This window comes from Sphingorhabdus sp., from assembly GCF_029865925.1.
GTDB lineage: Bacteria > Pseudomonadota > Alphaproteobacteria > Sphingomonadales > Sphingomonadaceae > Sphingorhabdus_B.
Map to the genome: position 1 here is coordinate 1 of NZ_JARXAI010000097.1, position 41,738 is coordinate 41,738.

Sequence of the window (41,738 nt, forward strand, 5' to 3'; positions counted from 1 at the left end):
GGCCAGTTGGCAGTCGCGCGGGTCATTCTCGCCCGTGCCAATTCGGGTCGCTTCCCCAGCACTTTGTGCGGCGTTGTGTTTCAGAAAAGCCAATTCTCTTTTGTCCGCGGCGCAGGCATGCCGCCGATCCGGACCGGCAGCAAAGGCTGGCAGGAGGCTGTCGCCATCAGCAAAATCGCTTTAAACGACAGCTGGAAAAGCCCCGTTGAAGGCGCGCTGTTCTTTCACGCCCGTCATGTAATGCCGGGCTGGGATCTGACGCGCATTGGCAGCATCGACAATCATATTTTTTATCGCTGATGTGCGGTAAACACGCGTGACGATAAAGCCCCTAAATGGGGCCTTTATTATGTTCTGGTTTTGTTCTAAGATCCGATGATGGATTCGGCTTCGACAACTTTGTCTTTTTCGGGGGCGCCCGCGGTTGCGCGCGGCGTCTCGCGTCTGTTTTTACGTAACCAGATCATGGTGCAGCCCGAGGTCAGCTTACGCAACAATCGCCGAGCTGACCTGATGGGCCTGACCATCAAGGGTGAGATTATCATTGTCGAAATAAAATGTTCGCGCGCCGACCTTTTGGGTGACCAAAAATGGCCCGAATATCTGGACTATTGCGACCGTTTTTTCTGGGCAGTGCCCGCAGGGTTCGACATTGGCCCACTGCATAGCGACGCCTTCATGCCCGAACGTGCCGGGTTGATTATCGCCGACGCTTATGACGCCGAGATCGCCCGGCCAGCAGCTTTGGTGCCCGTCGCGCCAGCGCGGCGAAAGACCGAAACCCAGCGATTGGCTAGGCTCGCGATGCGCCGCTTGATGGGCACTGCCGATCCCGACCTGATACTTGCCGGGATCGATGTCGAATAATAGCCTGCGCTAACTCTTTTTAGGATTATACCAAATCGGTGAAGAATAGGCGCGCTCCTGCGCCTTAAGCTCCGTACCCGGCAGCAGCTTGGCCCCATAACGCAAGGCATCAAACAGCACCCAGCGCGGTGTCGGAATTTCGATAACGCGGACATAATAGAACGCACGGATGTTGCGGTCGAATTCAGGGTCAGTCCACACCGCGCGCAATTCGGGGTCGCCAATGCTGTTGGTGTAGCTGGCTTTGGCGATATTCACGGTGTCGCCCACCGCAGGTACTTTGCCATTCGCGCCCTTTTGCCTTTTGTCCGCATCGCCCCATACAACGTCGAAGACCTTTTCTTGCAGCACGCCTGATGCGTTCACCCATCCCTTGACGACCTGAACACGGTCGAGATTGGCACCCATCGGGTCTTTCAATGCCGAAATCATGAACTTTGGCGCGCCATTGCCGGGTTTAAGATCCGCGCCCATGGGGACGCCTTTTGCGTAACCGGCTTTTACCCAGTCGCCTGCAAACAGCGTGTCGTCATAATCCCAGCCACCAAAGAAACGCACTGTCATGCGCGGGCCAGTTGTGGCGTATACCTCGCGTCGCATCATGGCGTCGAAAATGGCTGCGCGCGTATTGGCGGTCGCCCATACGGCGGCATAGCCACCTGCAAGATAGTGCCAACCAATACGCCCTTTCCGGGTGCCAAGATTTTGGGCCTGCGACGCACGATTGGCGTTAGGCTCGCCGCCCGAGTGCTTGCCAAAGAAATTGTTTTCATCACCCGTTGCAAGTCCCGTATGACTATCGGTCGACCCAATGACGCCGAATTTATATGGGTTCACGCCTGTGCGCGCTTCTATTGCAAGGCCGCGTTTCAACGCCTCACGAATATACTCACCCGCATAATCCTGTGGCTTCTTCGCGGCCTGCATGGTCAAATTGCCAAGGTCCCAGCCAGCGGTGCCGAAACCGGAGAACTCGTCGTTAGGCGACAAAAACGGGTGCGATTCACTGTCGCCCTTGATCTGCGTGGTTTCAGCCACGGGCTCGCGCGCCGCGCGCCGCCGTGCATATTGCGCGGTCATTGGGCCGCCGTCCGGACCGACCAGTTCAAACATCAGGCCATTGGACAGGTTGCTGTTATGCGGGATCGCGAGCACTTTCCCGCCCGTGACCTTTTCATAATTGTCCATATAGTCCCACAATTGGCTGACCGGCGTGTCGCCCTGGCCGGGATCATAGGGGAGCACTTTGTCGGTGCGGCTTTTGCCGTCGCGGAACATGACTACGCGGTGCAAATTGTTACCACCGGGCATCAGCGTATATTCAAAGCCCATGAACGCCGTGAATTTGCCGGGCTCATTATAGCGTTCCACTAGCGTGCTATGACCTGTCCAAATATTGGTTGAAGTTTTGCGTTGTCTTTCCGGGTTCGTCAGCGCAGCGGGAAGGGTATTGCGGCCAGCACGGTCAATGAGCTCGCCAGTCACCAGCTGCATGCCCTCTGGCCCCTTGTGCATTTCGGTGTGCCAACGCTTCAGCGTTGGGTCGCGGATTAAAAATCCGGGCGAATCGTATAGAGCTTTGGTCGCGCCAAGGCCGCCAGAGTGATCCGCAATCACTAGAAAATCGAGTGGCCGCTCAAGCTTGGCTTTCAGCCCGCCCGTCGACGTGACTACTTCCCCGCGCGCAAAACGCAGCGCCTCTTCAGGGCCAAGCTTTACGCCAAAGCCAAAGGCATCGATGGAATTGGAGGTGTGGAGATGGGTGTCGCCCCAAAGCAGCGTGCTCGCCGGGCCAGAAGTGACTTCGCTGTCGGAGGATATCTGCGCCACGCGCGAATCGTCCATGACGCGTTTTTCACGATATTGCTGCCACCCGTAGGTTAGCCCTGCCCCAACCGCGACTAGCGCAACTGTGCTCAATATTATCTTGCGTATTCCAGCCATTTTCAACTCTCCCTGCATTAAAAATGCTCTGGAAAATCCCGCTGGTCAAGACGGTCTTGAATTCCGCTGCGTTATGGGTTGCTTTATGCTCCAAATGAAGCCTGAGGGGCGGCTGTCGTCAATCTCAGCTAAGCCTATTTTCTGGTTTTCGGCACCCAATATCGACTCTGTGCGATATGTGCCGAACACGCGGTCCCAAGCCGTTAGGCCAAAACCAAAATTATGCTTCTGGTCATCAACTAAAGTGCTGTGGTGAACCAAATGCATGTCAGGCGTCACCAAAAATGCCCGCAACATGCGGTCAAGCTTGCGGGGCAAGCGAATGTTGCTGTGATTAAACAGCGCGTTGGCGTTTAGCCATAATTCAAACGCCAAAGCCACAAGCAACGGCACGCCAAGCAACGCGACAATTGCCGATTTAAAGAATGTAGACATAATCAGTTCGAATGGATGAAACCGCAGCGCGGTCGTCACATCCAGATCGCGATCGGCGTGGTGGACGGCATGTATGCGCCACAAAAAAGAATAACGGTGCATGGCAAAATGCTGAAACCAAACCGCGAGATCAAGGAGGATAAAGGCGATTATTGCCTCAACCCAAAAGGAGAGCGATATCAGATTCAACACGCCGAAATGATGCGTACTCGCCCAATGCGCCGCGACGCCGACGACCACCAAAAACGACAGCAGTCGTCCAACAACGGCATTGGTGGCAAAGAACAACGCGTGTGTCCGCCACCTTGGGCTGCGCCCGAGCACCAACTTCCGGCGCGGCCAGACAATCTCGGCGCCCGCCAGCAGCACAAGCAATAAGGCGGGGATGGCTATTGCATATATGCCAAACCCCGCCGCGATCATGTGCGTTATACGTCCGTTTTTTCGAGGAAGGGATAGTCGGTATATCCCTCGCCGTCGGGCGTATACCAAGTTTTGAAGTTATCCGGCGTCAGTTCCGCGCCAACGCGCAACCGCTCCACAAGGTCCGGGTTGCTGATATAGGCACGGCCAAAGCTGATAGCGTCTGCAAGGCCTGAGGCGAGATCTGCATCTGCCATCTCCTTGGTATATTCTTGGTTGAGCACCAACGGCCCTTTAAACACTTTGCGGATTTCCGGTGAGATGCGGGGTACGTCGGTTTTTCCGAAACTGCCGTGGGGCTTCAGGTCGCGCAGCTCAAGGAAGGCAATGCCGATGTCTTGCAAGGCCGCAGCGGCAGCGGTGAATAAAGCAACAGGATTGCTGTCGTCTGCGCCTTGCGTTTCGCCATTGGGAGATAAACGCACAGATGTCCGTTCCGAACCAACGGTATCGACAACAGCTTGCGTTACTTCGCGCAACAGGCGGATGCGGTTTTCGATTGCGCCGCCATAATCATCGGTCCGGAAATTGGTGTTGTCGCGCAGGAACTGGTCAATCAGATAGCCATTGGCTGCGTGAATTTGCACACCGTCAAACCCAGCTGCCATCGCATTTTTAGCGGCGTGCACATAATCCGCAACAATGCGCGGGAATTCGGAGATATCAAGCGCGCGGGCCTCGGTGTAATCCTTTTTGCCTTGCGGCGTATGGGCCAAGCCCGGCGCAGTGGTGGCCGAAGACGACACCGGTTGCGCGCCGCCCAAGAAATCAGGGTGCACCAGGCGGCCCATGTGCCACATTTGCAGGATGATCCGACCGCCTGCGTTGTGCACGGCTTTCGTCACTGGCTTCCAAGCCTCGACCTGCGCGTCCGACCAAATACCCGGCGCTGACGGCCAGCCGAGTCCTTCTTGGCTGATGCCGGTGGCTTCAGAGATAATGACGCCGGCGGTACTGCGCTGGCTGTAATATTCGGCCTTAAGGTCGGTCAGAGGCACATGCTCACCTTCGCTACGTCCGCGTGTCAGCGGGGCCATGAGTATACGGTTGGGCGCCGAGATGGCACCGAGTTGAATCGGGTCGAACAAAGTTGCAGTCACGGGATTTCCTGTCATTAAGGCGCTTCGTCGCCAAGATGCGGATGAAAGTTGCAAATTGCAACGGGGGTTTATGCAGCAAAAGTTTTTTCAACAGCAAAAACCAAGTTTGCTTGCCTTTGTTGCATTGCTTGCCGGCAATATCGCGATTGCCTTTGGGCCCCTACTTGTGCGCTTTGCGGACAGTGGGCCGATTGCAACGGGGTTCTGGCGATTGGCCCTCGCAACGCCGTTTTTATTGGCTGTCGGCTATCGTTTCGGTTTCCGCATGGCGACGGTTAGTCGTTCGACATTATGGCTAATAATCGTCGCGGGTGTTTTTTTCGGTGTAGACATCGTCCTGTGGCATATCGGTATTTTTCAGACGAAAATGGCCAATGCGACAATTTTTGCCAATTGCGCCAGCCTGTTGCTGGTGGTTTATGGCGTGATTGGCGCGCGCAAAATGCCGTCCAGATGGGAAGGCGCTGCCATTCTTTTTGCGTTTCTTGGCGCTGCGTTGCTGATGGGGCAAAGCCTTGAATTGTCGCCACGTCATTTCACTGGCGACCTCTTGTCGCTTGGGGCTGGGCTTACCTATACCGTCTATTTGGTATCGATGATGAAAGTTCGCCAAAACACCGAAAGCTGGGGCGCGCTTGGAATGGCAAGCGCCTTTGCGGCGGTTGTGCTTCTTGCGTGTGCCCTTTTTGCCGGTGAGCAGATCATCCCTACGGCATGGTGGCCAGTCGTTTTGCTCGCCTTTACCTCACAATTTTTCGGCCAAGGTTGCCTGACCTATGCGCTGCCGCATTTTAGCCCTTTGGTGATTGGGTTAGCCCTGTTGCTTCAGCCGGCTTTGTCGGCAGCCGCCGGATGGCTGGCCTTTGGCGAGACGCTTACGGCGATGGACTTTACGGGTAGCGCGCTTGTTATGCTCGCCTTGGTGCTGGTGCGAAAGCAATAGCCCTTTTCTTGCGGGCAGCGAACGCGTACATAGACAACATGCCAGAACATGCTCTCCCTGCCGACCCGACGCTTGACGAAGTTCGCGTTGCCCTTGCCCCCGTCATCGGCCGTCACGCCGGTTTTGATGGTTGGTCCGACGCCGCCGTTCATGCGGCGGCTGATGATATGGGCATTGACCGCGACGTTGCTATGCTGGCCTTCAACGGTAAAGCGATCGACATGATCGATGCCTGGATTGAGGGCGTGGACTTGGAGCTCGCCCGCCGCTTGCCAGCCGACAAATTGGGGGCGATGAAAATCCGCGACCGCATTACTGCTTTGCTGGCGACTCGGCTGGAAATTATGGCGCCCGATCGGGAATCGCTCCGCCGCGCCCTTGCAATCATGGCGATGCCCCAGAATTTAGCCAGGTCCGCAAAAATGGGCTGGCGTTCGGCGGATCGCATGTGGCGTCTGGCGGGGGATACCGCAACGGACCTCAACCATTATACCAAGCGCATGACATTGTCCGCGGTCTACGCCAGCACATTGAGCGTTTTTGTGAATGATGACAGCGACAATTTTGCAGATACCCGCGCGTTTCTCGACCGACGGATCGACAATGTGATGCAAATTGAAAAGGTGAAATATCAGGCCAAGCAACGCACGGAATTCACGCCAAGCCTGTCGCGATTCATCGGCCGGTTGCGCTATCCTGCAAGGTGAGATGAATCTCTATTGATGTTATTGCGAATCGGTTGCAAATACCGCGCGTGCAACTTGATCACCTCCCACTCAACCGCATGGCGGTCATTCGGACCATCCATTGGGATGATTTGCCTGATCAGGAAGGGCATCGTTTGCGTTCGCTCGGCTTTGAACCCGGCGTAGCGATTGAGGCATTGCACAAGGGCATATTGATGTGGCGCGATCCACTGGCGGTGCGTGTCGGCCGGATGACTGTTGCCTTGCGCACCAACGTGGCTGCCGCAATTGATTGCGAGTTATCGGCATGACCGAGATGCCGCCGCTGGTGGCCTTGGTCGGTAACCCCAATGCTGGCAAAAGTGCGTTGTTCAATGCATTGACCGGCGCGCGACAGAAAATTGCCAATTATCCAGGCGTAACGGTTGAGCGTAAATCGGGGCGCGCCACTTTTGCCGATGGGCGTCCGGTCGAGATGATCGATTTGCCCGGCGCCTATAGCCTGAGTCCCGACAGCCTCGACGAAGCCGTCACGCGCGACGTGGTCTTAGGCAATTTGCAAGGCCATCGCCGACCCGATGCGCTGGTCATCGTGCTCGACGCGGGCAATCTCGACAATCATCTGCGCTTTGCGCTTGAACTGATTGCGCAAGGCCTACCGACGGTGGTCGCATTGAACATGATTGATTTGGCCGAGCGGGACGGGCTTCAACTGGATTCGCAAAAGCTGGCGCGCGCGCTTGGCGTGCCCGTCATTGAGACGGTTGCTGTACGTCGCCGCGGGCTTGAGCCATTGATGATCCAGCTGGAGGAAGCGCTCCATAATCCCAGTCCGGCGATAGAGCCGGTCGCCATATCCATCGGCGCGCAGAACCAGCGCGCCCGCGACATCGCACGCTCGGTCATCATCAACGAAACCGCCGGCCGCCAATGGACACGCCGGCTCGATGCCGTGCTGCTGCATCCGGTCGGCGGCGTGGTCATCTTGCTCGCGTTATTGTTCCTGATGTTTCAGGCGGTCTATGGCTGGTCCGAGGCGCCGATTGGTTGGATCGAAAGTGGCTTTGCCTTGCTGAGTGATGGCATTAAAAATGCTATGCCTGACGGACTTCTGCGGTCGTTCCTCACCGATGGGGTCATCGCTGGCGTTGGTTCGGTCATCGTCTTCTTGCCGCAGATTCTAATTCTGTTTCTGTTCATATTATTGCTTGAGGCGTCGGGCTATATGACGCGCGCGGCCTTTGTTATGGACCGGTTGATGGCGGCGGTCGGGCTTTCGGGACATAGTTTCATTCCCTTATTGTCGTCATTCGCCTGCGCGATTCCGGGCATCATGGCGACGCGGACGATCATGGATCAAAAGGAACGGCTGGCGACCATTCTTATTTCGCCATTGATGACCTGTTCGGCGCGCCTGCCCGTCTACACTGTTATCATCGGCGCATTCATTCCGGCGTCCAATATTGGCCCCGGCATTGGCTTACAAGGGCTGGTCCTGTTCGGCCTTTATATTGCAGGGATTTTGGGTGCGATGCTGGCGGCATCCGCCATCCAACGCTTTGTGACGCAAAGCCGAACGAGCAGTTTCCTGATTGAAATGCCGCGTTATCAATGGCCACGGGTCAGCGACATTGCGCTTAACCTGTGGCAGCGCGCATGGGTTTTTCTGCGCCGTGCAGGGACGATCATTTTTGCCGCAACGATCATTTTATGGGCGCTTCTAAGCTTTCCCAAAGCGCCCGAAGGCAGCAATATCTCGCAGGTCGAATATTCTGTTGCGGGCCGTATTGCCGACGGCCTTGAACCGATTGTCCGGCCCATTGGTTTCAACCACGACATTGCATTGGCGTTGATTCCGGCAATGGCGGCGCGTGAGGTTGCGGTTTCGGCACTGGCAACCGTCTATGCTATTGATGCGGCGGATGACGACGCCGCGGCAACAAGCCTTGGTCCAAAGCTTGCGGCGGACTGGTCGCTTGCCACGGCGCTCGCCTTTCTTGCTTGGTTTGTTTTTGCGCCGCAGTGCATCTCCACAATTGCCGTCACACGGCGCGAAACCAATGGCTGGAAATGGCCTATCTTCATGGTCACTTATCTTTTTGCGTTGGCATATGCCGCAGCAGGGATAACATATTGGACAGCGCGCTCCTTCGGCTTATAGCGGATCAACGAAAACTTTTGCATGTAAGGGCAGCAACATGGCGGGAAGCGTCAATAAAGTCATCATCGTCGGCAACTTGGGCGCAGACCCTGAGGTCAAATCATTCCAGAATGGCGGACGTATCTGCAATTTGCGGATCGCGACTTCCGAAGATTGGAAGGACCGCACAACGGGCGAGAAAAAAGAGCGCACCGAATGGCACTCTGTCGTGCTCAATTCAGATGGCCTCGTCGGCGTTGCGGAGCGCTTCTTAAAAAAAGGCAGCAAGGTGTATATCGAAGGCCAATTGCGCACGCGCAAGTGGCAGGATGCTTCGGGCAATGACCGGTATACGACCGAAGTTTCGGTTGCCGGTTTTGACGGCAAGCTTGTGATGCTCGACGGCCCCAAGGGTGGATCAGGCGGCGGCGGTGATAGCTGGGGCGGCGGCGGATCGTCAGGCGGCGGTTCTGCTGCTGGCGGCAGTGCTGGCGGAGCATCTGGCTTTGGCGGCGGTGATTTCGACAATGATCTCGACGACGACGTCCCGTTTTGATCGCTAATCACGGGGTAATATTGACGGCAGATTGAGCGGGGACCAACATGAAAAAAGCGATATTGGTCCTTGCCCTCCTTGGCGCGATCGCAGCCTATTTCATTTTTGATCTCGGTCAGTTTCTCAGCCTCGAAAACTTTAAAGCGAGCCAAGCAGACATTGTCGAGGCGAAAGACGCGAACCCAGTCCTCTACATCACCGGATTTTTTATCCTGTATGTTGCGGTGACCGGGCTATCCATTCCCGGCGCGGCGATTATGAGCCTTGTTGCCGGCGCATTGTTTGGCGTCGTGGTTGGCACGATCATTGTTTCCTTTGCCTCTACTATTGGCGCAACTTTGGCATTTCTAAGTGCACGCTTCGTCTTGCGCGATTGGGTGCAGGGGAAATTTGGTGGGCGTTTGCGCGTGATTGACGACGGCCTACAAAAGGACGGCGCGTTTTATGTGTTCACACTGCGCCTCATTCCTGTGTTCCCGTTTTTTGTCATCAACCTGTTGATGGGCTTAACGCGCATTAAAACGCCAACGTTTTTCTGGGTCAGCCAATTGGGAATGTTGCCGGCAACAATCGTGTTTGTGAACGCGGGCACGCAAATCAGCAGGATAGAAAGCCCCGCTGGTTTATTGTCCCCGGCCCTTATAGCATCCTTCGTCGCGCTTGCGTTTTTCCCATGGGCGGCAAAGGGTATTGTCGCCTTATTGAAGCGCGGCCGTGCCTGAACGCGTACAAAAGCCGAAGCGGTTTGACCGCAACCTCATTGTCATTGGTTCTGGCTCGGCTGGCTTGGTCTCTGCATATATCGCCGCAATGGTGAAGGCCAAAGTGACGTTAATCGAAGCGCATGAAATGGGCGGCGATTGCCTGAACACCGGATGCGTCCCATCCAAGGCGCTTATCAAAAGCGCGAAGGTCGCACATCAGATTGCCGACGCAGCGCGCTTTGGCATTGATGTGGGCGCGCCCCGTATCGATTTTCCGGCAGTCATGCGCCGCGTGCGCGATGTCATTACCGCAATTGAGCCACATGACAGCGTTGAGCGCTTCACGGGCCTTGGGGTCGACTGTGTGCAGGGCTATGCGCGCTTCATTGACCCTTGGACGGTCGAGATTGACGGCGAGCGGCGGTTGACGGCCAAGTCTTTTATCATCGCCACGGGTGCAGCCCCGCTTATCCCGCCGCTACCTGGTGTAGAAGACAGCGGATATCTCACCAGTGAGACATTGTGGGATGTAATGGCGACGCGGGCGGCTGTGCCGGACCGGCTGGTCATCTTGGGCGGCGGACCAATTGGATGCGAGCTTGCGCAGGCATTTCAGCGGCTGGGATCGAACGTGACCATCGTCGAAATGACGGACCGCTTGCTGTTGAAGGAGGATACGGATGCCACCGCCCTGGTGACGGCGCGTTTGGCATCGGAAGGCGTTTCTATCCGCATCAAGCATCGCGCGTTGCGGTTTGAAGCGGGCAAGACGCTGGTCGTTGCAGGGCCAGAGGGCGAGGCCGCAATCGCTTATGATGACATCATCATCGCGGTTGGGCGCAAGCCGCGCGTGTCTGGTTTCGGCCTAGAAGAACTTGGGCTGGTCGTTGACGGTCGGTTGGAAAACGACGTGTTTTTGCGCACCAACATGCCGCACATCCTGTGCGCCGGCGATGTTGCGGGGCGTCAGCAGCTCACCCATGGCGGCAGTCATGAAGCCTGGTATGCCAGCGTCAACGCGCTTGCTCGCCCCTTCAAAAAATACCGGACCGATTACCGCGTCCTGCCACGCGTAACCTATACAGAGCCCGAACTGGCAACGGTGGGCCTCACCCAAGCTGAAGCGGAAGAGCAGGGCCTGTCCTTTGATGTCACGCGCTATGATCTGGATGATCTCGACCGGGCAATTGCGGAGAGCGAGGCGCACGGTTTTGTCAAAATTCTGACCGCAAAGGGCAGTGACCGGATCTTGGGCGCGACCATCATTGGCCAGAATGCCGGCGAAATTCTCGCCGAAGTCACCTTTGCGATGAAGCACAATATGGGCCTGCGTAAAATCCTCCAGACCATTCATCCTTATCCCACATTGGCGGAAGCGAACAAATATGCCGCCGGACAATTTGGCCTCGCGCGCAAGCCTGTGGCATTATTGAAATGGGCGGAACGCTGGTTCCGGTGGCAGCGCGGTTAGCGGAAGCTTTTTGCCGCAAGGACCATGCGCTGAAAAACCGTCAGCAAACACAGCATGGCAAAGACGATCGCGAGCGTCGGGAAATATGCTGGGAACAGACAAAATAGCAAGAAAAAGGCGATAGTCTCCCCGCCCTCCATCAATCCAGTCGAATAGATAAACGCCTTTGGCCCATGTGTGCCGCCATCGGTGGGTTGCCGCGCGGCAATGGCGGCGAAGGCCAAGAAGCTGACGGCGGTTAACGTGAAGCTTGCGACCAGAATTAAGGCTGGCATTTGGGTTGCGGGGTCAATCCATGCGAACGCCACAGGTACCGAGAGGTAAAATACATAATCGCAGAGTATATCGAGATAACCGCCCAATTCGGTCGGCCCATTGATGCGCGCAATCGCGCCATCCAGTCCGTCGAAAATCCGGTTCAGCATTATGAATGCCAATGCCGCTGCGAAATGCGATTGGGTGATACAAACAGCAGCGCCAAGCCCAAGCCCCGCGCCGCTGATCGTCAATGCGTTCGCCGAAATGCGCGCGCCAGCGGCCCACGCTGCAACGCGGGTGAGCGCCGGATCGAGCAACCGGCGCAGCGCCACATCAAACATGGCGCGTGCCCCTCATTTTTTCGCCAATAAGTCTTTAAGGCCTGCCAAAACGCCTGTCGGAACAACATCTTCCTCGCTCTTCACCCCAGCGGCCTTGAGCATTTTCTCCGCCTCCGGGCTACGCGGATAGGGGTTGAGGGCTAGGCCAAGTGATTGAGCAACGGCTTCGCCCAGGTCAATGGTCTGGCCATCATGAAACATCGTGTCGCAATCCTCTGGCGCAAGCTCAAGCTCAACCTCGCCATTGACCACAGGCTCTGGAACAAAACGGATATGGACCGCCTCATCCATTCGGGCTGGAACAGGGTCATGCGAGGCAATGCAAAATTGCGCGAGATCTGCAGTGAAGCGGCCCGTGGCCACAACCCCTTCCGCATCATGCGCCAGCGATATCTCCGCCTTTAACGAACCCAGCGCAGCCAGATCAAAACGCGCCATCAGACCAGCGCGGGCATCTTCATCCGCGGACAACTGAATATTACGGCTGTGGCTGCCAACTTCCGAAAGTTTGATGACATGGCTGAACTCGTTGCTCATCACCATTTGGCGTCGCCTTCGACAATCATATCGGGCAATTGTGCGCCCAGCGCCCGCTCGACATCAAGCAGACCCTGGTGTGTGTGGGCAAGCGCCTCGGGTGATGGCGCAACGCTGCGGTAAATGTTGCGGACAATGACATCATCAAGCAGATTATTGTCCGCCATAGCATTACGCAGTGCGCCAAGCCTGCCGCCGACCGCACTCATGATCTGGCCAATATGTTTTCCGACAATCATGTCGCCAATGCCGACCTCGCGCAATTGCCCGTCCATGTCGTCGACAAATACTTCCGTCAGCCGCGCCATGTCCAACGCATAGGCCTTGCCCTCCTCAAGCCGCAGCAGCACAAGAGACAATATCGTCGCAACCATATCGAACCGGCCATCAAGGCTGTCGGGCACCTGCCCCTCAACATACCAATGCGGCGCGCGGGCCTTAGCCACGATCTGGTTATACAATGGAACAAGTTTCAACTTGGGGTCGGGTTGCCCGTTACCGAACAGTCTTTTCAAAAATGTCATAACGGCGATTTCATCCTTACTCATCCGGCATTCATCTGGGATTGCATATTGATATTGCGCCTTAAGGATGCAATGGCAAAGGCCCAAGTTTAGTGGATAAGCGGAGAAGTCTATGCGCGCGTCGCAAATTGTTAGTCTTGCAACAGTGATTGCTGCTTTATCCCTGTCTTCGGGGTGCACGCGCTTGAAATCACATCAAGGATATATTGGCGACCAAACGTTGCTGAGCTCGGTTCAGCCAGGTGTCGACAATAAGGAGTCGGTTCAGGCATCGCTTGGCCGGCCGACATTTGTTGGCCAGTTCGACAAGAATGACTGGTATTATTATTCGCGTGACGCCAAGCAATTGGCATTTTCGCAGCCCGTGGCGGAAAATCAATATGTGCTCAAGGTCCGTTTCGACCAAGCGGGCAATGTTGCGTCGGTGTCGCAAACCGGCAAAGAACTGATTTCCAAAATCAGCCCCGAAGGCGATAAGACCCCAACACTTGGCCGCGACACGAGCTTCTTCGAAGAAATCTTCGGCAATATCGGAGCTGTCGGTGCCGGTGGTGGTCAAGGCGGGACGCCGAACAGCCCGAATTAAATTAAATTCCTGACCGACGTCAAATCGGCATTCTGAGGCTGTTTGCGTTCTGAAGCGGAGCTTCGGTTTGCTAGTGAGCTACTCCGTAACGCCTGCTGCTGCCAACACTGCAAGGGTCACAAGGTCGCTTGTGCTGGATGCCATGGTCGCGACTTGCACTTGGCGCTCCATACCCAGCAGCATCGGACCAATGACTTGATCCCCGCCCAATTCGCGCAGTAGCTTTGCCGAAAGATTTGCCGACTGAAGCCCGGGCATGACCAGAACATTCGCCGGGCCGGACAATCGGCAGAACGGATAATTTTTCATCACTGCTGGGTTTAAGGCAACGTCAGGCGGCATGTCGCCTTCATATTCAAAATCGGGCCGACGGGCGTCGAGCAATGTAACGGCGTCGCGGATATTGTTAAGCCATGTTCCGGCAGGGTTGCCAAAGGTAGAGAATGACAGGAACGCCACGCGCGGCACATGGCCCATGCGGCGGGCGACAGCTGCAGTCTTTTCGGCGATGTGCGCCAATTCTTCCGCAGTTGGGCGTTCGTTCACTGTCGTATCGGCAATAAACGTCGTGTGCGTCTTGCCGACCATGACGTGAATGCCAAAGGGCACTGCATCCTTTTTCGGGTCAAGCACGCGACGCAATTCGCCCAGTGTCTGGCTAAAGGTGCGGGTAACGCCCGTGATCATGGCATCAGCTTGATCCATTTGCAGCAACAGTGCGCCAAAGATGTTGCGGTCGCGATTGACCATCCGCTGAATATCGCGGCGCAAATATCCACGCCGCTGAAGCCGGTCGTACAATCGGTCGACCATTTTATTGACGAACGGACTTTGGCCGCTGTTATGGATTTCATATTCGTCCGGGTTCGCGCCGAGCCCGATCAGGTTTTCGGTGACGCGCGCTTCATGGCCAATCAATATCGGCACGCCGTAGCCATCCTGTTTGAACTGGACGGCAGCGCGCAGCACGACATCTTCTTCAGCTTCAGCGAAAATCACGCGCTTGGGTTTCGCGCGCGCGGCTTGATAAACCTGCGTCAGCGCCGACGTGGTCGGGTTTTGGCGTGCACGCAGGCTGGCGCGATAGGCGTCCATATCGGCAATCGGCTTTTGCGCCACGCCCGAATCCATCGCAGCCTTGGCAACTGCGGAAGCAACAATTTCCATCAGACGCGGATCAAATGGTGATGGGATGATATAATCTCGGCCGAATTTGTGCATGAGCCCGCCATAGGCCGCTGCCACTTCTTCCGGCACAGTTTCGCGCGCCAATTGCGCCAACGCATGCGACGCTGCAATCTTCATCGCCTCGTTTATGCTAGTGGCCCGCACATCCAACGCGCCACGGAACAGGAAGGGGAAACACAGGACATTGTTGACCTGATTGGGGAAATCCGACCGGCCAGTCGCGACAATTGCGTCGGGACGGGCAGCGCGCGCAACTGGCGGGGAGATTTCGGGGTCGGGGTTTGCCATCGCAAAGATGATCGGCTGATCCGCCATGGTTTTCATCATATCGGCCGTCAAGATATTGGCACGGGAAAGCCCCAGAAATACGTCAGCGCCGACGATTGCCTCGGCTAGGCTGCGCGCAGTGGTCTTTGCGGCATGCGCCGATTTCCATTGGTCCATGCCCTCAATGCGGCCTTGATATATGACACCCTTTGAGTCGCACATGATGACATTGTCGTGTGGCACGCCCATGCTCTTGAACAACTCGATACAGGAAATTGCGGCGGCGCCAGCGCCGTTGCATACAACCTTTATATCTTTGAGTGACTTACCGGTCAGCTCGCACGCGTTAATCAATCCAGCGGTTGCGATAATCGCGGTGCCATGCTGGTCATCGTGAAAGACCGGGATGTTCATCCGCTCTTTCAAAGTCTGTTCAATGATGAAGCAATCGGGCGCGGCAATGTCTTCCAGATTGATGCCGCCAAAAGTAGGCTCAAGCAATTCAACCGCGTCAATGAAGCGCTGCGCATCTTCGGTGTCCACTTCGATGTCGATAGAATCGACATCAGCGAAGCGTTTGAAAAGGACTGCCTTACCCTCCATGACAGGTTTTGACGCTAGCGCGCCCAGATTACCCATGCCAAGGATCGCGGTTCCGTTAGAGATTACTGCAACCAAATTGCCTTTCGCGGTGTAATCATAAGCGGTGGCCGGGTCATCATAAATAGCCTGCACGGGTACGGCGACGCCGGGCGAATAGGCGAGCGACAGGTCGCGTTGCGTTGCCATGGGCTTGGTCGCCACAATTTCGATTTTCCCCGGACGGCCTTGCGAATGGAAATCCAAAGCTTCCTGCGGGGTGATTTGGACATCGCTATCGTTCGTTTCTCTCATTCTGGACCCCTAACGATTTTTCAACTTTATCACCCCCTTAACGCGCTACTGACGCAAGGGCAAGCATTGCCCCGCCCGTCGGGCTTCGCTAACGCATAGCATATGGCGGGGGAAAACACACCGACACCGATGATGGTGCAATATCTGGGCCTGAAGGCCAAAGCGGGTGACTGCCTGCTGTTTTACCGCATGGGTGATTTTTTCGAACTGTTCTTTGATGATGCAAGGGCCGCGGCAGCGACGCTTGATATCGCCTTGACGTCACGGGGCGAGCATGATGGCACGCCGATCCCGATGTGTGGCGTGCCGGTGCATGCCGCCGAAGGCTATTTGGCGCGGTTGATCAAGGCGGGGCACCGCGTGGCTATCGCGGAGCAGACCGAAAGCCCGGAGCAAGCCAAGGCGCGGGGTGGCAAGACATTGGTCACCCGCGACATTGTGCGTTTTGTGACCGCTGGGACGCTGACTGAGGACAGTCTGCTGGATAGCTGGGCGTCGAACATGCTTGTTGCAGTTGCGCAGGTCGGGGAATTTTTCGGACTTGCGGCGGCGGATATTTCAACTGGCTATTTTGAACTATTAACGGTGACGGGCGGATCGCTTGAGGCAGAGTTGGCGCGCCTTTCCGCCAGCGAGCTGGTTGTTCCGGAAGGCCTCCCTCAATCGCCGCCGGACGCCATCATCCGGCCACGTGCAGATTTTGAAAGCACTGTTGGCGGCGATTTGCTGAGGCAGCATTTCGCGCTCACCACGCTCGGTTCCATTGGCCCCGTGACACGCGCAGAGCAGGCGGCTGCGGGGGGACTGATTTCCTATCTCGCGCATGCAGGGCAGGGCAAAATGCCTTTCCTAAAGCTACCAGTCCGCCGCGAGGTGCATGAACATCTTCTGATTGATCAAGCAACGCGCGACAGCCTTGAGATCAACAGCGCAAGTAAAGGCGGTCGGGCGGGCTCCTTATTGGCCGAGGTTGATCGCACAATTACAGGTGCGGGTGCGCGGCAGCTGGCGTCCGATCTTGCCGCGCCATTGATGGACAAGGCGAAGATCGACGCGCGGCTATCGCTGGTGCAATGGTTTCACGATGCGCCGCTCACGCGCGATGCCGTCCGTGCAGCCTTGCGGCAATTGCCTGATATTGCCCGCGCGCTTGGGCGTGTGGTTGCCGGGCGCGGCAGCCCAAGGGACTTGGGACAAATCCGCGACGGGCTTGATGCGGCCCGCGTATTGCGCGAACGGCTGGGGGGCATGGCAGACCGGCCCGAGCTGCTGGATCATCTTCTGCCCGTACTGGATGGCCATGGGCATATGGTGGATCTCCTCGTCCGTGCTCTGGTGACGTCACCGCCGACGGACACAGCGCAAGGGGGCTATATTGCCGAGGGCTATGACGCGGCGTTGGACGTGTTGCGTGTTGCGGGTCGCGACGGGCGGCAAGCTATTGCGCAACTGGAGGCGCGTTATCGCGATGCCACGGGCGTCGCCGCGCTCAAAATCAGGCACAATGCGGTGCTGGGCTATTTTGTTGAGGTGCCTGCCAAGCATGGCGATGCTTTGATGGCGCCTGGGACTGGCTTTACCCACCGTCAGACGATGGCGGGCGCCGTGCGGTTTAACTCCCCCGAACTGCATGAGGAAGCGTTGCGGATAACGCAGGCAGGTGGGCACGCGCTGGCAGCAGAGGCAGCGCATCTTGAGAAACTAATCGCGCTTATACTTAATCGCCGTGACCCGATTGCCGCAAGCGCCGACGCCTTGGCGCGCATTGATGTTTCAGCCGCACTTGCCGAACGCGCGGCGGAGAGCAATTGGTGTCGCCCAAGCTTTTTTGGGCACCCATGTCTTGAGATACAGGGTGGCCGCCACCCTATCGTGGAAAGCGCGTTAGCCAAGTCGGGAGACCGCTTCATCGCCAATGACTGCAAGCTGTCGCCCGAAAAGCGCTTGTGGCTCGTCAGCGGGCCTAACATGGGCGGTAAGTCGACCTTTTTGCGGCAGAATGCGTTGATCGTTTTATTGGCGCAGGCGGGCAGCTACGTCCCGGCAAATGCGGCGCGGCTTGGGCTGGTTGACCGTTTGTTCAGCCGTGTCGGTGCCTCGGACAATCTGGCGCGCGGACGGTCAACCTTCATGGTCGAAATGGTCGAAACCGCGGCAATTCTGGCGCAGGCCACGGAACGCAGCTTTGTCATATTGGACGAAGTTGGACGCGGCACGTCGACCTATGATGGCCTTGCCATTGCTTGGGCGGTGGTTGAAGGCATTCATGAAACCAATCGTTGCAGATGCCTGTTTGCTACCCATTATCATGAGCTGACGCGACTGTCCGAAAGCCTGGATGCGCTGTCGCTGCACCATGTGCGGGCGAAGGAATATAAGGGTGATCTTGTATTGTTGCATGAGCTAGCCGACGGTCCGGCCGACCGAAGCTATGGCATTGCGGTAGCCAAGCTTGCTGGCCTGCCGCCGCAGGTTGTGGCCCGCGCAAGCGGGGTGTTGGGCAAGCTGGAAAAAGGGCGCGCCGAAACTGGCGGGCTTGCGGCTGGACTTGGGGACCTTCCCTTGTTCAGCGCCGCCATGGACGCCGCCGAAGCCAAGGTGGACGCCTTGCGTGAAAAGCTGTCTGACCTCGACATCGACGCGCTTAGCCCCCGCGCCGCGCTTGACCTGTTATATGAATTGAAACGCGCGGCTGGCGAAAGCTAGTCAGGCCAGTGACAAAAATAACCCAGCCAGCGCAGCGCTCATCAGGTTGGCGAGCGAGCCGGCGGCCAACGCCTTTAAGCCAAGCTTAGCAATCATGGGCCGCTGGTTGGGTGCCAGGCTTCCGGTGACGGCCATCTGGATCGCAATTGAACTGAAATTGGCGAAACCACACAAAGCAAAGGTGACGATGCCGACGGTGGGCGCCGACAATTCTTTCAACGCGCCCAAGTCAATGAACGCCACAAATTCGTTGAGGACGATCTTCGTACCGAATAGGCCGCCAGCCTGAAGCGCTTCCTGCCACGGCACGCCAATCAGGAACATTACCGGCGCAAATACATAGCCCACAATTTGCTGAAAGCTTAAGTCCGGCAAGCCGAACCAGCCACCAATGCCGCCCAATATACCATTGGCGAGCGCAACCAGCGCGACAAAGGCAAGAACCATAGCCCCCACGGCTACGGCAAGGCGGACACCCGTCTGCGCCCCTTGCGCTGCGGCCATGATGATGTTTGCGGGCTTCTCCTCACCATCGTCATGCACCATCACAGGTTCATCATCAGGATGTGGGTTGGCTAACGCCGGGTTGCCCTCTGCCAAGGCAACCGCTGGCACATCGGGCATCATGATTTTCGCCATCAATATCCCACCCGGCGCTGACATGAAAGCCGCCGCCAGCAGATAGTCGATGCGGATGCCCATAGACGCATAAGCAGCAAGAATAGTTCCAGCGACGCCCGCCATGCCGACGGTCATGACGCAGAATAGTTGTTCGGGTTTCAAGTCAGCGAGATAGGGGCGAATGACCAAGGGCGATTCCGACTGGCCCACAAAGATATTGGCCGCCGCACACAGGCTTTCGACTTTCGAAATGCCGGTGATTTTCTGCAAGCCGCCGCCAATCCAGCGGATGACATATTGCATGATGCCCAAATAATAGAGGATCGAAATTAATGAGGCAAAAAAGATGATGACGGGCAGCGCAGCAATCGCAAAGCTGTTGCCGCCGATTTCAGGCGAGGCAAGCGGGCCAAAAATAAACTGAGTGCCTTTGGCCGAATAGCCAAGTAGATTGGATACGCCGGAAGACGCCGCGTTCAACACCACTTTGCCGGTTGAGGTATACAAGACCAATGCGGCGATGCTCGCCTGCAAGGCAAAGGCTGCCCCCACTACACGAAATCTGATAGCGCGACGGTTGGATGACAGCAAAATGGCGATTGCCAAAATCAAGGCCATGCCTGCCAGGCTCATCAAAATTTGCATGAATGTTTTCCCCGAAAACACGCCCAGCAGGGCGGCATTTTGTCATTTCCATATTAGAACTAGCGCCATCGTTAGTCTTGCGCCAATAAAATTAGACGCTAGTCAGTTCTGGATGACTATTCAAACCACATCACACGCGACCGGCGGGGGTATCCCGAAATCGCTTTTCATGTTTTCAATCATTTACGGCGGCATGGTGTGCATTGCCGGCGTGCTTGGAAATAAGCAGGTTTCTTTAGGGCCGCTGGCGGTCGAAGCGGGCATTTTCCCGTTTCTTTTGCTTGTCATCTTATCCAGCTCGATTGCAGCCTTGCACGGGAAAGTTATTGCGGACCGACTTGTTAAATATGGTTTTATTCCGCTTATAGCGTCGATATTGCTGGCTTTACTGGTACTGTCATTGCCGCCGTCACCCAAGATGGATGACAAATATCTCGATGCGTTCAACACCATGATAGGGCAGACGCCGCGCATTTGGCTTGCAGGCATTGTTGCTTATGGCGTGTCGCAAATGCTCAACGTCTATCTGTTTGATCGTCTGAAAAACACCGTTGGTAAATATGTCGCGTTGCGCGGTGCTATCGCTGCGGTGCTGTCGCAGATTATCGATACATTGTTGTTCGTAATCATTGCCTTTTACGGCGTTTTCCCCATCACGGAATTATTGTTAGGCCAAATGCTTGCCAAGGTCGTTCTGAGCATGATCATGGTGCCATTGCTCATCACTTTCTTTGTCAGCTATGGCCATAAACTTGACGGCACGGACCCCAAAGCAGGTAACACGCATGACCATTGATCCCGTCAATCTCGCTAAGGCCGAAACTCTTACTGAGGCGCTCCCTTATCTGCAGCGTTATGCGGGCAAGACCTTTGTCGTAAAATATGGCGGGCACGCCATGGGCGATGCCAGCCTAGCGCGTGACTTCGCCGATGATGTCGTGCTGCTAAAGGCTGTCGGCATCAACCCTGTGGTGGTGCATGGTGGCGGCCCACAGATTGGCGCAATGCTCAAAAAATTAGGCGTCGAGAGCGAATTTGTTGATGGCCTTCGCGTCACGGATGCCGAAACCGCAAAGATTGCCGAAATGGTCCTGTCTGGCGCAATCAACAAGGAACTTGTCGGCTGGATTAACGCTGCGGGCGGCAAGGCGCTTGGCATTTCGGGTAAGGATGGCGGGTTAGTCACCGCAACCAAGGTGCAGCGCACACAAAAGGACCCCGACAGCCATATTGAACGGAATATCGACCTTGGCTTTGTAGGCGAACCAACGACCGTTGACCGCAGCATCATCGACACCATTAGCGCAGCTGGCATGATCCCCGTCATCGCACCGATCGGCGTTGGCGCAGATGGTCACACCTATAACATTAACGCCGACACCATGGCTGGCGCCATTGCAAGCGCCTTGGGCGCTTCGCGTCTTTTCCTATTAACAGATGTGGCAGGCGTGCTTAGCAAATCGGGTGAATTGCTGACGGACCTTGACCCTGCCGCCATTGCCAAATTGCAGAATGACGGCACGATCAGCGGCGGTATGATCCCCAAAATCCAGACATGCGTTGATGCTGTAGAATCCGGCGTTGATGCAGCCGTCATATTGGATGGCCGCACCAGCCACGCGATGCTTATAGAAATGTTTACCGTGCAGGGTGCAGGCACGCTCATCCACAAGTAAACTGGACATTGCACCGTTTTAGGCTGTTGATACAGCGCCTCGGCTCGGCTAATCGCACGGGCGAACCTTTTTGGAGAATTTCATGCTTGTCGCGCTCATTTCCATAATCGGCTATTTGATGACGATCCTGTCGACTGTCGTGATCATCCAGTTCATCTTAAGCTTGCTGATTTCTTTCAACGTGGTCAGCCTGTCGAACAACATCGTGGCGTCCATTTGGCAGGCTCTTTCTGTCATTATTGACCCGTTTCTAAAACCCATTCGCAAGATTATGCCCGATACCGGCATGATCGACTTTTCGCCCATGGTGCTGCTGATCGGTCTGCGCATATTGCAGATGCTTTTGGCGGGCCTGGCCAATGATATTTCTGCGGCCGGCATGTGAGCAGCGCTGCGATCATTGATGGTAAGGCGTTTGCGGCCAATTTGCGCCAGCGTGTTGCCTCTGCCGTTGAGCCCTTCGTCACGCTAACTGATCGCAAGCCCGGCCTTGCCGTTGTGCTTGTGGGCGAAGACCCGGCCAGCCAAGTCTATGTCGGATCGAAGAAGAGGGCGACCGTCGAGGCTGGCATGAACAGCTTCGAGCATCGCCTACCGACGTCGGTTTCGCAAAACGAACTGATTGCGTTGGTGGAAACACTTAATGCCGATGCCGCCGTCGATGGCATATTGGTGCAATTGCCCCTGCCACCGCATATCGACGATAAGGCTGTCATCGCCGCCATTGATCCGGCGAAGGATGTTGACGGCTTTCATGTCGTGAATGCCGGACGGCTTGCGGTGGGCGAAGACGCGTTTGTCCCCTGCACGCCGCTTGGCTGCCTGATGCTGTTGAAAGACCATCTGGGGGATCTATCCGGCAAGAACGCCGTGGTCATTGGGCGGTCAAATATTGTTGGCAAACCGATGGCACAATTGCTTTTGGCCGAAAACTGCACCGTTACTATCGCGCATAGCCGAACGCAGGACTTGCCAGAGGTCGTGCGCCGTGCGGACATTGTGGTCGCTGCGGTTGGTCGTGCGGAAATGGTGACGGGTGACTGGTTGAAAGCGGGTGCAGTGGTCATTGATGTTGGCATTAACCGCCTCGAACCTGAGGCAGGCCAAGGCAAGGGCCGCCTTGTGGGGGACGTTGCCTTTGACGACGCATTGGCGCGTGCTGGCGCAATCACGCCCGTGCCGGGCGGCGTCGGGCCAATGACTATCGCGTGCCTGTTGCGCAACACTTTGGTTGCCGCCTACCGCCGTGCCGGGATGTCTGCACCTGAAGGAATTTGATGCCATGAAAGCGTATCCTGCCCTTCTTTTTGTTGCAGCATTGGGCGGTTGCGCCGCGGGACCAAGCCCTGAATTTGGAAATTTCCAACCAAAGATTGCGAACCCAAGCGCGATTATCGTCGCAGAGATCGGCTTCAACCAACTGGCGCAGGAAAAGGGGCAGTGGACGGCATTTCGCCAGATGGCTGCCAAAGACGCAGTGATGTTCGTGCCGCAGCCTGCAACGGCGCTTGAATATTTGAAGGGCAGGGCAGATCCCGCCAAGTCGGTGAAATGGCAGCCGCACAAGGCCGTCATGTCCTGCGACGGCAAAACCGGTGTGACGACTGGCGCGTGGCAAAGGGGCGACGGTTCGGTCGGCTATTTCACAACCGTTTGGCAGTTTGTCGAAACCAATGCAGCAGGTGACGGGGCATGGAAATGGGTGCTCAATCATGGCGATACCCTGACCGCGCCACGGGCATCTAAAGAAATGATCGAGACCAAAGTTGCAAGCTGCAAAGGCAGCGCCACCGCATCGCTTGTTGCCCCGCCCGAGGGCGCGGCGATGAAGGCCGGCTATGCGCGGGACCAATCGCTCAGCTACACTTGGGCGGTTCAGCCAAACGGCGCGCGGAACGTTGAAGTCAAATTATGGAACGGCACCGTTTCAGAGACGGTCATATCTGATCAGGTTGCGGCACCAAATTGATTGATCTGTTTTTCTCGGCATTCATCACCTTTTTTGTGGTTATCGATCCGCCAGGCTGCGCGCCCATCTATGCCAGCCTGACTAAGGGCGCCAATGTTGCGCAGCGGCGGAACATGGCGTTGCGCGCGGTTATGGTGGCGTCGGGGATATTGCTGGTGTTCGCATTGTTTGGCGAACAATTGCTCGGCGCGCTGCACATTGAATTGAATAGCTTCCGGATCGCGGGCGGCATCATGCTGTTCCTTATCGCTATCGACATGGTCTTCGAGAAGCGGACGGAACGCCGAGAGGAGCGTGCGCAAAAAATTATCGATACGCCTGAAATTGAAGACGTCTCTGTTTTCCCGATGGCCATGCCGATGATCGCTGGGCCGGGCTCAATCGCGTCGGTGATGCTGCTGATGTCGCAGAATAGTGGGATTGACCGCGCGGGCGTCATTTTGGCGGCGCTGGGAACAGTATTGGCCCTTACCCTGCTGGCGTTACTCGCCGCTGGGCCAATCATGCGCGTGTTGGGTGCCAATGCCGAAGCCGTGATTACACGGCTTCTCGGCGTGCTTTTGGGCGCGCTTGCCGCGCAGTTTGTGATCGACGGCCTACGGGCCAGTTTTGTTGGCTAGCTATTGAAGGGTCACACGATCTTCAGAGCTATCGCGTCGTCCGAAAAACTGCATCAGTTGAACAATCGTGTCCGCCCGATCAGACAGGCCGCGCGCCTCAAGCAAGGCCTGCTTGGCCGCAAAGTCGAATGGCGCAATCTGCGCGATGGCATTGACCAGCGAATAATCGTCCAATTGTGACACGGCCGTCCAATCGACGTTATACCCTTGCGCCTCAGCAAATCTGCGCGATTCAATTTCGATAGATGCGCGCTCGGCGAGCGACAGCGTGTCGTTCGCTTCATCTTCGTCCCACAATTCGGCCTCCACCTGCCGAAAGCTTGTGGTGACGTTAAGCTCGTTCACCACGGAAAAGCGTTGCACACCTTCAAGGATGATATTGTACCGGCCATCCTCAAGCGCCTCGACGTCTTGGATCCGCGCGAGGCAGCCGACATTAAACAGGGGCGGCTGGTTGCCCTGCCCCTTGGGCTGGATCATGCCAACGTTTCTGTCGCGGGCAAGCGAATCGCTGACCAGATCGCGGTAGCGCGGCTCAAAGATGTGCAGCGGCAATTGCATGCTTGGAAAGATGATGGCCCCGGTAAGCGGGAATACCGAGATGCGGCGCGTGGTCATCCGAAAAGGACCGCTGACAATTTGCGCCGTGTTGCCGCCACCCACGGGTCTTCCAATCCAATCAACACAAATATCTCCAAAAGGCGGGCCTTGGCTGCCCCGTCGTTCCATTCCCGGTCCGCCGCTATGATAACTAACAAGGCTTCGGCGGCGCCATCGCGGTCGCCTGCAGCCATTAAGGCTTTGGCAAGCTCAAGCCGCAGGGCATGATCATCGGGCGAAGCCGCTACGGATGCCTTCAGTCCCGCCAGTTCTTCAGGGGGAACGGCCGCGGCGGCAATGCTCAACACTGACCCTGCCTTTTCCAGGACTGGATTACTGCGCAATTCCTCGCTGAGGCTGTCAAATATGGCTTGGCCCTCGTCTCGACGGCCCAGCGCGGTCAATGCGCGGATCAAGCCTGACAGCGCCGCAGGGTGCTCCGGCAGAACCGAAAGCACTTCGGCGAACACGCCATACGCTTGCTCTGCATCGTCTTGCGCCAAAAGCATTTCTGCCTCTTCTACAAGCGGCGCCAGTTGCTCCAATGGGTCCGGGGCCGTATCACCAGCCACGATGGGTAGCTTCTCAAGCAACTGGTCCAGCATCTGGCGCAATTGCGGCTCCGTGCGCGCGGGCGACAGGTCTGCGACGGGCTGTCCCTGAAACATGGCGTAGACTGTTGGAATGGAGCGCACCTGAAATTGCGCGGCGATGAACTTGTTTTCATCTACATTGATCTTGGCCAATATTACGCCGCGATCGGCATATTCCGCCGCGACCTTCTCCAAAATCGGCGTAAGTTGCTTGCACGGCCCGCACCATTCGGCCCAAAAGTCCAGAATGACGAGCCGCTCCATCGACGGAGTGACTACGTCGATCCGAAATTGCTCGACGGCTTTTTGTTCGTCGGTGGTGAGGCCCATCGTCGCCAAGGTCATTTCTCCAATCTTCAGGATTCGTTTCGACCTCTATGTGGGCAAAGTGGTGTCTTTCACAAGATAGGCTTTATCCCATTTTCGTAAAAAGCGGCCATTTGTTGCTTGCGAGGGGATATACCCCATGCTAACGGCCCACCTCACCCGTCAGGAATTAGTTGCCTGACCGCCAGAGCGGGCGTAGCTCAGGGGTAGAGCACAACCTTGCCAAGGTTGGGGTCGAGGGTTCGAATCCCTTCGCCCGCTCCAGTTTTCCTAGGAAAATCAAGAACTTACAAAATAGTCTTTTTCGAGAATCCCCCAAAAAACCTATAAACGGATCATAAACGGATTTAGTCGAATCTGAAAACCTTTGCCGCTTATTGTGCTGCAATTTATCTTGCCGTAATATGCCGATGAGGGGATTTCCAATATGTCAGCATTACATTCTGGTTCGTGTTTGTGCGGGGCAATCAGGTTCGAAGTAAATTGCGAAATTCCACAACCTGATGTTTGCCATTGTATCAAATGCCGCAAACATTCTGGACATTGCTTTGCCTCAACCGACATTCCAAAATCGCTGATAAACATCCGTGGCGATAGTGACATCTCTTGGTATTTTTCGTCTGAAAAAATTCGCCGTGGGTTCTGCAGAATATGTGGTTCTTCTCTATTTTGGGAACCAATACATCGCGATTGGATAGCAGTTGCGATGGGGGCATTTGATCGACCGACCAATACATCACTGAAAATGAACATCTTCGTCGCCGAAAAAGGCGACTATTACGAAATTACAGACGGAGTCCCTCAGCATTAGGGGTGATAATGACCCTCTCATATTGACAGGTCCCATATTCGCTTGCTTAAATTGGGATTTGTTAGGGTTGCAATGCCGGTGTTTGTAAACGTAACATAAACGGATTTGCAAAAGTCCATAATTGTTGTTTTATATCAATATATTGTTGTCGACCGGTCACTTGCCAAGGTTGGGGTCGAGGGTTCGAATCCCTTCGCCCGCTCCAGTTTTCTTAGGAAAATCAACGGTTTGCAAAACAGCCGTTTTACAAAATCCAATTTTAAACCATCTTCGGAACATGTTCGGATCCGCAGAGGGATGTTCGTATTTTGGTAAAAAAGAGTCTCAAGGGTTCTGCCGTTTCCGCGACGCTCCACCTGCGGCCAGCACTGGCCAAGGAGGTGATCATGCACTAAAAATTAACCCGGACCGCCCAATTGGGGCCGGTCAAAAGGGGGCCCGTTTTTGAGGTTAGGGCTTTGCCTCATTTCCCACGATTCGACTCTGTGGATAACTTATAGTAAAAGTAGGGGAAGAGAGATTCGTTTTGCTAATATGATGTAGCGGAAAATCGCCTTCTTCGGGGGAGAGCTGAAGTGAGCTTTGTTCAAAAAGAGCCTCTTGTGGGCGAGATGGAATTGATTGGCGCTAGGCTTAACCAAGCTCGTACGATGGCCAATCTTGCTCTCCAAGACATCGCCGATCGCACGAAAATTTCACTGCGTTTTTTGGCAGCGATCGAGAACGACGACTTTTCGGCATTGCCTGGGCGTGTGTACATTTTTGGTTTTACCAGAGCGTTTGCCCGTGCAGTAGGTATCGACGAGGAAAGCCTGGTAGCCGCACTCGAGAAAAGATGCGGTTAGCTGGGATTGATTAACTAGTTAGAAACCAGAAACTCAGCAGCGTCCGACACACATCTCACAACATACAAGTCGCGCCTAAACTCCGCTTTATGGGAGGCTAAAGGTGACCCGTTTTGATGTTAGGGTTTTGCCCCCTAACTCACTGGGCACTCTCACCAGAGAAGGCCGCAACATTGCTCCACGCAGCAACTGCTATCGCTGCCGTCGCGGATCATATAGATTCGCGATGACTGTTGCCGTTTAGACGCCGCGCACGAGGGTGCTGCGCGCCAGCCGATAGACCAAGCCAGCCAAGCCATTATAGCTTGCGCGGTGGTACACGGAACCGGGCGCCAGTTGCGCCGTCAGGCGGCGGTGGGCTTCGCCTAGGGCATGATAGGGAACGCTTGGCAGCAGGTGGTGCAGCGCATGATAGCGCAGCCCTACGGGCGCCCAGATCTCCGCAAGGACGCCTGGAGGCGGCACGTTGACGCTGTCGAGGAACTGGGCAGTGACGCTTAGAGGTTCGCCGTCATTCTCCCACAAATGCGCAACCAGCGTGCGGACTTGGTTGAGCACCGCGACGCTCGAGACGATAAAAAGGAATATCAGGAAGGCGTTTAAGGGGATAAAACCAGTAAACACGCCGGCAAGCAGGATAATTGACCAGATGCTTGCCGCGGTTTCCTGAACCATCCAGTTGCGATGTGCCTCGCCCTCGGCTGCGCGGCGGCGGAAGGCGGGATTGATCGCGAGGCCCGAATACCGCTCAACGACAATCTTGCGTAGTGGCGGAATGACCAGCGAAAGCGGTGCAAGCGCGGCGTTGCGGAACAACAAGGCAAATGGCGCGAACAGCGAGGCAACAATGAACAGGGGCAATGTCCAAGGCTTCATCAAGGCAAGTGGCAGATATTCAGGATCTTGATCGGTGCCGTAACGCGTGCGTGCATGGTGAAGGTTGTGGATACCTTCATACATATAGGACGGCACCAGCAGCGGCACGCCGATCACCGCGTTGAACCCCAAGCGGAAGCCGGGAAGCGCAGAATGCTTTACGTGGGTTACCTCATGAATGAAGCCGCCCGCGCGATAGAGCGCAAGCACCGACACCAGAGCGGCGGCGCATTGAAGCCAAATGTTTCCAGAGATGATGGCCACAAATAGTCCGGCATAGCCCAAGAAAGCCGACGCCAAAAAGTCGGACCAAAAAATTCGCGGGTTGGGCGTGGCAAGGTCGCGGGTCAGTTCAGCGACCGCGCGCAGCATGGCCTTATCGTCGGGAACGCGTTTAAGCGCGGCCGCGCGATCTGCGACGTCGATGCCCGGCAAGGCATCTTGCAGTGGCGTCGATGGCGTTAATAAGATGTCACTCATGCGCGGTCCGATGTATCCAACTTTGGTCATACGCAAGGACATAGTCGAGACTCGTGGCAATAAAATGGCAAAGTGCGCAAATTGTGGCGCGTTTGTATCGCCTACACTAATCGGGTTTTCCGCCAGCGGCCCGTCTTTGCCTCAATTCTGCGCAACGCGCATGCCAACCGCCACGCCGCCCAAATGGCTGTGCGACAAATATCCGGACATTCTACCGGTTGATATTCACACCGGCCATGTGCGTGGGTTTGGGTCGGCGCAGTGACTTGACCTTTGCCTTCAACCTCGCTGACATATCGGCAAAAGCGCCCGCACCAGACGGTACCCAGTTCGTGATCGGCGGCGCAGACATCGAACCATTCGGCGTTTCTGTCTGACGTTAGCGTTCTTTGGTCGCGCTAAATTTCAGGTCGGGATGCTTTTCCTGCTGGTAGCTGACATCCCATGATGAGCGCGCCATGAAAACGGGGTGACCGTCGCGATCCTTCGCCATGTTCCCGCCGTTAAAAGATATGAATTGCGCCAATGCACTCTCTGCACCAATCAACCAGCGTGCCGTATCGTAGGGCGCAGCTTCCAAGAAAGCGTCAACCTTATACTCCGCCTCAAGCCGCGAAATAAGCACATCTAGCTGCAACTGCCCGACTACGCCAATGATCCAGTTGGAACCGATTTCAGGATAGAATACCTGAATCACGCCCTCTTCGCTCAAGTCATCTAGCGCCTTGCGCAGTTGCTTGGTTTTGGTCGGATCGCGCAGCACAACGCGGCGCAAGATTTCCGGCGCGAAATTCGGCAAGCCTGTAAAGCGCACGTCGTTGCGTTCGGACAAGGTGTCACCAACGCGCAGCGTGCCATGGTTGGGAATGCCAATGATATCGCCGGGTTCCGCGCTGTCGGCAATTTCGCGATCCTGCGCAAAAAATAAGATCGGGGAATGGATCGCCACTGGCTTTCCAAGCCCTGACGGCGTTAACTTCATACCGCGCCTGAATGTGCCGGAACACAAACGCATAAACGCAATGCGGTCACGATGCTGCGGGTCCATATTGGCCTGCACTTTGAAAATAAAGCCAGTGACTTCCTTTTCCGACGGATCAATAGCGCCCTTTGAACTTGGCTGCGGACGGGGTGACGGGGCGAAGGCCGCAATGGCATTGATAAGCTCGATGACGCCGAATTCCTTCAATGCGGAGCCGAAATACACAGGTGTAAGGTCGCCGTTCTGGAACGCGGTCAGGTCAAAGTCGGAATAGCCGGCCCGGGCAAGTTCGGCTTCCTCACGCAGCCGGTTTACGCCGGCTGGCGTCAGCACATGTTCCAACGTTGCGGCGTCAAGCCCGCTATGGTCGCTGGCCTTGCCTTCGAAAGCCTTGCTGTCGCCGGACGGCTGGCTCAGACGGCCGCTGTTGAAATCATAAAGGCCTTCAAACTCGCCGCCCATGCCAACTGGCCAGTTCATCGGGCACACATCAAGCGCGAGCGCGTCGGCGACTTCGTCTATGGTTTCAAATGCCGGACGACCTTCACGGTCGACCTTATTGACAAAGGTTATGATCGGTACGCTGCGTAGGCGGCAAACTTCGAACAGTTTGCGGGTCTGCGGCTCGATGCCCTTCGCAGCGTCGATGACCATGATGGCCGAATCGACAGCGGTCAGTGTACGGTAAGTGTCTTCCGAAAAATCCTCATGCCCCGGCGTGTCGAGCAGATTGAAGACGATATCGTCTTTCTGGAACGTCATCACTGACGAGGTGACCGAAATACCGCGCTGCTGTTCGATCTTCATCCAGTCCGAACGCGCGCGCCGCGCTTGGCCGCGTGCCTTGACTTCGCCAGCCAAGTGGATCGCGCCACCCTGCAGCAGCAGTTTTTCCGTCAACGTGGTCTTACCAGCGTCAGGGTGGGAAATAATGGCAAAGGTCCGGCGGTTCAGCGTCATGCCCCGCGGCTTAGGGACGATTGATTATCGCTTCAACCCGTTTGTCGGCAGGTTGGCGGCAATCACCCGGCCTTTTTATCCGCGAAGCACTGCACCCAGTTTTGTGGCCGCCGCGATCACCTTGTCTGAGATGGCTTTAAGATCGTCATCGCTATAGCTTTTGTCGGATGGCTGAAGCGTAACTTCAACTGCCAAGCTGACTTGGCCCTCAGGCACGCCTTGACCGACGAAACGGTCAAATAGCCGCACCGCGACGATGTTGTCCTTGTCGCAGCCCTTGATGGACCGAACAAGGTCATTGGCGGGCGTGTCTAATGCGACCAGAAACGCAAAGTCGCGCGTCACGGCCTGCAATGCTGGTGGGGTGAATGCCGGACGCATAAACCCTGCAGCTTTTTTAAGCGGTATGGCGTCCAAAAAGATTTCAGCGGCCACGACATTGCCATCAAGGTCGAATGCCTTCGCGGTTGCGGGATGCAATGTGCCAAAGGCCGCCAATATGTTCTTTGGCCCCATGCGCAATGTCGCGGACTGACCAGGATGATAATGCGCGCCTGCATCGTCCATCACCAGCAAACCGTCGGTGGCCACGCCAGCGGCCTTCAGCAGCGCTATCGCCTCTGCCTTTGCATCGAACGCGTCAAACCGTGCCGCTTTGCCCGATGCCCAGTTCCGTGTCGAACGCTCGCCGGCTAGAACGATGCCAGCCGTGACGCGCTCGTCGCTCGTGCCATCGGTGCCCGCGAAGTAGCGCCGCCCGATCTCAAACAATCTCACGGATGATGCGCCGCGATCCATGTTGCGTTGTGCAGCCGACAGCAGCCCAGGCAACAATGAAGGCCGCATGACCTTCATGTCCTCGGATATCGGATTTGCAAGGCTCCAGTCACCGCCACCAAAGGCATCCGCCGCCTTTTGGGGAAGGAACGACCAATTGACCGCCTCGTTCAACCCGCGTGCAGCTGCGGCGCGGCGTACTTTGCGCTCCAACGACTGTGCAGGCGTAGCGGTTGGTGTGGCCACGCCATCTGCGCGCGGAAGCGGCACAGATAGGACATTGTCGAGGCCAACCATGCGGACAACTTCCTCCACAATATCGGCTGGGCCGTCGACGTCACGGCGCCATGATGGAACGCCGACATTCCAGTCGGATGTAACGGAAAAGCCAAGCCTTTCTATGATGTTGCGTTGTTCATCCTGCGGCACATTAATGCCGCCAAGGCGTCGGCAATAGTCGGTATCATATACAATGTTGCGCGGCGCAACTGGCGCTTGGCCGGACCGCGCGATGGCGCTTGCGGTTCCACCAGCATGGTCCAAGACCAGCTTGGTCGCAATCGCCAACCCGTCATCCAAAAAGGCGGGATCGACGCCGCGTTCAAAACGCTGACGTGCATCGCTGGTCAATGCCAGCTTCTGGCCAGTGCGTGCGATATGCTCTGGGTCGAAAAAGGCGCACTCTATGAGGACGTCGGTCGTGCCTTCCGACACGCCGCTATGTTCGCCGCCCATGATGCCGCCAATGTCATGCACCATTGCGTCGTCGGCAATCACGGTCATGCTGGCATCAAGCGTGTAGGTTTTGCCGTTGAGCGCGACCATCTGCTCACCGTCGACGGCCTTGCGGGCCACAAGCGCACCGTTCAGCTTATCGCGGTCATAGACGTGCAGCGGACGGCCAAGATCAATCGACACAAAGTTCGTGATATCGACGAGCAATGAAATCGGTTTCTGGCCAATCGCCTTTAACTTGCTGCGCATCCATTCGGGGGCATCGCCATTGCGCACGCCAGAGACTGATTGTGCGTAAAAAGCCGGGCATCCGGCCGCATCGTCGGTGCGGACGATGGGTGCAGCATCGCTGCCCTCTAAGGGCACGGACAGGTCGATTTTGTAGACCTCGCCAAGCCCGCGCAGCGTCCCTAGGCCTGCCGCCGCCAGGTCGCGCGCAATTCCGCGCACGCCCATGCAATCCTGACGGTTGGGTGTAATGCTGACATCGATAACAGGGTCATCAAGGCCAGCCCAATCGGCATAGACTTGCCCAACGGGCGCATCTTCCGAAAGCTCAATTATGCCATCATGGTCATCGCCAAGCTCTAGCTCGGCAATCGAACACATCATGCCGTTGGACTCGACGCCCCGTATGGCGGCGACCTTCAGTACCATGCCGTTGGCGGGGACAACGGCGCCTGCTGGGCCAAAGACGCCAAGCATGCCCGCACGGGCATTAGGCGCGCCGCAGACGACCTGAAGCGGCTCTCCTCCGGCGTCGACCGACAAGACTTGCAACTTGTCTGCTTGCGGATGAGGGGCAGCGCTCAACACTTTGGCAATGCGGAAGGCGGACAATGCGTCGGCGGGGTTTTCGATGCCCTCGACTTCCAACCCAATGCGGTTCAGGCAGTCAGCAACGGCATGAATGTCGGCGTCGGTATCGAGATGCTCTTTGAGCCATGATAAAGAGAATTTCATGCGCCTACGCCTCCGCTTAGCGTCGGGACATCGAGCGCATTGAACCCATAATGTTGAAGCCAGCGGTTATCGCCGTCAAAGAACGCGCGTAAATCGTCCATGCCATATTTCAACATCGCCAGACGATCGACGCCAGTGCCAAAAGCAAACCCCTGCCAGACATCGGGGTCGAGCCCGCAGGCCTCGATAACCTTACGGTGGACCATTCCGGAGCCAAGCACTTCCATCCAGCCTTCGGCCCCGCCGATGACGCGTTTGCCGTTGACAACCGAGTAGCCGACATCAACCTCGACGGAAGGCTCCGTAAACGGAAAATAGCTTGGGCGCAGGCGCAGGACGACGTCCTCCCGTTCAAAATACGCCTTTAAAAATGTTTCAAGCGTCCATTTCAGATGCCCCAGATGAATGCCCTTGTCGATGACAAGCCCCTCAATCTGATGGAACATCGGCGTGTGCGTCGCATCGCTGTCGCTGCGATACACACGGCCCGGCGCGATAATACGAATGGGCGGTTCCTGCGACGTCATGGTGCGGATTTGGACAGGCGATGTGTGCGTACGCAGAACCATTTTTTGGCCATCGCGTGCCATTTCGTCAGGGAAATAAAATGTATCGTGCATTGCACGCGCCGGATGCGTCTCTGGAATATTGAGCGCAGTGAAATTGTGCCAGTCGTCCTCAATCTCCGGCCCCTCGGCCACAGCAAAGCCCATATCGGCAAAAATCTCGGCCAACTCGTCCATGACCTGGCTGACGGGGTGTACGGTTCCGCGGGGTGTTTCTGGTGCGGGCAGCGTCATATCGACGCGCTCGCTGGCAAGGCGGCGGTTTAGGTCGGCGGTTTCGAGGTCAGCCTTTTTCGATGCAAGCGCCGATGTGATGCTTTCACGCAATCCGTTGATGATGGGGCCTTGGGTTTGTCGCTCTTCGGGCGACATGCTGCCCATGGTCTTCAGCAGCGCCGAAACGCTGCCCTGCTTGCCAAGTGCTGCGATCCGCACGGCCTCCAACGCGTCTAGCGTGTCCGCGGAACCAATGGCGCCCATCAGGTCGGTTTGAAGTGTCGCAATATTTTTCATCATAGTTTGCCTGAATAAGCAAAAGGGCGCGAACGGCAAGTGCCGTCCACGCCCTTTTGCGCATGTATCGAAATGAGAGGCTTAAGCTGCCTTAGACAGCGCCGCTTTCGACTGCGCAATGATGGTGCTAAACATCGCCGCTTCGTGCATCGCAAGGTCTGCAAGCACTTTCCGGTCGAGTTCAACGCCAGCGAGCTTCAGGCCGTGCATGAACACGCCGTAGGTCATCCCTTCGGCGCGGACTGCGGCGTTGATACGCTGGATCCACAATGCGCGGAAGTTGCGCTTGTTTACCTTACGGTCGCGATATGCATATTGGCCGGCCTTTTCGACGGCCTGACGTGCAACGCGGATCGTATTTTTGCGACGGCCATAATAGCCCTTCGCCTGCTCTAAAATTCTTTTATGTTTGGCTTTGGTGGTAACACCACGTTTAACGCGTGCCATAATCTATATCCTTTTCTTAAAAACGTACGCGCAGTCTTAAAGACCGTAAGGCGCCCACTTCTTAATTGTCTTGGCATCGGGATCAGAGATCACGCTGGTGCCGCGATTTTGGCGGATATACTTGGCATTATGGCTGCTCAAACGGTGCCGTTTTCCAACGACGCCATGTTTGATCTTGCCGGTTGCGGTTATTTTGAAGCGTTTCTTCACACCGCTCTTGGTCTTGAGCTTGGGCATTTTGGTCTCCTTTGTTGAGTCCGTGTCAAGCCGACATGGCAGCCCTATTGGCCAGCCTGCTTATTCGGAACGCGGGCGACTAGCGGGATTCGCATGTGAATGCAAGTCTATTGCCTTTTTGAACGCTCTGGAACCCACAACAGCTGACGCAAGTGACCAACATGCTTTGCGCGTGAACGGTTGCCCAATCGGGATAGACGAAACTTTCTTCCTCGGCTTCATTGCTGCCGGTATTTAGGAAATAATGAGTGGAAACGAGACGCCGAAGCGGCTGTGTTGGCAATATGCAAAACCCCGACTTTTGTCCGTCAATGCTGGCATGCCAGTGCCTCAAGCACATCATCTAGACGCGCTGGGTCGCCGATTGCGATAACATGTCCATCTGAACCAGCGTGAAGCGGCTCCCCTGACCAATCGCTCATCATGCCCCCCGCGCCCGTCACGACGGGAATTAAAGCGGCAAAATCGTGCAGCTTCAAGCCTGCTTCGACAACAACATCGATATGCCCGCTGGCCAGCAGTGCGTAATTGTAACAGTCGCCACCGAACAGCATTCTCTTATGCGCTGTCCTGGCGGCCAACTCCATGAAATGGTCGCCATCATGCTGCGTGAAATATTGCGGGCCAGAGGTTGCTAGCGCCGCGTCAGCCAGCGCCCTGCAGGCGCGTGTTTGCACCGGCGCGCCGTTTAATGTTGTCGGATATCCCGCCGCGCCGACCCAGCGTTCGCCATTGATGCACTGGTCAATAATACCGAGCACCGGCCAGTTATCTTCAAGCAGGGCAATCAAAGTCCCGAATATTGGGCGCCCTGCCATGAAGCTTATGGTGCCGTCGATTGGGTCGATAACCCAGCGGCGACCCGACGTACCGGCCTTCTCGCCAAATTCCTCGCCAATGATGCCGTCACGTGGGCACTCGGCATCGAGTATCCGCCGGATCGCGCTTTCGGCGGCGCGGTCAGCCTCCGTAACAGGTGAGGCGTCAGCCTTTGGTTCATGGGTAAAGGCCGACCGGAAAAACGGCCGGATTGCTTGCCCTGCCGCGTCCGCCAAGCGGTTGGCTAGGAGGATGTCGGCTGGCGTCATCAGTCGAACAGGGAGCTAACGGAGCTTTCGTCTGCGATTCGCTTGATCGCCTCTCCCAACAATGGCGCAATGGGAAGCTGGCGGATTTTCGCGCTCGCATTGGTCGCTTCGGAGGCCATAATCGAATCCGTGATGACCAGCTTGCGCAGCGACGATGCGTTGACGCGGTTGACCGCTTCTCCGGACAACACGCCATGCGTAATATAGGCAACAACGTCAGATGCGCCTGCGGCTTTCAAAGCGTCAGCCGCGTTACACAAAGTGCCTGCGCTGTCGGCGATATCATCGATCAGGATGCAGAAGCGGCCTTTCACGTCGCCGATTATGTTCATCACTTCTGACACGCCCGCCTTTTCGCGGCGTTTGTCGACGATGGCCAATGGCGCGTCATCAAGACGCTTGGCTAGCGCGCGTGCGCGGACAACGCCGCCAACGTCAGGCGAAACAACGGTAAAATTCTTGGCGCCATGGCGCTCCAATATGTCTGCGCTCATGACGGGCGCGCCATATAGATTGTCGGTTGGAATATCGAAAAAGCCCTGAATTTGGCCGGCGTGCAAATCAACGGTCAGCACCCGGTCAGCACCAGCCTCGGTAATGAGATTGGCGACAAGCTTGGCAGAAATGGGCGTGCGCGGGCCAGGCTTCCGGTCTTGGCGCGCATAGCCGAAATAGGGCAGAACGGCAGTGATGCGCTTGGCCGAAGCGCGGCGCAGCGCGTCAATCATGATGAGCAATTCCATCAAATTGTCATTGGCGGGATGACTGGTCGATTGAATGACAAACATGTCTTCGCCACGGACATTTTCGTGGATTTCAACAAAAATTTCATTGTCGGCAAACCGCCGAACGCTGGCATTGGTTAGCGGCAAGTTCATGTAATCGGCAATACCCTGTGCGAGCGGCAGGTTGCTGTTGCCTGTCATCAATTTCATGTCTGTGTCCTCGACCTTTGGCTCAAATAAGCCCATCCCCAAATTCTCCAGCCGCTCTAGCGAGGTGCGACTGGCCTGACAATCGGCTTGCTCCGCTAGTTTGTGGACAATAAGGGTGGGGACATGACAAATCAGCTTAATATTGCGATGGTACAGCTTAATCAGCGCGTCGGTGACCTTGCGGGTAATGCCGCGGCGATGCTGGACTGGCGGGCGAAGGCGGTGGACGCTGATCTCGTTGTTTTTCCGGAACAGCAGTTGATTGGCTACCCGGCCGAAGATCTGGTGCTGAAGCCGGCCTTTGCTGCGCGTGCCGCAGAACAGCTGGCGAAGCTTGCCGAGGCGACTGCCGACGGCGGACCAGCGATGCTTGTCGGGTCGATCTTTCGAGAAAACGGGACGTTGTATAATGGCATCGCGTTGCTCGACGGCGGGCGGATTGTCGCAGTGCGTTACAAGCATGAACTGCCTAATTACGGCACCTTTGATGAAAAACGCATTTTTACAGCCGGACCATTGCCCGAACCTATCGTGTTTCGCGGCGTTCCAATTGGCGTGCCAATCTGCGAGGATGGCTGGCTGGCACCCGTTAGCCTACATTTGAAAGAGCGTGGCGCACAGCTGCTGATTTCGACCAATGGCAGCCCGTATGAAATCGACAAGGATGATCGCAGGTTAGAAGAAGTATTTGCTGCGCGTGTGCGCGAAACCGGTTTGCCATTGATGTTCCTGAACCGCGTTGGTGGACAGGATGAGCTGGTCTTTGACGGTTGCTCTTTCGTGTTGAACGCCGACGGCGCCGTCGCGCACCGCCTGCCTGATTGGGAGGAGCATTTGCGCATGACGCATTGGTCCCGCAGTGAGAACGGATGGGCATGCGCAGATGGCCCGAAGGCATTGTGGGAGGCGCATCCAGCCGATATTTACAGCGCCATGGTTGTTGGCCTGCGGGACTATGTCGACACCAACCGCTTTCCTGGCGTGGTACTTGGCATGTCGGGCGGCATAGACAGCGCGTTGTGCGCCGCGATTGCGGCCGATGCACTTGGACCGGACCGCGTCTGGTGTGTAATGTTGCCCAGCCGCTACACCAGCCAATCAAGCCTTGATGACGCAGCCGAATGCGCCGCGATGATTGGGTGCAAAATCGACACTATTCCCATTTCGCCAGCGGTCGAGGCATTTGACGAAATGCTCTCGGGCAGCTTCGCCGACCGCGATGTTGATATCACCGAAGAAAATGTACAGTCGCGCATTCGCGGGCTAACGCTAATGGCGCTGTCCAACAAATTTGGGCACATGCTGCTGACTACTGGAAACAAGAGCGAGATGAGTGTCGGCTACGCGACGATCTATGGCGACATGGCGGGCGGGTATAATCCGTTAAAGGACGCATATAAGATGACCGTCTTTGCCATTTCGACATGGCGGAACAGCCACAAGCCGCGCATTGGCTTTGGCAGGGATGGACCAGTGATACCGGAAAATATAATCACGAAGCCGCCAAGTGCGGAATTGCGTCCCGACCAAAAGGATAGCGACTCGCTGCCCGATTACCCGATCCTCGATAAGATGCTCCATGCATTGGTTGAGGAGGAGCTATCGGTTGATGAGGTCGTCGCGCTTGGTTTTGAACGCGCCGTCGTCACGCGGATCGAACGCCTGCTATATCTGGCCGAATATAAACGCCGCCAGGCACCACCAGGCGTGAAACTTGGCACGCGTAATTTTGGCCGTGATCGGCGCTATCCCATAACCAATGCGTTTCGCAGCGCATAAGCATATGAACGCGCGTGAACGGGGCACTGGAAATCGGGCCTCGCGTACCTTATTGGATAGCTATGGCCTTTTTTAAAGATGTCTCGTTTCGCAATGCTGGCACAGACCTGATCGGGTTTTTGCGCAATGCTGGTAAGTACAGCCCATGGCTCTTCCTTGCCGCCTGCATGCCGACGGCAATTATCATTTACACCTTTTACATCGACGCGATGGTGAAGGCGACACCGCCGCCGCGGGAAATAATTTACGTGGAAAGTTGGCCCGCCACCAGAACGCTTGCGGAGACCAAGGCGGCGATCGCAGAACGTCAGCAGCGCAAAGACGAAATGCGGGTTAGTGAGAAGGAAGCCTATAAAGCTTTTGGCCGCGCCGTGGGCATGGACGTGGACAAGATTGACCGCGAGGCGCAGTTGGAACAGGCTGCAAAAAAGGCTGCCGAGGCGAATAATGCGGCAGGAGAAGTGCAATAGTCAATCCAAATGATCTTCGCTTTATGGCGGCGGCATTGTCGCTGGCCGAGCGCGGCGTTGGCCGGACAGGCAACAATCCATCCGTCGGCTGCGTCATTGTCAAAAACGACATTGTGATCGGGCGCGGTTGGACGCAGTCTGGCGGACGCCCCCACGCAGAGGCAATGGCGCTGGCACAGGCCGGCGCAGAAGCGCGGGGCAGCAGTGTTTATGTGACGCTTGAGCCTTGTGCGCATGTTTCGCAGCGCGGCCCGGCTTGCGCGCAGTTGCTCAAGGAGGCCGCGCCCGCACGCGTAATTGTCGCGCTTCAAGATCCGGATGCGCGCACCGCAGGTCAAGGCATGGGGGCATTGAAAGCGTTGGGGATCGAGGTTGTAGCTGGCGTCATGGCATCGGAAGCGCGCCTAAATCTTGCTGGTTTCCTGAGCCGGATGAACCGTGGCAGACCTTTTGTGACGTTGAAGATTGCCAGCACACTCGACGGTCAAATCGCCATGGCGGATGGGAGCAGTCGTTGGATAACCGGCGAAATTGCGCGCGCGCACAGCCATGTTGAACGCGCGCGTTCGGATGCAATTTTGGTGGGCGCCGGAACAGTGCGGGCAGATGCGCCGCAATTGACCGTGCGGATCGCTGGCTTGGAAACGGTGCAGCCCCGCAAAGTCATGCTGGGTAGCGGTGAGGCGCCGGAGGGGTGGGAGGTTATTCGCGCCCCAAGCGAAATTGCCCATCTGGACTGTAACACTTTGTTCGTTGAAGGTGGCGCTGCAACGGCGACGGCCCTCCTGCGTGAAGGTTTGGTTGACCGACTTATGCTATATAGGGCGCCTATATTGATTGGTGCTGGCAAGGCGTGCCTCTCCGACATCGGCCTGACACAACTTGGTGATGCGCATGGGCGCTGGCAGATCTCGGGTTCGCGCAGTCTTGGCAAAGACCGGCTCGAAGTCTACGAGAGCGCGCAATAGAAAAGGGTGCAGCTTATATGTTTACAGGTATTATCACGGACGTTGGCCGCATTCGGACATCCGAACAGCGCGGTGACCTTCGGCTCGTCATATCTTGCGCCTATGACATGGACGGCGTCGCAATCGGCGCGTCGATAGCCTGTTCGGGGGTGTGCCTGACCGTTGTCGATAAGGGCGAGGGTTGGTTCGCAATCGATGCGTCGGCAGAAACCGTTTCACGCACCGCGGCGGGAATGTGGGACGAAGGTACGCGTCTTAACCTCGAGCGCGCCTTAAAAGTTGGCGATGAACTTGGCGGGCATATTGTCACGGGCCATGTCGACGGCGTTGGACACATTGTCGCAAGCGAAACCACTGGCGATAGTTGGAAGGTAACGGTCGCTGCGCCCTCCAGCCTTGCCGCCTACATTGCCACGAAGGGCTCCATAACAGTCGACGGCATTTCGCTCACCGTAAACGATATCGCGGATCAAGCCGATGGTTCAGCGCATTTCATGTTGAATATCATTCCGCACACTGCGCAGATGACGACGCTAGATACGCTCTATGTCGGGCGGCAGGTCAATTTAGAAATCGACGTGCTCGCCCGCTATCTCAAGCGCATGGAAGACTTGCGCGCGCGTTAAAAGGGCCGCCAGCGCTGCTTTTTGGAAATGCGCATATACCCAACATTCACACCAAGCCGCAGCCCGGCACCGACCCGGATCGGGATTAGGACGACATCACCGCGCCGCATATGGCCCACGTTGAAACCCCCGCCGGCATAGGCAGCGCCTTCGGCCGCGCCGAAGTTGTTATATATGTCTTCGGTGTCGTATAAGTTATACACCAGAATGAATGCGCTGCCGCTATTGGCACCCGCGTCCATACCAAGGGATGGGCCCGTCCAATAGACTGGCTTTTCCCCCTCCACCCGGTGGTTCAAAGTGCCTGAGCCGTAGCGTAGCCCGAGGATAAACGACCCGCCACTCTCGCGTCCCACTATATACCCATTGGGGCGACCCTGCTTCTTCAGGATATCCTCAATAAGCTTACCAAGTCCCTGCGCGCCTTTGCCAAATACGCTTTCGGCAGCGCCAATCAGGTCATCTTTCTGATATGTACCCCCTGCCGGTATTGCCGAAGGTGCGGATGCGTCAGCTGTTGGGGCGCCGGTAACATTTGAAGCCACAGGTTCTGTCGGCACGCCGTCTTGCATGACGGCTTCGCCATTACCCGCTGATGCAGAATTATTGGCGGGGGCGGACGAGGATCCTAAATCGGCGTCAATTGCCTCATTCGGGTCAACGGGGCTTATCTGCGCGCCTGCGGGCGACGCCATCAGCAATCCCGCCGCCAGCAATGCCAAAATATTAAATCCCGACCCCTTTGGGCCCCATTTTAGCAACGACATACCAACTTCACCCCTAATAAATAAAGACAAACTCATAGATGCGTTGGATGAGCACATGATGAACAGGCTGCCATGCGTGTCCGGCTCGCGCCAAAGCGATCTTGCGGCCTAATTTTCGGCTTATCTCAAGCCTGTGTCAATAAACATTGCAGCCAAATGCATGCGCCGCTATAGGCCGCCGATGCCAAGCGCACAGGAGACGTGGGTGAGTGGCTGAAACCAACGGTTTGCTAAACCGTCGTACTGGTAAATCCGGTACCGAGGGTTCGAATCCCTCCGTCTCCGCCACGCA

At 56.4% G+C, this 41,738-nt stretch carries 45 protein-coding genes and 2 tRNA genes; 28 read left to right on the plus strand and 19 right to left on the minus strand.

Features of this window, described 5'->3' with window-relative positions:
* Positions 1–300, plus strand: a 300-nt coding sequence (locus QE270_RS09985) for a cell wall hydrolase (protein ID WP_300038859.1), incomplete at its 5' end; no start/stop codon positions are given.
* Positions 301–378: 78 nt separating this feature from the next.
* A complete protein-coding gene (locus QE270_RS09990; RefSeq protein WP_300038974.1) occupies positions 379–867 on the plus strand; it encodes an MmcB family DNA repair protein in 489 nt (162 codons plus the stop codon).
* A gap of 9 nt (positions 868–876) precedes the next feature.
* Here the strand turns inward: QE270_RS09990 and QE270_RS09995 are convergent, their stop codons facing one another.
* Complete coding sequence (locus QE270_RS09995) at positions 877–2,811, minus strand: DUF3604 domain-containing protein (RefSeq protein ID WP_300038862.1); 1,935 nt, start codon at positions 2,809–2,811, stop codon at positions 877–879.
* A gap of 45 nt (positions 2,812–2,856) precedes the next feature.
* Complete coding sequence (locus QE270_RS10000; protein WP_300038977.1) at positions 2,857–3,348, minus strand: sterol desaturase family protein; 492 nt, start codon at positions 3,346–3,348, stop codon at positions 2,857–2,859.
* Here QE270_RS10000 and QE270_RS10005 point away from each other — a divergent pair.
* Positions 3,262–3,624, plus strand: a complete 363-nt coding sequence (locus QE270_RS10005) for a hypothetical protein (protein ID WP_300038987.1) — start codon at positions 3,262–3,264, stop codon at positions 3,622–3,624. The two genes, QE270_RS10000 and QE270_RS10005, sit on opposite strands and share 87 nt — an antisense overlap.
* A 50-nt stretch (positions 3,625–3,674) precedes the next feature.
* Here QE270_RS10005 and QE270_RS10010 read toward each other — a convergent pair whose 3' ends face one another.
* Positions 3,675–4,784 carry an alkene reductase gene (locus tag QE270_RS10010; protein WP_300038865.1) on the minus strand — a complete coding sequence of 370 codons (1,110 nt, stop codon included), beginning with the start codon at positions 4,782–4,784 and terminating at the stop codon, positions 3,675–3,677.
* 55 nt (positions 4,785–4,839) lie between these two features.
* Here QE270_RS10010 and QE270_RS10015 point away from each other — a divergent pair, with 55 nt between their 5' ends.
* The 7 genes from QE270_RS10015 to QE270_RS10045 are packed head-to-tail and all read left to right on the plus strand — an operon-like array spanning position 4,840 to position 11,269.
* Positions 4,840–5,712, plus strand: a complete 873-nt coding sequence (locus QE270_RS10015; RefSeq protein WP_300038868.1) for a DMT family transporter — start codon at positions 4,840–4,842, stop codon at positions 5,710–5,712.
* A 38-nt stretch (positions 5,713–5,750) separates the two neighbouring features.
* Positions 5,751–6,419: a COQ9 family protein gene (locus QE270_RS10020; protein ID WP_300038871.1), complete on the plus strand. Its 669-nt coding sequence runs from the start codon at positions 5,751–5,753 to the stop codon at positions 6,417–6,419.
* Between the two features lie 47 nt (positions 6,420–6,466).
* Positions 6,467–6,709 carry a FeoA family protein gene (locus tag QE270_RS10025; RefSeq protein ID WP_300038874.1) on the plus strand — a complete coding sequence of 81 codons (243 nt, stop codon included), beginning with the start codon at positions 6,467–6,469 and terminating at the stop codon, positions 6,707–6,709.
* The gene (locus QE270_RS10030; RefSeq protein WP_300038877.1) at positions 6,706–8,559 is read left to right on the plus strand and encodes a ferrous iron transporter B; all 1,854 of its coding nucleotides are present in this window, start codon (positions 6,706–6,708) and stop codon (positions 8,557–8,559) included. The genes QE270_RS10025 and QE270_RS10030 overlap by 4 nt, the downstream gene beginning before the upstream one ends.
* Before the next feature lie 37 nt (positions 8,560–8,596).
* Positions 8,597–9,094, plus strand: coding sequence for a single-stranded DNA-binding protein (gene ssb / locus QE270_RS10035; RefSeq protein ID WP_300038880.1), 498 nt, complete (start codon positions 8,597–8,599; stop codon positions 9,092–9,094).
* Positions 9,095–9,141: 47 nt separating this feature from the next.
* Positions 9,142–9,816: a TVP38/TMEM64 family protein gene (locus QE270_RS10040; protein WP_300038883.1), complete on the plus strand. Its 675-nt coding sequence runs from the start codon at positions 9,142–9,144 to the stop codon at positions 9,814–9,816.
* Complete coding sequence (locus QE270_RS10045; RefSeq protein ID WP_300038886.1) at positions 9,809–11,269, plus strand: FAD-dependent oxidoreductase; 1,461 nt, start codon at positions 9,809–9,811, stop codon at positions 11,267–11,269. Before QE270_RS10040 ends, QE270_RS10045 begins: the two co-directional genes overlap by 8 nt.
* On the opposite strand, the gene QE270_RS10050 is transcribed toward QE270_RS10045, so the two are convergent.
* From QE270_RS10050 to QE270_RS10060, 3 genes are read right to left on the minus strand one after another with little or no spacing between them, the layout of a single operon-like run.
* Positions 11,266–11,868, minus strand: coding sequence for a CDP-alcohol phosphatidyltransferase family protein (locus tag QE270_RS10050; protein WP_300038889.1), 603 nt, complete (start codon positions 11,866–11,868; stop codon positions 11,266–11,268). The genes QE270_RS10045 and QE270_RS10050 overlap by 4 nt on opposite strands.
* Before the next feature lie 12 nt (positions 11,869–11,880).
* A complete protein-coding gene (locus QE270_RS10055; protein WP_300038892.1) occupies positions 11,881–12,405 on the minus strand; it encodes a YceD family protein in 525 nt (174 codons plus the stop codon).
* Complete coding sequence (locus QE270_RS10060) at positions 12,405–12,953, minus strand: ubiquinol-cytochrome C chaperone family protein (RefSeq protein WP_300038895.1); 549 nt, start codon at positions 12,951–12,953, stop codon at positions 12,405–12,407. The genes QE270_RS10055 and QE270_RS10060 overlap by 1 nt, the downstream gene beginning before the upstream one ends.
* 160 nt (positions 12,954–13,113) lie before the next feature.
* Here QE270_RS10060 and QE270_RS10065 point away from each other — a divergent pair, with 160 nt between their 5' ends.
* Positions 13,114–13,515 (plus strand): outer membrane protein assembly factor BamE, encoded by a 402-nt coding sequence (locus QE270_RS10065; protein ID WP_300038898.1) that lies wholly within the window; start codon positions 13,114–13,116, stop codon positions 13,513–13,515.
* 78 nt (positions 13,516–13,593) lie between these two features.
* Here the strand turns inward: QE270_RS10065 and QE270_RS10070 are convergent, their stop codons facing one another.
* A complete protein-coding gene (locus QE270_RS10070) occupies positions 13,594–15,864 on the minus strand; it encodes an NADP-dependent malic enzyme (RefSeq protein WP_300038901.1) in 2,271 nt (756 codons plus the stop codon).
* A gap of 102 nt (positions 15,865–15,966) precedes the next feature.
* Between QE270_RS10070 and mutS the strand changes: the two genes are divergently transcribed.
* On the plus strand, positions 15,967–18,570 hold the full coding sequence (gene mutS, locus QE270_RS10075; protein ID WP_300038904.1) for a DNA mismatch repair protein MutS: 2,604 nt from the start codon (positions 15,967–15,969) through the stop codon (positions 18,568–18,570).
* On the opposite strand, the gene QE270_RS10080 is transcribed toward mutS, so the two are convergent.
* On the minus strand, positions 18,571–19,836 hold the full coding sequence (locus QE270_RS10080) for a NupC/NupG family nucleoside CNT transporter (RefSeq protein ID WP_300038907.1): 1,266 nt from the start codon (positions 19,834–19,836) through the stop codon (positions 18,571–18,573).
* Positions 19,837–19,948: 112 nt separating this feature from the next.
* Between QE270_RS10080 and QE270_RS10085 the strand changes: the two genes are divergently transcribed.
* The 6 genes from QE270_RS10085 to QE270_RS10110 all read left to right on the plus strand — a co-directional run bounded on the left by QE270_RS10085 (position 19,949) and on the right by QE270_RS10110 (position 24,101).
* A complete protein-coding gene (locus QE270_RS10085) occupies positions 19,949–20,632 on the plus strand; it encodes a queuosine precursor transporter (protein WP_300038910.1) in 684 nt (227 codons plus the stop codon).
* Entirely contained in the window at positions 20,622–21,512 is an 891-nt protein-coding gene (argB, locus tag QE270_RS10090; RefSeq protein WP_300038912.1) for an acetylglutamate kinase, read from the plus strand. Before QE270_RS10085 ends, argB begins: the two co-directional genes overlap by 11 nt.
* An 82-nt stretch (positions 21,513–21,594) precedes the next feature.
* The gene (locus tag QE270_RS10095) at positions 21,595–21,897 is read left to right on the plus strand and encodes a YggT family protein (protein WP_300038915.1); all 303 of its coding nucleotides are present in this window, start codon (positions 21,595–21,597) and stop codon (positions 21,895–21,897) included.
* Complete coding sequence (folD, locus tag QE270_RS10100; protein WP_300038918.1) at positions 21,894–22,790, plus strand: bifunctional methylenetetrahydrofolate dehydrogenase/methenyltetrahydrofolate cyclohydrolase FolD; 897 nt, start codon at positions 21,894–21,896, stop codon at positions 22,788–22,790. The genes QE270_RS10095 and folD overlap by 4 nt, the downstream gene beginning before the upstream one ends.
* Before the next feature lie 4 nt (positions 22,791–22,794).
* The gene (locus QE270_RS10105; RefSeq protein WP_300038921.1) at positions 22,795–23,481 is read left to right on the plus strand and encodes a hypothetical protein; all 687 of its coding nucleotides are present in this window, start codon (positions 22,795–22,797) and stop codon (positions 23,479–23,481) included.
* A complete protein-coding gene (locus tag QE270_RS10110) occupies positions 23,478–24,101 on the plus strand; it encodes a MarC family protein (protein ID WP_300038924.1) in 624 nt (207 codons plus the stop codon). Before QE270_RS10105 ends, QE270_RS10110 begins: the two co-directional genes overlap by 4 nt.
* Here the strand turns inward: QE270_RS10110 and QE270_RS10115 are convergent, their stop codons facing one another.
* Together QE270_RS10115 and QE270_RS10120 are read right to left on the minus strand one after the other, a co-directional pair.
* On the minus strand, positions 24,102–24,719 hold the full coding sequence (locus QE270_RS10115; protein ID WP_300038927.1) for an LON peptidase substrate-binding domain-containing protein: 618 nt from the start codon (positions 24,717–24,719) through the stop codon (positions 24,102–24,104).
* Positions 24,716–25,639, minus strand: coding sequence for a tetratricopeptide repeat protein (locus QE270_RS10120; RefSeq protein WP_300038930.1), 924 nt, complete (start codon positions 25,637–25,639; stop codon positions 24,716–24,718). Before QE270_RS10120 ends, QE270_RS10115 begins: the two co-directional genes overlap by 4 nt.
* A gap of 171 nt (positions 25,640–25,810) precedes the next feature.
* On the opposite strand from QE270_RS10120, the gene QE270_RS10125 reads away from it, so the two are divergent.
* From QE270_RS10125 to QE270_RS10135, 3 genes are all read left to right on the plus strand, one after another.
* Positions 25,811–25,885, plus strand: a tRNA-Gly gene (locus tag QE270_RS10125).
* A 163-nt stretch (positions 25,886–26,048) separates the two neighbouring features.
* Entirely contained in the window at positions 26,049–26,432 is a 384-nt protein-coding gene (locus QE270_RS10130; protein WP_300038934.1) for a GFA family protein, read from the plus strand.
* A 575-nt stretch (positions 26,433–27,007) separates the two neighbouring features.
* Positions 27,008–27,277 carry a helix-turn-helix domain-containing protein gene (locus QE270_RS10135; RefSeq protein WP_300038937.1) on the plus strand — a complete coding sequence of 90 codons (270 nt, stop codon included), beginning with the start codon at positions 27,008–27,010 and terminating at the stop codon, positions 27,275–27,277.
* 240 nt (positions 27,278–27,517) lie between these two features.
* Here QE270_RS10135 and QE270_RS10140 read toward each other — a convergent pair whose 3' ends face one another.
* Positions 27,518–28,663 (minus strand): fatty acid desaturase, encoded by a 1,146-nt coding sequence (locus QE270_RS10140; RefSeq protein WP_300038940.1) that lies wholly within the window; start codon positions 28,661–28,663, stop codon positions 27,518–27,520.
* Between the two features lie 130 nt (positions 28,664–28,793).
* On the opposite strand from QE270_RS10140, the gene QE270_RS10145 reads away from it, so the two are divergent.
* A complete protein-coding gene (locus QE270_RS10145; protein WP_300038943.1) occupies positions 28,794–28,898 on the plus strand; it encodes a beta-galactosidase in 105 nt (34 codons plus the stop codon).
* On the plus strand, positions 28,870–29,010 hold the full coding sequence (locus QE270_RS10150; protein ID WP_300038990.1) for a Beta-galactosidase C-terminal domain: 141 nt from the start codon (positions 28,870–28,872) through the stop codon (positions 29,008–29,010). Before QE270_RS10145 ends, QE270_RS10150 begins: the two co-directional genes overlap by 29 nt.
* Positions 29,011–29,012: 2 nt before the next feature.
* Here QE270_RS10150 and QE270_RS10155 read toward each other — a convergent pair whose 3' ends face one another.
* The 7 genes from QE270_RS10155 to QE270_RS10185 form a co-directional block, all read right to left on the minus strand.
* Positions 29,013–30,575: a peptide chain release factor 3 gene (locus QE270_RS10155; protein ID WP_300038946.1), complete on the minus strand. Its 1,563-nt coding sequence runs from the start codon at positions 30,573–30,575 to the stop codon at positions 29,013–29,015.
* 75 nt (positions 30,576–30,650) lie between these two features.
* Complete coding sequence (pheT, locus tag QE270_RS10160; RefSeq protein WP_300038950.1) at positions 30,651–33,050, minus strand: phenylalanine--tRNA ligase subunit beta; 2,400 nt, start codon at positions 33,048–33,050, stop codon at positions 30,651–30,653.
* Positions 33,047–34,129 (minus strand): phenylalanine--tRNA ligase subunit alpha, encoded by a 1,083-nt coding sequence (gene pheS / locus QE270_RS10165; protein ID WP_300038980.1) that lies wholly within the window; start codon positions 34,127–34,129, stop codon positions 33,047–33,049. Before pheS ends, pheT begins: the two co-directional genes overlap by 4 nt.
* An 81-nt stretch (positions 34,130–34,210) precedes the next feature.
* The gene (rplT, locus tag QE270_RS10170) at positions 34,211–34,576 is read right to left on the minus strand and encodes a 50S ribosomal protein L20 (RefSeq protein WP_300038953.1); all 366 of its coding nucleotides are present in this window, start codon (positions 34,574–34,576) and stop codon (positions 34,211–34,213) included.
* Positions 34,577–34,612: 36 nt separating this feature from the next.
* Positions 34,613–34,813 (minus strand): 50S ribosomal protein L35, encoded by a 201-nt coding sequence (rpmI, locus tag QE270_RS10175; RefSeq protein ID WP_125231188.1) that lies wholly within the window; start codon positions 34,811–34,813, stop codon positions 34,613–34,615.
* Between the two features lie 308 nt (positions 34,814–35,121).
* Positions 35,122–35,901 (minus strand): histidinol-phosphatase, encoded by a 780-nt coding sequence (gene hisN / locus QE270_RS10180; protein WP_300038956.1) that lies wholly within the window; start codon positions 35,899–35,901, stop codon positions 35,122–35,124.
* Positions 35,901–36,836 carry a ribose-phosphate pyrophosphokinase gene (locus QE270_RS10185; RefSeq protein WP_300038983.1) on the minus strand — a complete coding sequence of 312 codons (936 nt, stop codon included), beginning with the start codon at positions 36,834–36,836 and terminating at the stop codon, positions 35,901–35,903. Before QE270_RS10185 ends, hisN begins: the two co-directional genes overlap by 1 nt.
* 123 nt (positions 36,837–36,959) lie before the next feature.
* Between QE270_RS10185 and QE270_RS10190 the strand changes: the two genes are divergently transcribed.
* From QE270_RS10190 to QE270_RS10205, 4 genes are all read left to right on the plus strand, one after another.
* Positions 36,960–38,615: an NAD+ synthase gene (locus tag QE270_RS10190; RefSeq protein ID WP_300038959.1), complete on the plus strand. Its 1,656-nt coding sequence runs from the start codon at positions 36,960–36,962 to the stop codon at positions 38,613–38,615.
* Between the two features lie 62 nt (positions 38,616–38,677).
* Complete coding sequence (locus tag QE270_RS10195) at positions 38,678–39,085, plus strand: hypothetical protein (RefSeq protein WP_300038963.1); 408 nt, start codon at positions 38,678–38,680, stop codon at positions 39,083–39,085.
* 23 nt (positions 39,086–39,108) lie between these two features.
* Positions 39,109–40,053 (plus strand): bifunctional diaminohydroxyphosphoribosylaminopyrimidine deaminase/5-amino-6-(5-phosphoribosylamino)uracil reductase RibD, encoded by a 945-nt coding sequence (gene ribD, locus QE270_RS10200; RefSeq protein WP_300038966.1) that lies wholly within the window; start codon positions 39,109–39,111, stop codon positions 40,051–40,053.
* Between the two features lie 17 nt (positions 40,054–40,070).
* A complete protein-coding gene (locus QE270_RS10205; RefSeq protein WP_300038969.1) occupies positions 40,071–40,679 on the plus strand; it encodes a riboflavin synthase in 609 nt (202 codons plus the stop codon).
* Here the strand turns inward: QE270_RS10205 and QE270_RS10210 are convergent.
* Entirely contained in the window at positions 40,676–41,446 is a 771-nt protein-coding gene (locus tag QE270_RS10210) for an EipA family protein (protein ID WP_300038971.1), read from the minus strand. The genes QE270_RS10205 and QE270_RS10210 overlap by 4 nt on opposite strands.
* 195 nt (positions 41,447–41,641) lie before the next feature.
* Here QE270_RS10210 and QE270_RS10215 point away from each other — a divergent pair.
* Positions 41,642–41,734, plus strand: a tRNA-Ser gene (locus tag QE270_RS10215).
* The last annotated feature ends 4 nt before the right edge of the window (positions 41,735–41,738 follow it).

Bases quoted from the DNA above. Each gene is read 5' to 3' on its own strand.
- QE270_RS09990 (WP_300038974.1), top strand. From the start codon at position 379: ATGGATTCGGCTTCGACAACTTTGTCTTTTTCGGGGGCGCCCGCGGTT.
- QE270_RS09995 (WP_300038862.1), bottom strand. From the start codon at position 2,811: ATGGCTGGAATACGCAAGATAATATTGAGCACAGTTGCGCTAGTCGCG.
- QE270_RS10005 (WP_300038987.1), top strand. From the start codon at position 3,262: ATGAAACCGCAGCGCGGTCGTCACATCCAGATCGCGATCGGCGTGGTG.
- QE270_RS10000 (WP_300038977.1), bottom strand. From the start codon at position 3,348: ATGCACCGTTATTCTTTTTTGTGGCGCATACATGCCGTCCACCACGCC.
- QE270_RS10010 (WP_300038865.1), bottom strand. From the start codon at position 4,784: ATGACAGGAAATCCCGTGACTGCAACTTTGTTCGACCCGATTCAACTC.
- QE270_RS10015 (WP_300038868.1), top strand. From the start codon at position 4,840: ATGCAGCAAAAGTTTTTTCAACAGCAAAAACCAAGTTTGCTTGCCTTT.
- QE270_RS10020 (WP_300038871.1), top strand. From the start codon at position 5,751: ATGCCAGAACATGCTCTCCCTGCCGACCCGACGCTTGACGAAGTTCGC.
- QE270_RS10030 (WP_300038877.1), top strand. From the start codon at position 6,706: ATGACCGAGATGCCGCCGCTGGTGGCCTTGGTCGGTAACCCCAATGCT.
- ssb (WP_300038880.1), top strand. From the start codon at position 8,597: ATGGCGGGAAGCGTCAATAAAGTCATCATCGTCGGCAACTTGGGCGCA.
- QE270_RS10040 (WP_300038883.1), top strand. From the start codon at position 9,142: ATGAAAAAAGCGATATTGGTCCTTGCCCTCCTTGGCGCGATCGCAGCC.
- QE270_RS10050 (WP_300038889.1), bottom strand. From the start codon at position 11,868: ATGTTTGATGTGGCGCTGCGCCGGTTGCTCGATCCGGCGCTCACCCGC.
- QE270_RS10055 (WP_300038892.1), bottom strand. From the start codon at position 12,405: ATGAGCAACGAGTTCAGCCATGTCATCAAACTTTCGGAAGTTGGCAGC.
- QE270_RS10060 (WP_300038895.1), bottom strand. From the start codon at position 12,953: ATGAGTAAGGATGAAATCGCCGTTATGACATTTTTGAAAAGACTGTTC.
- QE270_RS10070 (WP_300038901.1), bottom strand. From the start codon at position 15,864: ATGAGAGAAACGAACGATAGCGATGTCCAAATCACCCCGCAGGAAGCT.
- mutS (WP_300038904.1), top strand. From the start codon at position 15,967: ATGGCGGGGGAAAACACACCGACACCGATGATGGTGCAATATCTGGGC.
- QE270_RS10080 (WP_300038907.1), bottom strand. From the start codon at position 19,836: ATGCAAATTTTGATGAGCCTGGCAGGCATGGCCTTGATTTTGGCAATC.
- QE270_RS10085 (WP_300038910.1), top strand. From the start codon at position 19,949: ATGACTATTCAAACCACATCACACGCGACCGGCGGGGGTATCCCGAAA.
- argB (WP_300038912.1), top strand. From the start codon at position 20,622: ATGACCATTGATCCCGTCAATCTCGCTAAGGCCGAAACTCTTACTGAG.
- QE270_RS10095 (WP_300038915.1), top strand. From the start codon at position 21,595: ATGCTTGTCGCGCTCATTTCCATAATCGGCTATTTGATGACGATCCTG.
- QE270_RS10105 (WP_300038921.1), top strand. From the start codon at position 22,795: ATGAAAGCGTATCCTGCCCTTCTTTTTGTTGCAGCATTGGGCGGTTGC.
- QE270_RS10115 (WP_300038927.1), bottom strand. From the start codon at position 24,719: ATGACCACGCGCCGCATCTCGGTATTCCCGCTTACCGGGGCCATCATC.
- QE270_RS10120 (WP_300038930.1), bottom strand. From the start codon at position 25,639: ATGACCTTGGCGACGATGGGCCTCACCACCGACGAACAAAAAGCCGTC.
- QE270_RS10130 (WP_300038934.1), top strand. From the start codon at position 26,049: ATGTCAGCATTACATTCTGGTTCGTGTTTGTGCGGGGCAATCAGGTTC.
- QE270_RS10140 (WP_300038940.1), bottom strand. From the start codon at position 28,663: ATGACCAAAGTTGGATACATCGGACCGCGCATGAGTGACATCTTATTA.
- QE270_RS10145 (WP_300038943.1), top strand. From the start codon at position 28,794: ATGCCAACCGCCACGCCGCCCAAATGGCTGTGCGACAAATATCCGGAC.
- QE270_RS10150 (WP_300038990.1), top strand. From the start codon at position 28,870: ATGTGCGTGGGTTTGGGTCGGCGCAGTGACTTGACCTTTGCCTTCAAC.
- QE270_RS10155 (WP_300038946.1), bottom strand. From the start codon at position 30,575: ATGACGCTGAACCGCCGGACCTTTGCCATTATTTCCCACCCTGACGCT.
- pheT (WP_300038950.1), bottom strand. From the start codon at position 33,050: ATGAAATTCTCTTTATCATGGCTCAAAGAGCATCTCGATACCGACGCC.
- pheS (WP_300038980.1), bottom strand. From the start codon at position 34,129: ATGAAAAATATTGCGACACTTCAAACCGACCTGATGGGCGCCATTGGT.
- rplT (WP_300038953.1), bottom strand. From the start codon at position 34,576: ATGGCACGCGTTAAACGTGGTGTTACCACCAAAGCCAAACATAAAAGA.
- rpmI (WP_125231188.1), bottom strand. From the start codon at position 34,813: ATGCCCAAGCTCAAGACCAAGAGCGGTGTGAAGAAACGCTTCAAAATA.
- hisN (WP_300038956.1), bottom strand. From the start codon at position 35,901: ATGACGCCAGCCGACATCCTCCTAGCCAACCGCTTGGCGGACGCGGCA.
- QE270_RS10185 (WP_300038983.1), bottom strand. From the start codon at position 36,836: ATGAAATTGATGACAGGCAACAGCAACCTGCCGCTCGCACAGGGTATT.
- QE270_RS10190 (WP_300038959.1), top strand. From the start codon at position 36,960: ATGACAAATCAGCTTAATATTGCGATGGTACAGCTTAATCAGCGCGTC.
- QE270_RS10195 (WP_300038963.1), top strand. From the start codon at position 38,678: ATGGCCTTTTTTAAAGATGTCTCGTTTCGCAATGCTGGCACAGACCTG.
- ribD (WP_300038966.1), top strand. From the start codon at position 39,109: ATGGCGGCGGCATTGTCGCTGGCCGAGCGCGGCGTTGGCCGGACAGGC.
- QE270_RS10205 (WP_300038969.1), top strand. From the start codon at position 40,071: ATGTTTACAGGTATTATCACGGACGTTGGCCGCATTCGGACATCCGAA.
- QE270_RS10210 (WP_300038971.1), bottom strand. From the start codon at position 41,446: ATGTCGTTGCTAAAATGGGGCCCAAAGGGGTCGGGATTTAATATTTTG.